The organism is Gluconacetobacter asukensis, assembly GCF_014174375.1.
Classification (GTDB): domain Bacteria; phylum Pseudomonadota; class Alphaproteobacteria; order Acetobacterales; family Acetobacteraceae; genus Gluconacetobacter; species Gluconacetobacter asukensis.
Map to the genome: position 1 here is coordinate 1 of NZ_JABEQE010000024.1, position 46758 is coordinate 46758.

General features: G+C 66.1%; 41 protein-coding genes and 1 tRNA gene. 23 read left to right on the forward strand and 19 right to left on the reverse strand.

The window, feature by feature from the left end; genetic code table 11:
• Positions 1-346: TolC family protein (locus tag HLH35_RS17925; RefSeq protein ID WP_182980448.1), on the forward strand; the 346-nt coding region annotated here is incomplete at its 5' end.
• A gap of 25 nt (positions 347-371) precedes the next feature.
• On the opposite strand, the gene HLH35_RS17930 is transcribed toward HLH35_RS17925, so the two are convergent.
• On the reverse strand, positions 372-2705 hold the full coding sequence (locus tag HLH35_RS17930; protein WP_182980449.1) for a TonB-dependent receptor: 2334 nt from the start codon (positions 2703-2705) through the stop codon (positions 372-374).
• A gap of 443 nt (positions 2706-3148) precedes the next feature.
• Between HLH35_RS17930 and HLH35_RS17935 the strand changes: the two genes are divergently transcribed.
• From HLH35_RS17935 to HLH35_RS17975, 9 genes are all read left to right on the forward strand, one after another.
• A complete protein-coding gene (locus HLH35_RS17935; RefSeq protein WP_275944260.1) occupies positions 3149-4279 on the forward strand; it encodes an FAD-dependent monooxygenase in 1131 nt (376 codons plus the stop codon).
• Positions 4280-4294: 15 nt separating this feature from the next.
• Positions 4295-4789, forward strand: coding sequence for a (2Fe-2S)-binding protein (locus HLH35_RS17940; RefSeq protein ID WP_182980450.1), 495 nt, complete (start codon positions 4295-4297; stop codon positions 4787-4789).
• Complete coding sequence (locus HLH35_RS17945) at positions 4789-8409, forward strand: molybdopterin cofactor-binding domain-containing protein (protein ID WP_182980451.1); 3621 nt, start codon at positions 4789-4791, stop codon at positions 8407-8409. Before HLH35_RS17940 ends, HLH35_RS17945 begins: the two co-directional genes overlap by 1 nt.
• Positions 8406-9725, forward strand: a complete 1320-nt coding sequence (locus tag HLH35_RS17950; RefSeq protein WP_182980452.1) for a solute carrier family 23 protein — start codon at positions 8406-8408, stop codon at positions 9723-9725. Before HLH35_RS17945 ends, HLH35_RS17950 begins: the two co-directional genes overlap by 4 nt.
• On the forward strand, positions 9716-10759 hold the full coding sequence (locus tag HLH35_RS17955; protein ID WP_182980453.1) for a M29 family metallopeptidase: 1044 nt from the start codon (positions 9716-9718) through the stop codon (positions 10757-10759). The genes HLH35_RS17950 and HLH35_RS17955 overlap by 10 nt, the downstream gene beginning before the upstream one ends.
• Positions 10756-11388, forward strand: a complete 633-nt coding sequence (locus tag HLH35_RS17960) for an isochorismatase family protein (RefSeq protein WP_182980454.1) — start codon at positions 10756-10758, stop codon at positions 11386-11388. The genes HLH35_RS17955 and HLH35_RS17960 overlap by 4 nt, the downstream gene beginning before the upstream one ends.
• Before the next feature lie 25 nt (positions 11389-11413).
• Positions 11414-12166 carry a maleate cis-trans isomerase family protein gene (locus HLH35_RS17965; protein ID WP_275944261.1) on the forward strand — a complete coding sequence of 251 codons (753 nt, stop codon included), beginning with the start codon at positions 11414-11416 and terminating at the stop codon, positions 12164-12166.
• Positions 12167-12327: 161 nt separating this feature from the next.
• Positions 12328-13134, forward strand: a complete 807-nt coding sequence (locus HLH35_RS17970; protein WP_182980455.1) for an alpha/beta fold hydrolase — start codon at positions 12328-12330, stop codon at positions 13132-13134.
• 35 nt (positions 13135-13169) lie between these two features.
• Positions 13170-13649, forward strand: coding sequence for a MarR family winged helix-turn-helix transcriptional regulator (locus HLH35_RS17975; RefSeq protein ID WP_338029391.1), 480 nt, complete (start codon positions 13170-13172; stop codon positions 13647-13649).
• Positions 13650-13711: 62 nt separating this feature from the next.
• Here the strand turns inward: HLH35_RS17975 and aqpZ are convergent, their stop codons facing one another.
• The 9 genes from aqpZ to HLH35_RS18020 form a co-directional block, all read right to left on the reverse strand.
• Positions 13712-14404 (reverse strand): aquaporin Z, encoded by a 693-nt coding sequence (gene aqpZ / locus HLH35_RS17980; protein ID WP_182980456.1) that lies wholly within the window; start codon positions 14402-14404, stop codon positions 13712-13714.
• A 182-nt stretch (positions 14405-14586) separates the two neighbouring features.
• Complete coding sequence (locus HLH35_RS17985; protein WP_182980457.1) at positions 14587-15924, reverse strand: metal-dependent hydrolase family protein; 1338 nt, start codon at positions 15922-15924, stop codon at positions 14587-14589.
• Between the two features lie 113 nt (positions 15925-16037).
• Positions 16038-16799 (reverse strand): ABC transporter ATP-binding protein, encoded by a 762-nt coding sequence (locus tag HLH35_RS17990; RefSeq protein ID WP_182980458.1) that lies wholly within the window; start codon positions 16797-16799, stop codon positions 16038-16040.
• Positions 16793-17779 (reverse strand): ABC transporter permease, encoded by a 987-nt coding sequence (locus HLH35_RS17995; RefSeq protein ID WP_182980459.1) that lies wholly within the window; start codon positions 17777-17779, stop codon positions 16793-16795. The genes HLH35_RS17990 and HLH35_RS17995 overlap by 7 nt, the downstream gene beginning before the upstream one ends.
• The gene (locus HLH35_RS18000) at positions 17776-18834 is read right to left on the reverse strand and encodes an ABC transporter substrate-binding protein (protein ID WP_182980460.1); all 1059 of its coding nucleotides are present in this window, start codon (positions 18832-18834) and stop codon (positions 17776-17778) included. The genes HLH35_RS17995 and HLH35_RS18000 overlap by 4 nt, the downstream gene beginning before the upstream one ends.
• A 419-nt stretch (positions 18835-19253) precedes the next feature.
• Positions 19254-19517 (reverse strand): hypothetical protein, encoded by a 264-nt coding sequence (locus HLH35_RS18005; protein ID WP_182980461.1) that lies wholly within the window; start codon positions 19515-19517, stop codon positions 19254-19256.
• A gap of 323 nt (positions 19518-19840) precedes the next feature.
• Positions 19841-20704, reverse strand: a complete 864-nt coding sequence (locus HLH35_RS18010; RefSeq protein WP_182980462.1) for a hypothetical protein — start codon at positions 20702-20704, stop codon at positions 19841-19843.
• Entirely contained in the window at positions 20701-21693 is a 993-nt protein-coding gene (locus tag HLH35_RS18015; RefSeq protein WP_182980463.1) for a ferritin family protein, read from the reverse strand. The genes HLH35_RS18010 and HLH35_RS18015 overlap by 4 nt, the downstream gene beginning before the upstream one ends.
• A 113-nt stretch (positions 21694-21806) precedes the next feature.
• Positions 21807-22481, reverse strand: a complete 675-nt coding sequence (locus HLH35_RS18020; protein ID WP_182980482.1) for an ATP-dependent Clp protease proteolytic subunit — start codon at positions 22479-22481, stop codon at positions 21807-21809.
• Between the two features lie 260 nt (positions 22482-22741).
• Here HLH35_RS18020 and HLH35_RS18025 point away from each other — a divergent pair, with 260 nt between their 5' ends.
• From HLH35_RS18025 to HLH35_RS18050, 6 genes are all read left to right on the forward strand, one after another.
• Positions 22742-23686 (forward strand): hypothetical protein, encoded by a 945-nt coding sequence (locus HLH35_RS18025; protein WP_246385203.1) that lies wholly within the window; start codon positions 22742-22744, stop codon positions 23684-23686.
• Between the two features lie 169 nt (positions 23687-23855).
• Positions 23856-25118: an LL-diaminopimelate aminotransferase gene (locus tag HLH35_RS18030; RefSeq protein ID WP_182980464.1), complete on the forward strand. Its 1263-nt coding sequence runs from the start codon at positions 23856-23858 to the stop codon at positions 25116-25118.
• A gap of 121 nt (positions 25119-25239) precedes the next feature.
• Complete coding sequence (locus HLH35_RS18035; protein ID WP_182980484.1) at positions 25240-26592, forward strand: homoserine dehydrogenase; 1353 nt, start codon at positions 25240-25242, stop codon at positions 26590-26592.
• 67 nt (positions 26593-26659) lie between these two features.
• Positions 26660-27655, forward strand: a complete 996-nt coding sequence (gene glpX / locus HLH35_RS18040) for a class II fructose-bisphosphatase (protein ID WP_182980465.1) — start codon at positions 26660-26662, stop codon at positions 27653-27655.
• Between the two features lie 6 nt (positions 27656-27661).
• The gene (gene recJ / locus HLH35_RS18045) at positions 27662-29506 is read left to right on the forward strand and encodes a single-stranded-DNA-specific exonuclease RecJ (protein WP_182980466.1); all 1845 of its coding nucleotides are present in this window, start codon (positions 27662-27664) and stop codon (positions 29504-29506) included.
• 89 nt (positions 29507-29595) lie between these two features.
• Positions 29596-29671 (forward strand) — tRNA-Glu (locus HLH35_RS18050).
• A 48-nt stretch (positions 29672-29719) separates the two neighbouring features.
• On the opposite strand, the gene HLH35_RS18055 is transcribed toward HLH35_RS18050, so the two are convergent.
• Positions 29720-30100 carry a site-specific integrase gene (locus tag HLH35_RS18055; protein WP_182980467.1) on the reverse strand — a complete coding sequence of 127 codons (381 nt, stop codon included), beginning with the start codon at positions 30098-30100 and terminating at the stop codon, positions 29720-29722.
• Between the two features lie 243 nt (positions 30101-30343).
• Between HLH35_RS18055 and HLH35_RS18060 the strand changes: the two genes are divergently transcribed.
• From HLH35_RS18060 to HLH35_RS20265, 3 genes are all read left to right on the forward strand, one after another.
• Entirely contained in the window at positions 30344-31024 is a 681-nt protein-coding gene (locus tag HLH35_RS18060; RefSeq protein WP_182980468.1) for a hypothetical protein, read from the forward strand.
• A gap of 10 nt (positions 31025-31034) precedes the next feature.
• Positions 31035-31313 carry a type II toxin-antitoxin system RelE family toxin gene (locus tag HLH35_RS18065; protein ID WP_182980469.1) on the forward strand — a complete coding sequence of 93 codons (279 nt, stop codon included), beginning with the start codon at positions 31035-31037 and terminating at the stop codon, positions 31311-31313.
• Between the two features lie 403 nt (positions 31314-31716).
• Positions 31717-31851: a hypothetical protein gene (locus HLH35_RS20265; protein ID WP_275944262.1), complete on the forward strand. Its 135-nt coding sequence runs from the start codon at positions 31717-31719 to the stop codon at positions 31849-31851.
• A 1171-nt stretch (positions 31852-33022) separates the two neighbouring features.
• Here HLH35_RS20265 and HLH35_RS18070 read toward each other — a convergent pair.
• Positions 33023-33211 carry a YqaE/Pmp3 family membrane protein gene (locus tag HLH35_RS18070; RefSeq protein WP_182967560.1) on the reverse strand — a complete coding sequence of 63 codons (189 nt, stop codon included), beginning with the start codon at positions 33209-33211 and terminating at the stop codon, positions 33023-33025.
• Positions 33212-33720: 509 nt separating this feature from the next.
• Between HLH35_RS18070 and HLH35_RS18075 the strand changes: the two genes are divergently transcribed.
• Positions 33721-34251, forward strand: a complete 531-nt coding sequence (locus HLH35_RS18075) for a DUF2501 domain-containing protein (protein ID WP_182980470.1) — start codon at positions 33721-33723, stop codon at positions 34249-34251.
• A gap of 87 nt (positions 34252-34338) precedes the next feature.
• On the opposite strand, the gene HLH35_RS18080 is transcribed toward HLH35_RS18075, so the two are convergent.
• The 4 genes from HLH35_RS18080 to HLH35_RS18095 form a co-directional block, all read right to left on the reverse strand.
• Positions 34339-36723 (reverse strand): hypothetical protein, encoded by a 2385-nt coding sequence (locus HLH35_RS18080; RefSeq protein WP_182980471.1) that lies wholly within the window; start codon positions 36721-36723, stop codon positions 34339-34341.
• Positions 36707-37774, reverse strand: coding sequence for a DUF3142 domain-containing protein (locus tag HLH35_RS18085; protein WP_220790762.1), 1068 nt, complete (start codon positions 37772-37774; stop codon positions 36707-36709). Before HLH35_RS18085 ends, HLH35_RS18080 begins: the two co-directional genes overlap by 17 nt.
• A gap of 253 nt (positions 37775-38027) precedes the next feature.
• Positions 38028-38549, reverse strand: coding sequence for a hypothetical protein (locus HLH35_RS18090; RefSeq protein WP_182980473.1), 522 nt, complete (start codon positions 38547-38549; stop codon positions 38028-38030).
• A gap of 87 nt (positions 38550-38636) precedes the next feature.
• Entirely contained in the window at positions 38637-39680 is a 1044-nt protein-coding gene (locus HLH35_RS18095; RefSeq protein WP_182980474.1) for an NAD-dependent epimerase/dehydratase family protein, read from the reverse strand.
• A gap of 501 nt (positions 39681-40181) precedes the next feature.
• On the opposite strand from HLH35_RS18095, the gene HLH35_RS18100 reads away from it, so the two are divergent.
• Together HLH35_RS18100 and HLH35_RS18105 are read left to right on the forward strand one after the other, a co-directional pair.
• Positions 40182-41156 (forward strand): DMT family transporter, encoded by a 975-nt coding sequence (locus HLH35_RS18100; RefSeq protein ID WP_338029392.1) that lies wholly within the window; start codon positions 40182-40184, stop codon positions 41154-41156.
• A 271-nt stretch (positions 41157-41427) separates the two neighbouring features.
• Positions 41428-43068, forward strand: a complete 1641-nt coding sequence (locus HLH35_RS18105; protein ID WP_182980475.1) for a dihydroxyacetone kinase subunit DhaK — start codon at positions 41428-41430, stop codon at positions 43066-43068.
• Positions 43069-43143: 75 nt separating this feature from the next.
• Here the strand turns inward: HLH35_RS18105 and HLH35_RS18110 are convergent, their stop codons facing one another.
• Both HLH35_RS18110 and HLH35_RS19805 read right to left on the reverse strand, forming a co-directional pair.
• Positions 43144-43629: a MarR family winged helix-turn-helix transcriptional regulator gene (locus HLH35_RS18110; RefSeq protein WP_182980476.1), complete on the reverse strand. Its 486-nt coding sequence runs from the start codon at positions 43627-43629 to the stop codon at positions 43144-43146.
• Positions 43630-43799: 170 nt separating this feature from the next.
• Positions 43800-44531: a hypothetical protein gene (locus HLH35_RS19805; protein WP_220790763.1), complete on the reverse strand. Its 732-nt coding sequence runs from the start codon at positions 44529-44531 to the stop codon at positions 43800-43802.
• Positions 44532-44636: 105 nt separating this feature from the next.
• Here HLH35_RS19805 and HLH35_RS18120 point away from each other — a divergent pair, with 105 nt between their 5' ends.
• A complete protein-coding gene (locus HLH35_RS18120; RefSeq protein WP_182980477.1) occupies positions 44637-45086 on the forward strand; it encodes a MerR family transcriptional regulator in 450 nt (149 codons plus the stop codon).
• A gap of 20 nt (positions 45087-45106) precedes the next feature.
• On the opposite strand, the gene hflX is transcribed toward HLH35_RS18120, so the two are convergent.
• Entirely contained in the window at positions 45107-46453 is a 1347-nt protein-coding gene (gene hflX, locus HLH35_RS18125) for a GTPase HflX (RefSeq protein ID WP_182980478.1), read from the reverse strand.
• Between the last annotated feature and the right edge of the window lie 305 nt (positions 46454-46758).

Consider the following 46758-nt stretch of genomic DNA (forward strand, 5'->3'; position numbering starts at 1 on the left):
GCTGACGGCCTTCCGCGAGGTCGAGGACGCGATGGCGGCCTGGCATGACGATGTGGAACATACCGAATTGCTGCACCGCGCGGCCGAGGACAGCCGGCTGGCCAGCGACCGGGCGCGCAAGCTCTACAGTGCCGGCCTCGTAGGCTTCCTGGAGGTGCTGACGACCGAGCGCACCGCCCTGGCGGCGGAGAATGCCGAGGCCGAGGCGCGGCTGGAGCGCTTGCAGGATGCGGTCAACCTCTACACCGCCATGGGCGCGGGCTGGCAGGGCGTGGCCGTCACCGCCACCGCGCTGCCCGTCTCGCTGGAAAAGCAGAATATCCTCGCCCGCGCCTTCAAGGAGTAGGCGCGGGGAGGGCATTGCCGCATGCTCAGAAGTTGGCGCTGACCGTGCCGAAGAACTGTCGGGGCGCACCGATCAGCATCGATTGATAGTCGCCGGCGATGGGGTTGCCCTGCACGCCGACGGTGGAGATGTAGGTCGTGTTGGTCAGGTTGTAGATATTGAAATCGAACGTGATGTCATGGAGTGGGCCGTGATTTCCGCCGCGCACGCGTACGCCCAGGTTGGTCTGCCAGTAGCCGGGGACATGGGTGTCGTTCATGTAGCTGAGATAGCGGCGTGACATGTAGTTGGCGTCGATATGTGCCATCACCGGGCCATAGGAATAGCTGAGGCTGGATTTGTACATCAGGTCCGGATAGTTCGGGATGTTCTTGCCGGACAGATTGTAGGTCACGCCGCCGGTCGTCAGGTTGCTGTCGAATCGCTGCCGGCTGTAGCTGATGCTGTTATACAGCGACATTCCGTCGATCGGGTTCAGTGTCAGGCTGCCATCCACGCCCCAGATATGCACGCCGCCGACATTCTGCATCGTCGACTGGTTCTGGATGATCGATGCGCCGGAGGTGATCGTCTGCAGACGGTTTGAAAAATCCGTGTGATACAGGCTGATCAGCCCGACCGCTCGGTGCATCGTCAGGCGATAGCCCAGCTCATACACCCAGTCTTCTTCCGGCTTCAGGTTCTTCTTTGCGTTCTGGAACGAAGCCATGGTGGTGACCGACCAGGGCGAGCCGAGCGAATAGCCGGCCTGCGGGTAGGCGCGCATGTTCTTCGAGACGTCGAAATAGAGTTCGTTATGCGGCAGGAAGCGCCAGTTGGCGCTGACCTGGGGCAGGAAGGCGTTGGCTGCCGTGAGGCTGCCGGCGGGCAGGTTCGCGACGCCGGTATATTTCTGGTTGTTCTCCGTGACGCCGCTGCGCGCCGCGACCAGCAGCGAGCGGAACCCGGCATGCACCGTCAGGTTGGGCAGGATCTTGTAAGTGTCCTGAAGGTAATACTGGAACGTGTTGGTGTTGAAGACATTGCCCCAGGCCTGGGCGAAGGGCTGCGGCAGGGCGCCGAACGGGTCGATCGGGTTGCCCTGGCCCAGGATCGGCTCCTGATAGTAATATTGCCCGATCGCGTAATGATCGTTTTCATACCACAGGCCGGTGTTGAACGTGTTTTTCTGCCAGCGCCAGGTGTAACCCGATGTCAGTCCGTAGCGCTGGAAGCCCGAACGGCGGACCTGTTCGGCCAGCGGCGCGCCGTTGGGCGACGTGATGTGCGGGTTGGTCCAGTGCGTGTCCAGCGAATCGCCATGGCCGTAGATCGTGGTCTTCCAGTCCATGGCACTGTTCAGCTTCGTGTCCAGCGTCAACCCGCCGAAATAATCCTGGCTCAGTGCCGGGTCGTCGTAATAGGCGACGTCCTTGGGACTGCGGGTCAATTGCTCGCCATGGGAATAGATGCCCTGGGCCGCGCGATAGGCCGTGGTGTAGTCGGGATAATAATAATCGACCCGCGTGCCAAGCTTGTGGATGGTTTCCAGCGATTCGACGGCGTACGAGGCCTCCGCCATGTCGGACCAGTCGAAGAAGCCCGTCAGTCTGGTCGACTCCCCGATGGGCTGGACGAACTTGGCATTGACCTGCTGCTGGAACTGCCCGGCATGGCCCTTCCATTTATCGTCCGAGGTGCGGGCATAGGAGACGTAGAATTTGGTGCCTGACGGGTTGAGCTGCCCGCTGTCGATGCGCCCGAAGGTGCGGAAGGTGGCGTTGCTGCCGAAGGTCTGCGCAACCTTGCCGCCGAAATGGTCGGAGGGATCGAGGGAATAGAACTGGACGGTGCCGCCCAGATTGCTGCTGGACGCCACGTCCAGCGAGCCCGCGCCCTGCGAGACGCTCAGGCGCTTGATGTTCTCGGGGCTGATCGCGTTGTTCACGTTCAGGCCGTTATAGGCGCGATAGGTCTGCGCGCCCAGCGGCATGCCATCCAGCGTGAAGCCGAGCTGATCCTGCGAGAAGCCGTGCATGTAGATGCTCTGGCTCCAGGTATCGATGCCCAGCGGATCGGCCGAGGTGAAGGCGACGCCGGGCATCTGGTTCATGATCTTGTAGGGGCTGGTGCCCGGCACCGAGCGGGAGATCTGGCTGGTACTGATCGTCTGGACCTGGCGGGTCGAACCCGATCCGACCACCGACACCTGTTCGGCATCGGCTGCCGCCGGGCGGGAGGGGGCAGCCCGTGCGGGCCGGGCGGCAGGGTGGCCGGTCGTGGTTCCCGTCGTGTCCGGGGTCGGCTGACCGAATGCGTACCCGGTTGCGCCGGCCAGGATGGTCGTGACCATCAGCGACGTGGCAAGGGTTCGGGTCATGGTCTCCATGATGGTATCCATCCTGTCTGCGTATGGGGGTTTTTTGACGGGAGTCGCGGGCCACCGCGTCGTTGCGATAGTGGTATGGAACGGGTCTGCAATGTCAATAAACAATGTAGGCGTTGTTTATCGATTCAGGACGGGATTCATCCTGTTTTCGTTCCGGATGGGTTTTCTGTGGTACCGAAAACACGAATCGCAGACCGATGCGTGAGCCGCTCGTCCTATATCATCTCATGTTTTCATGTCATTATAATGATATATGGAGAGATGGCGGTCGGATTCGTGGAGCGGAAACGAAACGGTGACCGGAAGGTGGGGCGGCTGTCTGGGCGGCCGGAATGTGATGAATTTCGGACCGTCAATATCCTTGCGCATCAGGAATGGTATGTATACCTTCTGTCTGGACGGATGAACGCCCGGCTGGGCATGCGGAAGGCAGGATGATGGTCGAAGCGCGGAGAATTGGCATCGTGGGCGCCGGGCTGGGGGGTACCGCGGCCGCCGGGTTATTGCAGCGCGCTGGGTTCGAAGTGACGCTGTACGATCAGGCGCCGGCCTTCTCGCGACTGGGGGCGGGCATCCAGTATGGGCCCAACGTCATGAAAATCATGCGCCGGCTGGGGATCGAGCAGGCGATCGAGGACGCGTCGAGCCATCCCGATTACTGGTTCAGCCGCAAATGGGATGACGGAGCCTATCAGTCGCGCATTCCGCTGAATGCCGAGCATGCGCGCTATGGCGCCACCTACATCACCATCCATCGCGGTGACGTGCATAGCATCATGATCGGCGCGGTGCCGCCGGATCTGGTCCGGTTCGGCAAGAAGCTGGTCGATTTCCAGGAACGGGCGAACGACGTCCTGCTCTCCTTCGAGGACGGGACCACCGATGTGGTCGACGTGCTGGTCGGCGCGGACGGCATCAATTCCCGCGTGCGCGAGAAGCTGCTGGGTCCGGAGGCGCCGCTGTTCACCGGCTGGGTCGCGCATCGCGGCGTCCTGCCGATGGCGCGCCTGTCGGGGCTGGAGGTCGAGCCCTGTGTCAAATGGTGGTCGGCCGACCGGCACATGATGGCCTATGCGCTGGATGGCACGCGCGAGGAATTCTATTTCGTCACCGGCGAGCCGGCGGAAAGCTGGCCGGCCGGCGTGCCGTGGGTGCCCAGCACGCGTGAGGCGATGCGCGAATCCTTCAAGGGCTATCACGAGCTGGTCCAAGCCTATATCGACGTGGCCGACACGATTACGAAATGGCCGCTCTATACGCGCAACCCGCTGCCGCTGTGGCATGCCGGGCGGGTGGTGCTGCTGGGCGATGCCTGCCATCCGATGAAGCCGCACATGGCGCAGGGTGCCGCCATGGCGATCGAGGATGCGGCGATGCTGACCCGCTGCATGACGGAACTGGGCACGCGGGACCTGTCGCGGACTTTCGAGGCCTATCGTGCGCATCGCATCGAGCGGGCCTCGCGCGTGCAGCAGGTCTCCAATGCCAACACCTGGCTGCGGAATCAGGAAGATCCTTATTGGGTGTATGGATACGACATTTATGACGTCGACCTGACGGCCTGACGCGGGGAGGGGGCGATGCCACCGGCGGTGATCCTGACGGTCAATGGCACACGCCATGTGCTGGACGTGCCGCCGGACACGAAGCTGCTGCATGTGCTGCGCAACGATCTGGGCCTGAACGGGCCGAAATATGGCTGCGGCCTGGGCGAATGCGGCGCCTGTTCGGTGCTTGTCGGCGGTCGGGTCGCGCGGTCGTGCGGGCTGGCGGTCGGGGACGTAGCCGACTGGCCGGTGACGACGCTGGAAGGGCTGGCGCGCGACGGTGTGCTGGACCCGGTGCAACGCGCCTTCGTGGCCGAGCAGGCGGCGCAGTGCGGCTATTGCCTGAACGGCATGGTCATGACCGTGCGGGCGTTGCTGAATGTCGATCCGGCGCCTGATGATGCGACGCTGCTGGCGGCGTTGCGCGGCGTGCTGTGCCGTTGCGGCACGCATGTCGAGATCCTGCGTGCCGCCCGGCTGGCCTGCGGGCTGGCGGGCGGCACGGCGACGGGCGGGGAGGCCGCCTGATGGGGGGCGTGGCGGAGCCGGGCGGGTCGCTGACCGTCGTCCGTGCCGCGCGGCCGCCCGGCGGGCTGGTGGCGCGTGGGGCTTCGGACGACGTGCCGGCGGATGAGATCTTTCTGGTCATGCAGGCCAGTGGTGCGATCACCGGGTATTGCGGGCATGTCGATCTGGGCACCGGCATCCGCACCGCACTGGCCCAGATCGTGGCCGAGGAACTTGATGTGGCGCCGGATGCGGTGACCATGGTGCTGGGCCATACAGAGGTCGCGCCGAACCAGGGCGCCACCATTGCCAGCGAGACGATCCAGGTGACGGCCGTTCCGCTGCGCCGCGCCGCCGCCCATGCGCGGCGGGTGCTGGTGCAACTGGCCGCCGAGCGCATGGGCGTGCCGGCCGAAGGGCTGGCGGTGCGTGACGGCGTGCTGTCGGCCGATCCGTCAGGCAGCCATCCCTGGCCGGAAAACATGCTGCTGACCTATGGCATGTTGCTGGACGGGCGGACGTTGCGCGTACGGCTGGACGAGGCGATGCCGGTCAAGGACCCTGCCGCCTATCGCGTGGTCGGGCGGCCGATGCCGCGCGTGGATATTCCCGACAAGGTCACGGGCCGCGCGGTCTATGTGCATGACGTGCGGGTGCCGGGCATGCTGCATGGACGGGTGATCCGCCCGCCCTATGGCGGGTTCGACCACGGACCGTTCGTCGGGTGCAGCCTGATCGGCGTGGACCGGGACTCGGTGGCCGGACTGCCCGGCCTGGTCGATGTCGTGGTGCAGGGCGATTTCGTCGGCGTGGTGGCCGAGCGCGAGGAGCAGGCCGAGGAGGCCGCGCGCCGGCTGCGTGTGTCGTGGCGTCAGGTCGACCTGCCGGATCTGTCGGATCTGGAAGCGGCCCTGTTGGCCAACCCGTCCACCCCGCGCCGGCTGCTGGACCGGGGCGACGTGGATGCGGGGGCGGAGAATGCGGCGATCCGCATGGACCGGACCTATCTGTGGCCGTACCAGATGCATGCTTCGATCGGTCCGTCCTGTGCTGTGGCGGACTGGCGGGGTGGACGCCTGACGGTATGGTCCGGCACCCAGAACCCGCACATGCTGCGCGCCGACATCGCCTTGTTGACCGGGCTGGAGGAAGGCGCCATTGCCATCGTCCGCCATGAGGCCGCCGGCTGCTACGGGCGGAACTGCGCCGACGATGTGTGCGGCGATGCGGCCCTGCTGTCGCGCGCCGTCGGCCGGCCGGTGCGGGTGCAACTGACGCGCGGGCAGGAGCATGTGTGGGAGCCGAAGGGGGCGGCGCAGCTCATGCAGGTGCGTGGCGGGCTGCGCGCGGATGGTACGCCGGCGGCCTATGATTTCTCGACGCGCTATCCCTCGAACGTCTCTCCGCTGCTGGCGCTGGTGCTGACCGGGGTGGTGCCGGCCGCCACGCCGGCCATCGTGCAGATGGGCGACCGGACCTCGGTGCCTCCTTATGGCTACGACAATGCGCGGGTGACGGTGCACGACATGCCGCCGATCGCGCGGGCATCGTGGTTCCGGGGCGTGTCGGCCATGCCCAACAGCTTCGCGCATGAATGCTATATCGACGAACTGGCCGAGGCGGCCGGGGTCGATCCGGTGGCGTATCGGCTGCGCTACCTGCCCGACGAACGGGCGGCCGAACTACTGCGTGCGACGGCGCGGCGGGCGACATGGATGCCGCGCAGCGGGCCGCGCCGGGTCGATCCGGCGCAGCGTGTGCTGCGGGGGTGGGGCGTGGCCTACGCCCAGTATGTGCATGGTGCCTTTCCCGGTGTGCCGGCGGCCTGGGCGGCGTGGGTGGCGGATATCACGGTCGATCGCCTGACCGGGCACGTCGCGGTCACGCGGGTCGTCGTCGGGCAGGATTCGGGGATGATGGTCAACCCGGCAGGGGTGCGGCACCAGATCCATGGCAATGTCATCCAGTCCGTCAGCCGTGCCCTGCGCGAGGACGTGGCGTTCGACCCTGCCGGCGTCGCCAGCCGCGAATGGGGCACCTATCCGCTGCTGACCTTTCCCGAGGTGCCGGAGATCGACGTGCTGCTGATGGACCGGCAGGACCAGCCGCCGCTGGGCGTGGGGGAGTCGGCTTCGGTGCCCAGCGCGGCGGCGATCGCCAATGCGCTGCATGACGCGACCGGCGTGCGGTTTCGCGAGGTGCCGTTTACGCCGGAGCGCGTGCGCGCCGCACTGGATGCGGCGCTGGGGGTGTTTCGGGAAATAGAAGATGTACCACAGCCTCTGCCGCAATTGATGCCGGCGGGGCCGGCGCCGAAGCCCGCGCAGGCGCGGCTGCGTGGCTGGGTGGGGCTGGCGGCGGTGGGGACGCTGCTGTCGGGCATCGGCGGGCTGGCGGTGACGGCATCGCCATGGCGGCCGGGCATCGCGCCGGTGGCGCGGCCGGACCCGGCGCGCTGGTCGGCGGCGACGATCGCGCGCGGGCGGGAGGTGGCGGCAGCGGGCGATTGCGCGGTGTGCCACACCGCGCCGGGCGGCATGGCCTATGCCGGCGGGCTGGAACTGGAGACGCCGTTCGGCATCGTGCGCTCGACCAATCTGACGCCGGATGAAGAAACCGGGATCGGGCGCTGGTCCTATCCGGCGTTCGCGCGGGCGATGCGCGAGGGGATCAGCCGCGACGGGCATCACCTCTATCCCGCCTTTCCCTACACCGCCTTCGCGAAGGTGAGCGATGCCGACATGGAGGCGTTGTACGCCTACCTGATGGCGCGCGAGCCCGCGCGCAACGCGGTGCCGGAGACGAAGCTGGCCTTTCCGTTCTCGCTGCGTCCGCTGATGGCGGGATGGAACGTGCTGTTCCATGATATCCGGCCCTTTGCACCCGATCCGGCGCGGTCCGCGGAGTGGAATCGGGGTGCCTATCTGGCCGAGGGGCTGGGCCATTGCAGCGCCTGCCATACGCCGCGCAATGCGTTGGGGGCAGAGAAATGGCGCGGCGCGTGGCTGGGCGGCGGCATGGCGGAAGGGTGGGAGGCCCCGCCGCTGGGGAATCTGTCGCACTCGCCGGTGCCGTGGACGGAGGATGATCTGTTTGCTTATCTGCGCACCGGTTTTTCCGAACGGCACGGGCCGGCGGCCGGGCCGATGGCGCCGGTGGTGACGCATATGGCGACCTTGCCCGAGGCCGATGTGCGGGCGATCGCGACCTATGTGGCCAGTTTCGATACCCGCGCGGCATCGCCCGATCGGGCGCAGGCGGTGGAGCAGGCCGCCGCGATCCGGGCGCGCGATGCCGCCTGGGCGGGCGAGGGCGCGCGGGTCTATGGCGGCAGTTGCGCCGCCTGCCATGAGGGGCAGGCCCCGCACATGTTCGGCGCCCGCCCCTCGCTGGCGCTGAACAGCAATGTCTTTGCCGATCGGCCGGACAATCTGGCGCAGGTGATCCTGCATGGCGTTTCCCGCCCCGCCACGCCGGGCGTGGGGGCGATGCCGGGCTTCGCCGCCAGCCTGTCCGACGCGCAGATCGCCGCCCTGATGCGCCATATCCGCGTCACCTACGCGCCCGGACGCCCCCCGTGGGAGGGGGTGGAGGACGTGATCGCCCGCATACGCGCCGCCGGCACAGGAGAGCATCGATGAACGCGAACTGGCTACCGCGCTGGCGGCTGGCGACGGGCACCGAGGTCGCGCCCGACGAGCGCCTGCCCCTGGGCATGACATTGGCGATGGGCGTGCAGCATGTGCTGGCCATGGCGGGATCGACCATCATCGGGCCGATCCTGATGGGGTTCGATCCCAATATCGCCGTGCTGTGTTCCGGGCTGGGCACGTTGCTGTTCTTTCTGGTCACCGGCGGGCGGCTGCCCAGCTATCTGGGCACCAGCTTCTCGTTCATTGCCGTGGTGGTGGGGCTGACCGGCTATTCCGGCCATGGGCCGAACCCCGACGTGCCGCTGGCCGTGGGCGGCATCGTGGCGGCGGGGGCGCTCTATGCGCTGATCGGCGGCATCGTCTGCCTGACCGGCACCGGGTGGATCGAGCGGCTGATGCCGCCGGTGGTGACCGGCGCGGTAGGGGCGGCGATCGGGCTGAATCTGGCGCCGGTGGCGGCGCGGGGGCTGGCCGGATCGACATCGGCGACGCTGACGGGGATCTTCACCTTTCTGGCGGTGGCGATGATCGCCGTGCATGCGCCGCCCGCGATGCGCCGGCTCTCCGTGCTGTGCGGACTGCTCGTGTCCTGCACCGTCTATGCGCTGGTGGCCAACGGGCTGGGGCTGGCGCCGCCGATCGATTTCGCCGCCGTGCGCGCCGCCCCCTGGTTCGGCTGGCCGGCGCTGGTCGGCCCGCGCTTCTCGCCGCACGCCATGATGCTGATCGCCCCCGTGGCGCTGGTGCTGGTGGCGGAGAATCTAGGGCATATCAAGGCGGTGGGCGCGATGACGGGGCGCGATTACGGCCCGCTGACCGGCCGGGCGTTCATCGGCGACGGGCTGGCGACGATGCTGGCCGGCTTCTGCGGCGGCACCGGGGTGACGACCTATGTCGAGAATATCGGCGTGATGGCGATTTCGCGCGTCTATTCCACGCTGGTGTTCGCAGCCGCTGCGCTGTTTGCCATCGCGCTGGGCTTCTCGCCCTTCTTCGGCGCGTTGCTGCGCGCCATTCCCGAACCGGTGATGGGCGGGCTGGCACTCGGCGTGCTGGGGCTGATCGTCTCCACCATGGTGCGGATCTGGATCGACCATGCCGTCGATTTCGCCGATCCGCGCACGCTCTTCACCGTCGGCGCCACGCTGATCGCGGGGGCCGGCAACCTGACGCTGACGATCGGCGGCGCCACGCTGGGCGGCATCGCGGCGGCAACCCTGACCGCGATCGGCGTCAATCTGGTGCTGGGCCGGGGCCGCGCACCGTCTTCCACTTCATCCGGGGAACAGACACCATGCCTGTAAGCGATTGCGAACTTGTCGATGCATGGCGGCAGGTTCTGGACCTGTCCGGCATCGCGGCCGGCCAGACCGTGACCGTCCTGACCTCCAGCGACACCAATGCGCAGACAATGCGCACCGCCATCCTCGCGGCGCAGGCGCGCGGCGCGATCGTCAACCGGCTCGACCTGCTGCCGGTCAATGGCGGGGTGTCACTGTCGCGCGATCCGCTGGCCTATGTCGGCACCACGCCGCTGACCGGCAATCACGCGGCGCTGGCGCTGCTGAAGGCCAGCGATCTGGTGCTGGACCTGATGACGCTGCTGTTCTCGGCCGAGCAGCACGAGATCCTGGCGGCTGGCGGGCGCATCCTGCTGGCGGTGGAGCCGCCCGAGATCCTGCTGCGCATGGTGCCCACGGCCGAGGATCGCGAGCGCGTGCTGGCGGCCTCGAAGGTGCTGCGCGCGGCGCGGGAGATGCATGTGACCTCGGCTGCGGGTACGGATGTGCGCTTCACGCTCGGCGATTATCCGATCCTGGAGGAATATGGCTTCTGCGACCGGCCGGGGCGGTGGGACCACTGGCCTAGCGGCTTCCTGGCCACCTGGTCGAACGAGGGCACGGCCAGCGGGACCATCGTGCTGGACCGGGGCGACATCCTGTTGCCGCAGAAGGACTATGTGCGCGACCCCGTGACCTTCACGATCGAGAAGGGCTACGTGACCGACATACAGGGCGGGCTCGAGGCCGATCTTCTGAAAGGCTACATGGAATCCTTCAACGATCCCGAAGTGTATGCCGTGTCGCATGTCGGCTGGGGGTTGCAGGAGCGCGCGCACTGGTCGGTGCTGGGCCTGTATGACCGGGAGGCGACCATCGGTATGGATTCGCGTGCCTGCGCCGGGAATTTCCTGTGGTCCACGGGGCCGAACAACGAGGCCGGGGGCACGCGCGACACCGCCTGCCATATCGACATCCCGATGCGCAACTGCACCGTCAGCCTCGATGGGCGGGCGGTGGTCCGTGATGGAAAACTGATGAAGGAGACAGGGGAATGACGGGTCAGGAAACGGATGGCGCGCTATATGCCCGGCAGGGATTCGGCCGCGAACTGGGGATCGTGGGGCAGGTGGGGCTGTTGATCGTCGATTTCGTCAATGGTTTTGCCGATCCGGCGGCGTTTGGCGGCGGCAATATCCCGCAGGCCATCGCACGCACCCGTCCGCTTCTGGACACCGCGCGGCGGCTGGGCTGGCCGGTGGCGCATACCCGCATCGTCTTCGCCGATGACGGGGCGGATGCCAACGTGTTCTCGGCCAAGGTACCCAGCATGCTGGGCCTGACCGAGGACAATCCGGCCAGTGCCATCGTGCCCGAACTGGCGCCGGTGGCCGGCGAATATGTGGTGCGCAAGACCGTGCCCTCGGCGTTCTCCGGCACATCGCTGGCCGCGTGGTATGCGCATCGGGGCGTGCAGACGCTCGTCGTTGCGGGCTGCGTCACCAGCGGCTGTGTGCGGGCCAGCGTGATCGATGCCATGTCGCTGGGCTTCCGCCCCATCGTCGTTTCCGATTGCGTGGGCGATCGTGCCATCGGCCCGCACGAGGCCAATCTGTTCGACATGGCCCAGAAATGCGGCGACGTGATGGAGTACGACACGCTGCTGTCGCGCCTGTCCAATCGCTGATCTCCCATCCAGGCAGGACCTGTTCATGAAATCGCTTTACCGGATCGGGCAGATCGTCCCGAGTTCCAACATCACCATGGAAACCGAAATCCCCGCCCTGCTGGCGGCCCGGCAGTTGATCCGGCCGGAGCGGTTTCTGTTCCATTCCAGCCGCATGCGCATGAAGACGGTCAGCAAGGACGAATTGTCGGCGATGGATGCGCAGTCCGACCGCTGCGCGCTGGAACTCAGCGATGCGCGGGTCGATGTGCTGGGTTATGCCTGTCTGGTGGCCACCATGTCGATGGGCGTGGGCTATCATCGCGTGTCGGAGGCGCGGCTGCATGGCCGCACGGTGGAGAATGGCGCGCCGGCCCCGGTGGTGACCAGTGCCGGCGCGCTGGTCGATGGTCTGGCTACGTTGGGGGCGCGCCGCATCGTGGTTGTCGCGCCCTACATGAAGCCGCTGACCCGGCTGGTGATCGATTACCTGGCCAGCGAGGGCTATGAGGTGATCGACCATGTGGCGCTGGAGATTCCCGACAATCTGAACGTGGCGGCGCATGATCCGCAGAATCTACCGGGCATCGTCGCCGGTCTGAACTACAAGGATGCCGATGCCATCGTGCTTTCGGCCTGTGTGCAGATGCCCTCGCTACCCGTGGTGCCGAAGGTGGAGGCCCTGACCGGCAAGCCGGTGCTGTCGGCGGCGATCGCCACGACCCATGCCATGCTGCGGGCGCTGGAGCTGGAACGGATCGCGCCCGGTGGCGGGGCGTTGCTGTCGGGCGCTTATTGAAGCGTTTCTGTTCTTTTTTGAAAAAAGAACCAAAAAACTTCTGATCTGTTCAGGAATCTTGTGCGTGCTCGTTCCGAGGCTCCTGAACGAATAAAAGTCTTTTTGCTTCTTTTTCTTCAGAAAAAGAAGAATCCTGATTCCACGACAGAAGGAAAGCCGTGATGACCGAGACAAGTTTCCTCTACGGCGCGCATGTGCATGCCAATGGAATCCGCCAGCATTACCTGCGCTATGGCGGGCAGGGCGCGCCGCTGGTGCTGGTGCCGGGCATTACCAGCCCGGCCGTCACCTGGGGGTTCGTGGCCGAGCGCCTGGCGGCGACGCATGACGTGTATGTGCTGGATGTGCGCGGACGCGGCCTGTCGGAGACGGGGCCGGACCTGGACTACGATCTGGACAGCTATGCCGACGATGTGCGCGGGCTGATCGATGCGCTGGGCCTGGAAGGCTGCGTGGTGCTGGGCCATTCGATGGGGGCGCGGATCGCCATCCGTCTGGCGCGGCGCGATGCGCGGGGGATTGCGTCGCTGGTGCTGGTCGATCCGCCGGTCAGCGGGCCGGGGCGGCGGGCCTATCCGGCGAAGCTGGACTGGTATGTCGATTCGATCCGCGCCGCGCGGCGGGGCATGGATGCGGAGGCGATGCGTCGTTTCTGCCCGACCTGGACCGAGGAACAGCTTCGCCTGCGCGCCGAATGGCTGCATACCTGCGACGAGCTGGCGACGCGCGTGACGTTCGAGAAATTCCACACCGAGGACATCCACCAGGACCTGCCGCACCTCACGCCGCCGGCCCTGCTGATGGTTGCGACGCGCGGCGGCGTGATCCTGCCCGAGGATGAAGAGGAAATCCGTGGCCTGCTGCCGAAGATCCAACTGGCCCGTGTGCCCGATGCCGGGCATATGATCCCGTGGGACAATCTGGATGGCTTCTGTGCGGCGGTGGATGGCTTTCTGGGCGCGGCGTAACCACGCGTGCTGACGACAGGGACAACGATCATGGCGTGTGGCGGCTGATGGCGGCGGGACGGAAAAAAGCGGCGGGGCAGGCTGTGGCGCCGTTGCCCGATTATATGCTGGGCGAGCAGATCGGCCATCTGCTGCGCAAGGCCTATCAGCGCCATACCGCGATTTTCCAGCAGACGATGGGAGAGGACGGGCTGACGGCGGTGCAGTTCGCGGTGATGGTCACGATCCACGAGGCCGGCACGGTGGCGCTGACGCGGATCAGCCAGTTGACGGCGATCGATCTTGCGACCCTGCGCGGGATCGTCGCCCGACTGGGCGAGCGCGATCTGGTGGTGGTGGAACATAATGCATCGGACCGGCGCCAGCGTCTGGCGTCCCTGACGAAGCAGGGTGAGGAACTGGTGAAACGCGACCTGCCGTTGGCGGCGCGGATTACCGAACTGACGCTGGTGCCGCTGGATGCGTGCGAGCGGATTGCGGCCATCCAGGTGTTGAAGAAGCTGGCCGGGGAGTGAATGGCTCCCGAGCCGGGCATGTCGGATACGCCTTCCTCCATGCCGCCCTGACCGGGTTTCCGTCATGATTCCGATGTTGCGATCAGGTATTTCCAGATGAAGGCGCCGAGCAGGGCGCCGATGAGCGGGGCTGTCCAGAAAAGCCAGAGCTGCCCCGGCGCTGCCGTCTGCGCGAAGAACGCGACCGCCGTGGAACGGGCCGGATTGACCGACGTGTTCGTGACGGGGATCGAGACGAGATGGATCAGGGTCAGCGCGAGCCCGATCGCCAGCGGGCCGAACCCCGCCGGCGCGGTGCGGGAAGTCGCGCCCAGGATCACGACCAGGAACCCCGCCGTCAGAGTTGTTTCGATCAGGAATCCGGAGAGAAGCCCGTAATGTCCGGGCGAGAGGGCGCCATAGCCGTTGGAGGCGAAGCCGCCCGCCACGAAATCCGGTTTGCCGGAGGCGATGAGGTATAACAGGCTGGCCGCCAGCAGGCCGCCCAGCACCTGGGCGGCCCAGTAGGGAGCGAGCGCGTTCCACGGCAGGCGGCCGGCGGCGGCAACGCCGAGCGAGACGGCCGGGTTGAAATGGCCGCCGGAAATGCCGCCGACGGCAAAGGCCATGGTGAGGACGGTCAGGCCGAAGGCGAGTGCGACGCCCCCGAAACCGATCCCGAGTTGCGGAAAGGCTGCGTCGAGGACGGCCGCGCCGCAGCCGCCGAAGACGAGCCAGAATGTACCGAAGAATTCGGCGCCGAGTTTTTTTATCATTTTTCGAGCGTCCTTCGTCTGCGGCGTGGCTTCGCCGCGCGCGACCCGGTGTCGCGGTCGAAATTATCGCTTCATCGGGCGCGGGAAGGGCGTGAATTCATCAGGATATTAGCGTCATCCGTCGGGTGGGCAGGGGGCGGGGGCTCGTACTGTATGGGCGACAGGGCTGCGGGCCGTCGCCCTCAATGGCCGCCCGCATCCTCGATGCCGCCGGCACCGCTGTCCTTGCCGTCGGCCTTGTAGACCGTTCCGCCCTTCATCACGAACTGCATATGGGTGAGTTCGTTCACCTCCTTCAGCGGATCGCCCTTGACGGCCACGATGTCGGCGAAGCGGCCGGGCTGGACGGAGCCGATATCGGCGCTGTCACCGATCAGGTCGGCGGCATTGCGCGTGGCGGCGAGGATCGCATCCATCGGCGTCATGCCCGCCTGCACCATCAGCGCGAACTCGCGGCCATTCTCGCCATGCGGAACGAGGCCCTGGTCGGTGCCGAACGCGATCTTCACCCCCGCGCGGTAGGCGGCACCCAGATTGTCACGCAGATGCGGGGCCACCTCCAATGCCTTGGCGGCGGAGGAGGGCGGCAATTGTTCGGGATGGGCCTTCGCGATCTCGTACACTTTCTGGCCGATCAGAAGGGTGGGGACGAGATAGGTATTGTGACTCTTGAACAGCGGGTAGCTCTCCGGTCCGGCATAGCTGCCATGTTCGACGGAATCGACACCCAGCGAAATGGCATGATCGATCGCCATGCGGCCGTGAATGTGCGCGGCCACCTTCATGCCCAGCGCATGCGCGGTATCGACCACCGCCTTGATCTCGGCGTCGCTCATCAGCTGAAGGTTGGGATCGTCATTGACGGAGAGTACGCCGCCCGACGGCATGATCTTGATAAGGTCCGTGCCTTCCTGTCGGTGCCGGCGCACGGCGCGGATCGCACTGTCCACGCCATCGATGATCGCCTCGTTCCATTCGGGGTTCTCGACGGCGGGGTCGAGACCGGAATGGCTGTCGGTGTGGCCGCCGGTCGGGCCGAGCGGGGCGCCCGCCACCCACATGCGCGGCCCGGCAATTTCACCCTTTGCGATGGCGCGCTTCATCGCCACGACCGGTTCCGTCCACGCGCCCACATCGCGCACGCTGGTAAAGCCGGCCTCCAGCGTGGCGCGGGCATAGGCGGGATTGCGGTATGCCGCATCGTAACCGGTTTGGGTGACCATCTCGCGGATCGGGTCGCCACCATCGAACTGGTCGGTGATATGCACATGACAGTCGATCAGGCCGGGAAGTACCGTGGCGTTCGACAGGTCGATGAGGGTCGCGCCCGCAGGCCGGGTGAAGCCCGGCGTCACCGAGGCGATGCGGTCGCCATGGACGAGGATCGTGACCTGGAGCCTGGGCGCCGTGCCGGTGCCGTCGATCAGCCGCCCCGCGTGGATCGCGATATCCGTTGCGTGCGCTGTGGTGGCGAGCGAAAGGGCGAGCATCATGCTCGCCGCCCCATGGAATATTCGCATTGTCTGTCCTCTGTTCCTGCGGGGAGATTATATTCAATGCCATGTCGCAACAAGATGGCCGGCATTCGGGGGAATTCGGCAGGGACCACCCCGGTCGTTTCTTGAAAAGCCGTTTACCAGTCTGCGCTGTGTCCGAGCTGTACCAGGATGTTCTTGCGCAGGTCCAGCAGGCGCGGGTCGTCGCGGTGGCGGTGGGGGGGCAGGTCGATCGGCAGGTCGCCGATGATGCGGGCGGGGCGGGGGCTGAAGACGATGATCCGGGTGGCCAGCAGCAGGGCTTCCTCGACATCGTGGGTGACCATGATGGCGGTGAAGCCGCGATCGTGCCACAGGCGGTGCAGTTCGGTCTGCATCGTCAGCCGCGTCAGGCTGTCCAATTTGCCCAGCGGTTCGTCCAGGATCAGCAGGCGCGGGTCGTTGACCAGGGCGCGGGCCAGGGCGGCGCGCTGGGCCATGCCGCCGGACAACTGGTGCGGCCAGGCGCGCTCGAAACCTTTCAGGCCCACCAGTTCGATCGCGGCCGCGACCGATGCCGGGTCCTTGCGGCCGGCAATGTCGTGGCCCAGCGCCACGTTGCCGCGCACCGTCCGCCACGGATAGAGGGTCGGGTCCTGGAACATCACGATCCGGTCGGGGCCCGGGCCGGTGATGGGGGTGCCTTCGGCCAGGATCGCGCCGCCATGCGGGGGTTCCAAGCCTGCGATCAGGCGCAGCAGAGTGGATTTGCCGCAGCCCGAGGGGCCGAGTAGGGCGACGAATTCGCCCGGCGCGATGGTGAGGCTGATATCGTCGAGAACCGGGGTGAAGGTGCCGCCGATCGTGTAGCCATGGTCGATATGCGTGAGTTGCAGCCCGAGCGGGCGGTGGGTCACCATTTCAGCCCGTCCTTCTGCCAGGACAGGACGCGGTCGCGCACCTTGAACAGCAGCGTGACCAGCCCGGTGCACATCAGCGACATCACCAGCAGCGCCGCATACATGTTGGGATAGGCTGCCCAGCCCTGGGCCCATTGCATGTAAAAGCCGAGACCCGATTTCACGCCCAGCATCTCGGCCACCACCAGGGTGGCGAAGGACACGCCGAGCCCCATGAACAGGCCGACGAAGATCTGCGGCATCGCGGCCGGCAGCGCGACGCGCAGCACCAAGAAGCGGTTGCGCGCGCCCATGGTGCGGGCGACATCGTAATAGGCGGGATCGACGGCGGCGACGCCCGACCAGGTGAGGATGGTGGTGGGAAAGCCTGCCGCCAGCGCCAGCAGGGCCTCGCTGGCCACGCGGCTGGAGGGAATCAGCACGAAGGCCAGCGGCAGCAACGCCACCGGCGGCAGCGGGCCGACCAGGCGGATCAGCGGCCGGACCCAGTAGCGGAACCGCACCGAGCGCCCCAGCCCGACGCCGATGGCCACGCCGAGTACCGCGCCGATGCCGTACCCCACCGCCAGCAGGCCGAGCGAGTGCAGCAGGCTGTCGCCCAGGCGCTTCCAGTCGGTCAGGAACACGTCCAGCAGATCCTGCGGCGTGCCGAAGAAGGGGCGCGGCAGCCACAGCAGCTTGGCCTGCGCGATCTCCCACGCCGTGAAGCCCAGCCCTAGCGCGATGGCCCAGGGGGCACGCGCCGACAGGCGGTGCAGGGCTGCGGCGGCCGTCAGGCCCAGCCCGACGGCCAGGAACAGGGCGGCAAGCTGGCTGGTATCGGGAAAATCGTCGGCGTCGGGCCAGCGCCAGGTGACCAGCGCCGCCAGGAACCAGGCCGGCCCGGCAGCCCAGGGCAGCAGGGTGCGGCGGGTGTCGGCCTTCGTCGCCGTCTGGCCGGTCGTGCGCAGGGGCGGGGATAGTGTGTCCGACGAATTCATGTGGCGAACAGGTCCTGCGTGACCTTGCCCGCATAGCGCGCGGAGTCGAGCGAGGGGCGGAACACGCCGATCTGTTTCAGCGCGTCGGCATAGCGCACGATTTCATCATGCAGCGACGGGCCGAGCACCTGGTGATGATGGCCCTGCAGGCGCAGCATGTTCGCCAGATCCTCGGCGCTGGCGCGGGCGGCGAAGGGCTTGAAGATGCGCCCGGCTTCGTCCGGGTTGCAGGCGACCCAGGCCCCGGCTTCCAGGATCGCGCGCGTGACCGCCACCGCCACCGCGGGGTCGTTGCGGATCAGGCTGCCGCGCAGGCCGATGACGCAGCAGGCGACCTGCGCCCACGTGCCGTTCATGTTGCTGTCGATTTCCACCAGGTCGAACTGGCGTTTGTAGAGATAGGAGACCGGGTCGGTGCCGGTGATGGCCTGCACGTCGCCCCGTTGCAGCGCCACCGCCAGCAGGTCGGCCGGGTATTGCCGCCATTGCACGTCGGATTCCGGGTCCACGTCTGCTTCCTTCAGGCGGATGGAGAAGAAATTCTTGTCCGGGCCGCCCATGTCGGTCACGCCGATGGTCTTGCCCCGCATGTCTTCCAGCTTCGCGGCGCCGCCCTTGGGGGCCAGCATGTGCATGCAGCCCGCATGCAAACCGGCGACCAGCTTGACGTCGAACCCCTGCTGCAGAGGCTTCAGCCAGCGCAGCGCCATGCCCGGCGCGCCGTCGGCCTTGCCGGTGGCCAGCGCTTCCAGCAACTGGTCGGTGGAGCCGGCGAAATTGACGTAATCGACGTCCAGATTGTAGCGCGCGAAGAACCCTTTCTCCTTCGCGACCGGGATGGCGGCGGTACAGGTCGAATTCTGGTTCCACGCGATGGTCAGCTTGCGGGCGGGGCCGGGCACGGGCGGGACGTTCGCCGTGCCGGCCGCGCTGCAATGGGCGCCGTCCTGCGCGGGTGCGTCCGCCCTGGCCCCGATCGGCGCGAAGGGAAACGACGTGGCGGCCAGGCTGGTGCCCAGCAGCGCGCGGCGGGTGAAGCGGGTCGTTTCGGACATTGGACTGACCTTGGGGGCGATGGCGGCGCGGATATTTTATATTAACGATTGAAAATCGTTGATGCCATTCTTGTCCCACGATCAGAAGGTGTGCAAGCGCAAAAAAGGCGCGGAGGCGTGGGGAAAGGACGGGATTCCAGCGCCCTGCCAGCGGGTTTCAGGCGAGAGAGGGTCGGTGTGTCGCCAGGTGGGCAGGCGGTCGCATGGCCTGTCGCGGTCGTTGATCAGTCAGCGGGGGGAGGACGGACTGCCGGTTCTGGCGGCGGCCAGGCCCACGCGCGGGGCGTCTCGGTACGGTCTGTCGGACTGGATCAGGGGGCGAAATGATTCGCGGCGCCTTGGGCGCAGGAAGCGGCCCAGAGGCCGTCTTGTCGTGGGCTGGCCGGATCCGGGGTGACGGTCCGGCCAGCGCACATGAGTCAGGCGTAGAGGTCGACGCTGTCGGAGCTGCCGGCCGAAGCGGTCTGCCCGCCGGTGGTGGATTCGGAGACGATGTTGCCCTGCGCGTCCTTGGTCACGATGGTGATCGAGCCATCGGCATTGGCGATTTCGGTCGTGGTCGTGGCGGAAGACGACGAGGATGAGGATGAGGATGACGATGACGATGACGAAGAGGAACTGCCGCTGGTGCCGAGCAGGCTGTCGAGGGCGCTGCCGCCGAGGCTGGAGATGGACGAAGACATGTGACGATTTCCCGTAACTGGTGGCGAAGAGGCATGTCGTCGGTGCGCGTCCGTGGACGGGCCGGCATGGACTCATGCGCGCGGTGGACCTGTCGACCCGGCCAATCTGTCCGCGACCGCATCGGCGAAACAGTAGGGCCTGCCTAACCTGTCGGAAAGGCAGGTTTTCTTTCAGTTTGCAACGGACTGTTGCGGGGCGGCCGTCTCTCTCTCTCTCTCTCTCTCTCTCTCTCTCGGAGCTTGTCTGGAAATGTGGGCTGGTGAGCGAGAGCGGCCCGAAACGCGCGCCGGATCGCCGCCAGCGCGCATTTCCGGACAAGCTTTTATCGTGTGCCCGCGCGCAGGTGGGGGCGGCTCCGGTCCCACAGGCGCATGCCGCGCAGGGCAAGGTCGGCCATGGCGGGCAGCAGGCGGGGCTGCATCAGGTCGGGGTCGAATTCCTGCATGCGGCGCGCGTTCTCGCGGTAGCAATCCTCGACGAACTGGCGGAACGAGAAACTGTCGAGGAAGACATTGGCCTGGGTGACCGCGAAATCGCGCCCGTCATTGGGCTGCTGGCCGCGCCGGACCATGGCCAGCAATCGCCCCAGGGCCCGGCCGTAATAGCGGGTGGATTTCAGCGCCCGGCGCACCCGGCCCAGCCCGCGCCGCCGCTCGCGCCAGGCCATATAGTTGATGAAGAAGACGATGTGCCGCGTTTCCTCGAACATCAGCACATCGAAGATCTCGAACAGTTTTTCCGGCAGGAACTGCGACTGGCGCGCGTTCTTGAACGCCCCGAAGCCCAGGAAGGCATCGAGGCATTCGCCGAAGCCGAAATCGATGAAGGCGGTTTCCAGATCGGCGGGAAACCGCTCCAGGGGCTGTTCTGTCGCGTCGATGCCGTAGCGGTCGATCATCGTGCGGATCAGCTTCGCGTGGCGCGCTTCCTCCAGCCCCTGAAGGGCCACGGCCTCGCGCACCACCGGGTCGGTGATCTGCGGGGTGAAGGCATCGACGATCGCGCCCGCCCGGCGTTCGGTATGGTACACCTCCTGCCAGAACGGGATGGTACGCAGACGGGCCAGTTCTGTGTCCGTCAGTTCGGGCCAGGGCAGGGTCTCGGGGTCGAAGACCTGATGCGTGGCGATGAACTGGCTGCAGAACAGGTCCTTGTGGGTTTCCGACCCGGCTTCGATTCGGCTCAAGCAGTCGTCTCCAGCGCCCGGGTGCCGGCGGGGCGGCGCAGGAACAGGCGCAGGAAGCGCGCCAGGTTCGGTGCCAGCTTCGGCCGCAGCAGGCGCGGATCGTAGCCGGAGAAGCGGCGTTCGTTCTCCGACAGGCACAGATCGATCATGTCGCGCAGGCTGATATCCATATCCGCCACGTCCTTGGCGCCGCTGACGGTGAAATTATTGTCCTGTTCCTGGACATTGCCGTCGGCGTCGATGCTGGTGGCCAAGCCGATCCGTTCGTAGACCAGGAACACCCAGACGGCGAGGACGCGCAGTTCGAACCACGGGCGCTGCCACAGGGGCATGGTGGCACGGTGCCAGGCCAGCCAGTTGGCGAACAGCAGGATGTGGCGGCATTCCTCCTGCATCACCGGCTCGAACGTTTCGATCAGTTCGGCGGGGAAGAAGCCCGAGCGCTGGGCGAGCGCGAACAGGCCGAAGGCGAAGAAACTGTCGACGCATTCCGAGAAGCCGGTGACCAGATAGGCCCATTCCGTGTCGCGCGGCTCGATATAGGGCGGCTCGGGCGCCATCTTGATGTCATAGGCCTCGACCAGCTTGGAGAGGACCTCCTTGTGGCGGTTTTCCTCCCACGCGTTGCGCGACAGGGCGTCCTTCATGTCCGGGTCGTCGATCATCCGGGCGTAGGCGGCCATGCGCAGGCGGGCCTTGCCTTCGGTCTGGACCGCGATGTCCCAGATCGGCAGCGAGGTCACGCGCTTCAGCGTCTCGGGGTCGAGCTTCGGCCATTCGATGACCGAGGGCTTGTACGGGTTGAAGGTGTCGCGGAACATCTCCGCCACCGCGCGTTTATGCTCGGCCGAGCCGGGTTTCAGCGGGCCCGGAACCGGGCTGGACCAGTGGCGGGCGTTGAAATCGGCCTCGGCCACCGTTTTCGTGTCGGCGCCCTTGGGATCGAGGGCCTCGGGGAGAGAGGAATAGATATCGGAAAGAGACGTCATACTTCGCAAGCTCGCACAATGAGTACAGACGTCGGCCCGGCCTGGAGATCAGGCCGGACCGAACGTCACCTTGCGGCCCCCCCTGCGATGGGGGGGAGGAGGGGGGCCAGCGATCAGTGGATGTCGGAGATGGTGGAGATGATCCGTGTCACCAGGCCGTAGGCAATCGCCTCTTCGGCCGACATCCAGTAATTGCGGTCGGTGTCGCGGCAGATCTTCTCGTAGGTCTGGCCGGTTTCACGCGCGAACAGGCGGTTCAGCCGCTCGCGCATCTTCACGATTTCCCGCGCCTCGATATCGATATCGGTGGCGGGGCCGCGCACGCCGCCCATCGGCTGGTGCAGCAGGAAGCGCGTGTTGGGCAGGCAGTAGCGGCGCTGCGGGTTGCCGGCGGCGAAGATCAGCGCGCCGGCCGAGGCCACCCAGCCGGTGCCGATCACGTTCACCGGGGCGACCGAATCGACGAAGCGGATCATGTCGTGAATCGTATCGCCGCTTTCGACATGGCCGCCGGGCGAGTTCACATAGACGTCGATCGGCCTGTCGGACGCGCCGGCCAGCGCCAGCAGGCGGCCGGTGACGTCACGCGCCAGCTTGTCGTTGATCGCGCCGAACACCAGCACCTTGCGCTGGTCGAACAGGCGGCTTTCAAGCTCGTTGACCGGTGAGGACAGGGTCTTGTTGTCGTCGGGTTCCTTCGGTTCGGGACCCTGGGGCTCGGGGATGTCGGGACCGTTCGGGTCTTCGTCATCCATCCGGATACGGTGGTTCGGCTGCATGCCGTTCAGCATCATGATCTCCCTGTATCCAGGACTGGTCTGCGTCATCACTCTATCCTGCGCCGCCTTCGGGCTGGTGCCAAGACCCGTCCTGTGCCGCGCCCTCTGCGAACCGGCGGCGCGGCTCTCTAGCTCAAAGCCCCGGGGCCGGGCTAGTAAGGGAGGGCAGACAGCCAGACGCTGGTCACGGAGAGAAGATGGGTATGAAAGCGCCGCTGCCAAGAGACCGTTCGGCTTTGGCCTGCCCGGCGGGCCGCCGGAGGGCAGCCATGGGTGCGGTGCTGGCGGGGTTGCTGGCGGGTGGCCTGCCCCTGGGCGGCTGTGCCCATCGCGACGCGGTCGATACCACGCTGGACTGGTGGCATCAGTATCAGGGCGGCGTCATCGCCCAGCAGCGACCCCCGCCGCCGGGCGCGCATGACCCCTATCCCGCCGTGGGGCTGACCCCGACCACGCCTCCCGTCCTCCCATCGGCCGAGCGCCGCCAGGATGTGACCGAATCTCTGATCGAACAGCGCAATCTGGCGCACCGGATGGCGGCGGAGGTCGGGCCGCTGACGAATACGGCCCCGCCTGTGAGCGCCGCGCCGGCGCGGCCTTCCACGCCGGCCGCTCCGGCGACGACCGAGGCCACGCCTTCGGCGACGCTGGATGCGGCGGAGGCGCCGCCGCCCGTGGCATCCAGGCCCGCCCCGAAAGCGTCTTCGGCCCACGGCGATGCTGGTAAGGACGGCGGCGGGCCGCTGGTGGCGATGCCCGAGGTCGGGGCGGATGTCGGCGGCGTGGGCGGCAAGGCGCCGGCGGCATCGGCGCCGCCACCCGAGATTCCCGCCGGGCCGCCGACGGCACCGGATCTGCCCGGCTTCGCGGTGCCGAGCGATGCCGCCGTTGCGGCGAGCCGCCCGGATTATGTCCTGTCGGACCCGGGGGGAACGCGCATTCTCTTCCCCGTCGGCAACGACCACCCGGTGGCGGGGCAGGAGAAGGAGATCGACAGCGTGGCGCGCCATACGCCCGGCGGCCCGCTATTCGTCCATGGCTATGGCGAGGCCGCGTCGACCGATTCGACAGAGCAGGCGCGGGCGATGGCGCTGGCCCTGCTGCGTGCCCGTGCGGTGGCCGACCGCCTGGCGGCCGATGGGGTGCCGGCGAAGGCGATCCACCTGCGCGCCCATCCGTTTGGCGACGGGGTGCGCATCAGCACGGCGGAGTAGGGGCGTGCGGCGCGGTTGCCTGTCGGGCGCGGGCGTCGCTAATATCCGCGACTGGTGGGGAAACATCCCGCCAGTCGCGACATGCCGCCGGAAGAGCGGTGCGAAACGGCCATCCTGAACCTTGTCCGGGGCGCTGGGTCCCGGGCAAACAGTCTCAACGAGCCAACCCATGACAGAAGAATTCCATCGCATCCGCCGCCTGCCGCCCTATGTGTTCGCCGAGGTGAACAAGGCCAAGGCCGCGGCCCGAGCTAGGGGCGAGGACATTATCGATCTGGGCATGGGCAATCCCGACAGCCCCACCCCGCCGCATATCGTGCAGAAGCTGGTGGAGACCGTGGCCGACCCGCGCGCGCATGGCTATTCGGTCAGCAAGGGCATTCCCGGCCTGCGCCGGGCGCTGGCGGGCTATTACGACCGCCGTTTCGGCGTGGCGCTGGACCCGGAGACCGAGGTGATCGCCACCCTGGGGTCGAAGGAAGGGCTGGCCAACCTGGCCGCCGCCATCACGAGCCCGGGTGACACCATTCTGGTGCCCAACCCGTCCTATCCGATCCATCAGTTCGGCTTCATCATCGCCGGGGCCTCGGTGCGCTCGATCCCGGCGACGCCGGACGAGGAGATGCTGCGCGCGCTGGATCGCGCGGTGCGCCACTCGGTGCCCAAGCCGACGGCGCTGATCGTCAATTTCCCTTCCAACCCCACGGCCTATGTCGCGGATCTGGATTTCTATCGCGAACTGGTGGCCTTCGCCCGTCGGCATGAGATCTGGATCATGTCCGATCTCGCCTATGCCGAGATCTATTTCGGCGACAAGGTGCCGCCCTCGATCCTGCAGGTGCCGGGGGCGAAGGAAATTGCGGTCGAGTTTACCTCGCTGTCCAAGACCTATTCCATGGCCGGTTGGCGCATGGGCTTCGCCGCCGGCAATCCGCGCCTGATCAATGCGCTGACGCGGATCAAATCCTATCTGGATTACGGGGCCTTCACCCCCATTCAGGTGGCGGCGGTGGCGGCCCTGAGCGGCCCGCAGGATTGTGTCGCCGATATGCGCACGCTCTATCGCGACCGGCGCGATGTGCTGATCCGCGGCCTGCATGCGGCGGGGTGGGACGTGCCGTCGCCGGAAGGGTCGATGTTCGCCTGGGCGCCGCTGCCGGCTGCGTTCCGCGAGATGGGCAGCGTCGATTTCTCGAAGCTGCTGCTGAAGGAAGCGGGGGTGGCGGTGGCGCCGGGACTGGGCTTTGGCGAGTATGGCGAGGGCTTCGTGCGGATCGGGCTGGTCGAGAACACGCAGCGCCTGCGCCAGGCGACGCGGGCGATCCGGCAGTTCATGGGCCGTCATGGCGTCAATCTGCCTGATCTGGCGGCTTCCGGCCGCCGGGTGGGGAAGGATGCGGACCTGGCTGCCGATGCGGCGCCGGTGATCTGACTTTGCGGCCGGGGCGGTCCCGGCCGGTTTTTTTTGACCCGGACGCGGCGCGGTGGGCGCCGCGTCCGGCTGATCGCTGAATTCAGGAACGACGACAGGATATCAGGTGACCGGACGGATGATGGGTACGGGTGGCACGGGCGGACAGGCGGGCGGAACGGGGTCGGCGCCATTGCGGATCGGCATCGCGGGGCTGGGGACGGTCGGGGCCGGGCTGGTCAAGCTGCTGCGCGGCAACGCGGCCATCGTCGGTGCCCGGGCCGGACGGCCGGTGGTGGTGACCTCCGTGGCCGCGCGCGACCGCACCCGCGACCGGGGCATCGATCTGGACGGCGTGACCTGGCATGACGATGCGCTGGCGCTGGCGCATGACCCGGACGTGGATGTGGTGGTCGAACTGATCGGCGGTGCGGAGGGCGTTGCCCGCCGGCTGGTGACGGAAGCGCTGCGGGCCGGCCGGCCGGTCGTGACCGCCAACAAGGCGCTGATTGCGGTGCATGGCGCCGAGCTGGCGGCACTGGCCGAACAGGCGGGCGTGCCCTTGATGTTCGAGGCCGCGGTGGCCGGCGGCATTCCCGCCATCAAGACCGTGCGCGAGGGGCTGGCCGCCGACCGGTTGAACCGGGTGGGCGGCATCCTGAATGGCACCTGCAACTACATCATGACCGCGATGCGCGAGAGCGGCCGTGCCTTTGCCGATGTGCTGGCCGAGGCGCAGGCGCTGGGTTACGCCGAGGCCGATCCTTCGACCGATGTGGACGGGATCGACGCGGCGCACAAGCTGGCGATCCTGGCCGGGTTGGCATTCGGCCGGCCGGTGGCGTTTTCCTCGGTGCATGTCGAGGGGATTCGCGCCATCGACGCGCTGGACCTCACCTTCGCCCAGACGCTGGGTTATCGCATCAAGCTGCTGGGCCTGGCCCGCCGGCGTGAAGATGGGGTCGAGGCCCGTGTTCATCCCTGCCTGGTGCCGGAGAAGATGCCGATCGCGCAGGTGGACGGGGTGTTCAATGCCGTGCTGGTCGAGGGTGCGTTCGTCGGCCGGCTGATGCTGGAAGGGCGGGGCGCGGGCGAAGGGCCGACTGCCACCGCCGTTGCCGCCGACCTGATCGACATCGCGCGCGGCAATGCGGTGCCGGTGTGGGGCCGCAGCACGGACGGGCTGACGCAGGTGGAAGCCCTGCCGCGCACCGCCTTCCACGAGGAATATTATCTTCGCCTGCAGGTGCACGACCGGCCCGGCGTGATCGCCGACGTGACGGCCGTTCTGCGCGACCATGGCGTGTCCTTGCGCAGCATGTTGCAACATGGGCGCGCCGCCGACGATAGTGGTGGAGCGGACGAACCGTCCGTGCCGCTGGTGCTGGTCACGCATCGGACACAGGAATCCGCCATGATGGCGGCACTGGCCCGGATCGCGGCCCTGCCGGCCGTGATCGGCGAGCCGGCGATGATTCGTATCGAGGCCGGCTGACTATCCTGACGGCCCCGTCCAACAGGCCGGCGACGAGAACCGGCCCAGACAGCTAAGGAACAGAGTGATGACGTCCACACCCACTGCCGCCTACCAGGTCACCGACCGCAACCTGGCCCTGGAACTGGTCCGCGTGACCGAGGCGGCGGCGATGGCCGCATCGCACTGGACCGGTCGCGGCCAGAAGAACGAGGCCGACGGCGCCGCCGTGGAGGCGATGCGTCTGGCGTTCGATACCGTGGCGATCGACGGCACGGTGGTGATCGGCGAGGGTGAGATGGACGAGGCGCCGATGCTGTTCATCGGCGAGAAGGTGGGGGCCGGCGGCCCGGCCATGGATATCGCCGTGGACCCGCTGGAAGGCACCAACCTGTGCGCCAAGAACATGCCCAACGCCCTGACGGTGGTGGCGCTGGCCGAGGCGGGCAATTTCCTGCATGCGCCCGATGTGTACATGGACAAGATCGTGGTCGGTCCCGACCTGCCGGAAGGGGTGGTGGACCTGGATGCCAGCATTGCCGCCAACCTGCGCGAGCTGGCACGGGCCAAGCGCAAGGATATCAGCGAGCTGACGCTGTGCGCGCTGGAGCGCGAGCGGCATGAGGAGCTGATCGCCAAGACGCGTGAGGCCGGGGCGCGGGTGATGCTGCTGAGCGACGGCGACGTGGCGGCCGCCATTGCCGCCTGCCTGCCGGACGGCGAGGTGGATATCTATGCCGGCTCGGGCGGGGCGCCCGAGGGTGTGCTGGCCGCTGCCGCCGTGCGCTGCGTGCGCGGCCAGATGCAGGCCCGCCTGCTGTTCGAGGATGACGAGCAGATCCGCCGCGCGCGGGAGATGAATCCGGGCAAGGACCCGTCGCGCAAGCTCGGTCTGTTTGACATGGCGAAAGGCGATGTCCTGTTTTCGGCCTCCGGGGTCACCACCGGCCCGCTGCTGCGCGGCATCCGCCGGGATGGCCGGCGCGCCGTGACCCATTCGATCGTCATGCGCTCGAAATCCGGCACGGTGCGTTTTGTCGAGGCGCATCACGATTTCACCACCAAGACCTGGCCGGCATACTGACGGCCTATGTTGCCTTCGGTTGTGGCTGACGGGCTGCTGATGGAAGCGCCTTCCGACCCGGTTGAAGGGGTGGTGCTGGGGGTGCGGTCCAGCCTGGGTGGCCGGCGCTGGCTGTGGCGGGATTCCCGTCTGGCCGATGCCGGGGGGCGGATCGGGCTGATGATCGCGCAGCAGGCGGGCGTGTCCGAACTGGTCGGGCAGATGCTGGCGGCGCGCGGGCTGGATGGCGGCACGGCCGCGACCTTCCTGGACCCGACGCTGCGGGCGCTGATGCCCGACCCCTCGGCATTGCAGGACATGGATGTGGCGGCCGACCGGCTGGCCGAGGCGGTGCGCCGGGGCGAGACGGTGGCCGTGTTCGGCGATTACGACGTGGATGGCGCCTGTGCGGCGGCGTTGGTCACCGGGCTGCTGCGCCAGTTGGGCTGCCCGGTGATGACCCATGTGCCCGACCGGATGACCGAGGGTTATGGCCCCAACGCTCCGGCGCTGGACGCGCTGGTGACGCGGGGGGCGACGCTGGTGGTTTGTGTCGATTGCGGCACGGCGGCGGGCGATGTGCTGGCGACGCTGGCCGGGCGGGCCGACATTGTGGTGCTGGATCATCACAAGGCCGAGGGGCCGCCGCCTTCCGTGCTGGCCACCGTCAATCCCAACCGTCCGGACTGCCTGTCCGGCCAGCGGGGCCTGTGCGCGGCGGGGGTGGCATTCCTGACGGCGGTGGCGACCGTGCGGGCGCTGCGTCGGGCGGGCTGGTTTGCCGGTCGGCCCGAGCCGGATCTGATGGCGTTTCTCGATATCGTGGCGCTGGCGACCGTGTGCGATGTCATGCCGCTGACCGGGCTGAATCGGGCGCTGGTGACGCAGGGGCTGAAGATGCTGGCGCGGCGGCGGCGGATCGGGCTGGAGGCGTTGCTGGAGGTTGCGGGCGCGCGCGACCCGCTCTCGGCCTTCACCTGCGGTTTCGCGTTGGGGCCGCGTATCAATGCGGGTGGGCGGATTGCCGAATCCGGGCTGGGGCTGGATCTGTTGCTGTGTGACGATGCTGCCGAGGCGCGTCGGTTGGCTGAACGGCTGGATGCGGTGAACCGGCGCCGCCAGACGGTGGAGAGCACGATCCTGGATCGCGCGATGGAAGAGGCGGCGGCCCAGCGCGAGGCCGGGCATGCGGTGCTGGTGCTGTCGGGGCGGGATTGGCACCCGGGGGTGGTGGGTATTGTCGCCGGCCGGATCAAGGAACGGTTCAACCGCCCGGTGCTGGTGGGGGCGGAACTGGAGGACGGGACGGTCAAGGGATCGGGCCGGTCGGTCGCCGATATCGATCTGGGGGCGGCGATCATCGCGGCACGCCAGATGGGATTGCTGACCACCGGTGGGGGTCATGCGATGGCGGCGGGGTTCTCGCTGCCCGCGGGCGGGGTGCCGGCGCTGCACGATTTCCTGAACGAGCGCCTGCGCGATGCGGGGGCTCTGCCGGATGCGGTGGATGTGCTGATCGAAGGCGTGGTGCATGTGGCCGGCGCGACGGTGGAGCTGGCGACCGATATCGGCCGCATGGCGCCGTTTGGTGCGGGTAATGACGAACCGGTGCTGGCCATTCCGCGCGTGCGGGTGGTGCGCGCCGACCGGATCGGTCGCGAAGGCGGCACGCTGCGGGTGCTGGTGGAAGGCGAGGGTGGCGGCCCGCGGCTGAAGGCGCTGCTGTTCCGCGCCGACGACCACCCCGCCGCCGCGATGCTGGAAGACCGCAATGCCCCGCCGCTGCATCTGGCGGGCTGGCTGCGTGCGGAAAACTGGAATGGCCGCACCGATGCCAGCTTCTTCATCCGCGACGCGGCGGTGGCGAGCTGAGGGGCGATGGCGCAAAGAAAATGTCATTATCGCGCGGACGGGGCTTGACCGCTCCGCGCCATCGGGATACGAACCGCGCCAAGCCAGATGTCCCATTCGTCTAGAGGCCTAGGACACCGCCCTCTCACGGCGGCAACAGGGGTTCGAATCCCCTATGGGACGCCAGTAACTTAGTATGAGTTATGCACAGGCATTTGTGGCCCATGTGGACCACTACAATTCAAAATCATCTGCGATGCTCCCGAGATAGGTCGGATCGAATTTTCGATAGACACGCCGCAGGGTCGCTGGCTCTGTGGCTAGCCAGTCGGCTGCCTGGTAGATCGGAACGCGGTCCATTGCGAACCATGACACCACGCTATGCTTCAGGTGGTGCGGGGTCGGCTTCCATGACAGACCAGTCCGCTGGCATGCCTTCGAGAACGACCAGCGTAATCCGGTAGGTACGGCTTTCCCGTGCCAGTGAACAACATTGGGGCCAAGAGCATTCGCCTGTGCGACGTCCATGTCGCGCCGCAGGGTCTTGGTGATAGGTAAGACCGAACGCCGCTTGCTCGTGATTGGCTTGTCTTGCTCCGGGAAATCGATCAACACGCGGGCGCTGCAACCCTTCCTATCTGTAGCCGGGGCTGTGGGCGGCGTCCTCACCCGCGCCGCGCGCGCGGCCGGATACGAGAAGCTGGGCCAGATCGCGACGCTGATGGTGCTGCATCCGGAGTTCGGTCGGGCGCCGCTATGGCACAGGAGCATAAAAAGTCATGAGTTTTTTTTATCACCGACGGTAAGACGCTTGATTCGCTTTTGGTAGCGCTCTTCATTATAAGGACACCTATGAAGATGGCGACGGCCCTGACGGTTGCGCAGTTGCTCTCTACTCACCCTGATGTGAGTGGAGTGTTCGATGTCGCGCGGGTGTCGGACAGTGCGAAGATCCCATCGGTGGGGGGAGATAATTTTCAGAACCCAGGCGCCGGTGCAGAAGCAAGAAATCTTGCTAAAACAGTTCAATCTTTCGAGAAACACACAAAAGAATTAATCGCTTCTGTTGCTCCAGTAAAAAATGGATGCCTACTGCTATCCGAAATGATAGAGAGATCTCTGCAATCAGATGTCTCTAATATCGTTGATGAAAATGTTAATACTGTCGGCGTTAAGTTTTTCTATATTAATTATTTAGATAGTCAGATTAAAATAATAGAGTCCAACAGGATTGATCTTCATCCATTTCTTACTGAGGTTCCTGAGTATTTATCTTCTATGTCTTCCGTTCTTTTTTCTAGCGGAAGGTCGATAGAAAATGAAAAAAATGGGAATGTTAAGGCTATACGAGATAGTCTTCTTTCGATCGCGGAAAGCATGCAATTGGCATCTGTGGCAATGAAAGAGTCATCCGAGGCGCAATTTAGATATCTTCTCCTGCTAAAGATGCTGCGAGGGGCGCTTGACGAGGAACTTGAACCTCGGCCCATTTCCTCAACTGAGGAAATGAAGGATTTCCTCTCGGAAGTGTGGGCTTGACGGTTTTCCTATGGACGATTTTTCCTTGGCGAAAATTGATGCAAATCCAACAACAATCAAAACACTAAAGAAAATAGATGGTTCAATAAGAAAACAAGTATCAAATGCATTGGAGAGATTTGCGTCAAATCCAGTGCAGCCGACATTAAAATTTGAGAAGATAACAAACTCTCATATTTTATATTCGATTAGAGCGAGTCTACATATTAGAATATATATGGCGAATTACGAAGATTATTTAATGACTATTGTTCATATTGGGAATCACGATATTCCAGAAGGGTTCTGATCTCCCAAACCCTTCCGCTGCTCCGAGGCAGCAGCTTGCCGGAGCGCCACGCTGATCAATTACAGGTCGTGTTTACAACGCCATTCCCTATGTAATTAGACTGGCAATTAGATACATGAGGATAAACGACCTACGGCCGTGGCTTGATAATTATCACTTGCGGTTGAGGCAGTTGCGGCGTCACACATATATTGTGTGGGTGAAAAATCTCCGCGCTGAAAATTATCATACCCTGACGTCCCCGGCAGGGAGTCTTCATGAGCATATCCAGCCGCACAATCCCATGGATGGTGCGCACACCCGCTTAGAATTCCCGCACACGCCAGAACAATAAAACGCCTCATCTTACACGCTGGCGGACCAGGTATTCTATCCGGTCTGGGGCTCGGCCGCGCCGGACGAGTTGAATGCGCTGCGGCTGGCCATGGCCGGTATGGGGGGCGCCTATCTGGGCGTGCAACTGGTGCTGGCCGACCAGGCGGAAGGGGGCGTGTGGGACACGACCACGCCCGGGGACCACCCGCACGCTCGGCCCTGAAGCAAGCTGTCCCAGGTGGCTCAGAGCGCTCCCGCCGGGGTTTTGCTGCGAGAAGTTCGGAGGGGTTCGCCGGGTATTGTGCTGACGGTTGGGGTATCCTCGACTGGCCGGGAAGGGGAGGCGAGGATGAAGCACTGGATTGTGTGCGTGGCTGTTGTGGCGCTGGCCGGCTGCGTTCGCCAACCCCGGCATGAGTACGGGGAAACGCCCGCATGCATGAAATACCGATCGATGATGACCGCGCCCATGCCGCCGGACGCTATGAGGCGGTTGCAGGAGCGGTGTGAAGGCAGCCGGCGGCCGTGGTAATTGCCATTTCTTCTGTATAATTCCCTGATTTCCGTGTGCGATTCCAGCCATGTGTAATCGTCGGAAGTATGCAAAGAGGGACGCCGGACGTGCCGGATAACAGGGCGCCTGAGGCGAAAACCAATCGGGGGCAGTTTCAGAAGGGCCAGAGTGGTAACGCTGGTGGCAACCCGGAGGCTCTGCGGGAGGTGATCGAGCTTGCGCAGGAGTATATGCAGCTTGCCGTGGAGCGGCTGGCCCATTGGCGCGCTCGAACGAGCCGGCGGCCGGCGTTGCGGCGTCCAAGGAACTGCTCGACGGTGCCTGCGGCAAGTCGACGGTAAGCCCTTCCAGATCGTCATTCGCAGGATGGGCGATGGCGGGGGCGAGCTATCGGGCTGCTCTATCCTGCGTCATGTGCTGCGACGATGCGTAATGAGAATGCAGAACGCCCCGTTCCCACACCGACGCAGCCTGCGCAGAACCGTAAGGCCTTTCCATGCCAGTGCACGGCATAGGGGCCGATTGCCTATGGTGCCGGTTATCGGGGCATTCCGTTCACTTGACCGAGCCTGGGGTATGGCGTGGGGGCTGCCCAGGGGTGGGCGGTTCCCTGGGGTCCCGGCCCTGGGCGATATCGCCATAGGCGCCGGTCTTTGTTGTCAGGGGAGGTTTTTTGCCCTTCGTGGTCTTTGTGGGAACTCCCCCTGATTTTCCCTTGGTGTTTCCCATTTCGCCCTCCTGCGGCCGATAGATCGACAGGAAATGGGTATCTGCCCGGCGATCGCAAGGGACGATACATCTGGGCAAAAGCGCCAGACCGGCGGACCTGCGGAATCAGTCTCTTCGGCCGTTATTCAGGGAAAGTCGGGATGGGGCAGGGTCAGCCGCGCATCGCCTTTTTGATTTTCTGGTCGGTCTTGTATTGGCTGAGGGCATAGACCGACCAGATGGCGGCGGGAATCCAGCCGATGATCGTAATCTGGAGAAACAGGCAGACGATGCCGGCAATCGGCCTTCCGATGGTGAAGAACTGAAGCCAGGGGAGGATGAGGGCGAGGAGGAGGCGCATTCGGCAAGTCTCTTTGCGGGCATGTTGATAAATGGGCTCTGACGCAATGCGGGAGAGACCGTTGCGCCGTGTATTCTGCGGGCGTTCCGGCGGCAAGCCAAAGGGAAAGTTTCAAAACGGCCATTGGGGGCTGGGGACGGGGGAGCGCCTCTCCTGTCCCTGTGTACAACCATGTGGATAATGGGTACAAAGACTCGTGGTCTGGCGGGTGCGCATTGTCAGATCGCCTGTAATGCCGTGCCAATCTTCCGGTTTTCTTCTGATGCGCGGACGCTGGACGTCATGTCAGTCCGCGCGGGTGGCGATGTGGGCATACAATAACCGGTGTGAAGAGAATATCTGGCATTGTGATGATGCTGTCGGCGTGAATTGTTTCAGTATGGAATAGAACTGTCGGTTATCCGGCACGTTTGGTCTTTGGATCATGCGGCCCATAACGATGTGACATGATGCCTGTCATATGTCGTGTCTTGGGTTGTTGTTTGGATGACCTGCTGAAAGGTTCGGTAATGCTGACGAATCGCTTTTTTGCCCTGGCGGTTTCCTGTGGGGTCGCGCTGTCCGTGGTTGGGACGGCGCACGCGCAGAGCACGCCGGCGCAGGTGCCGGCGGGAACGACGCTTTCGACCCAGCCGGCTGGTAGCGTGCCGGTGACGTCGCCCACCGATCCGGCGTCCAATCCGGCCACGCAGGGTGCGCAGATCGTCACTGGTGTGACGGGGTCGACGACGGTTGCGACGCCTGGCGTGCTGGGCGCAAACGGGCTGCCCACGCTGGCTTCGGCCGGTGCCGGTAACGTCGCCGGTCTGGTGACCTATTGCATCCACAAGAAACTGGTCAATGGCACCACGGCACGCAGCACCGCGCGTGCGCTGGTCAAGCGCGACGACGTGAAGAATGACCAGTTCTATTCGGTTGGCGGGCAGGGCCTGCTGCAGACCGGGACCAGCACGCCGTTCGATATTTCCACGCTCGACCGGTCGAAGCGTGTCGAATTGTGCAGCGATCTGGTCAAGAAGGGCCAGTCCCTGTCCGACTGATGCGTTCGGCTTGAGGGCACCGATGAGACCATGCGAGGAGGCATGGTTTCCTCGCATGGTCGCGTCGGTAGCGGCGGGCAATCGGCGTTACAGCCGCGCCATCATGCTTGCGAGCGGCGCCGTCAGGTACCGGTGCAGCCATCGGTGCAGGGGGCGGAAAGGGCTTGTATAGGGATCGGTAGCGGCGGACTGGAAGTCGGGTGCCGGGCAGTGCTGGCCGAAATTTTTCGCGAAGGGGACGGATGCGCCCTGGCGGACATAGCGGTGGTACAGTTCCGCGTCTGCCCCCATGCCCCAGCCTGCGGCGTGGCATAGTACCGCGGCGAAGGCCTGCGAGCGGGCGGGGAGCAGATCGGCGGCGTTTTCCGCCTGGTCCACCGCGATGGCGCGATAATGAAAACGCCGGTAGGGGGCGGCCTCGCTGGCGGCGAAGCGGGTGCGTTCGCCCTCGGTGACCAGCGGGCCGGACAGGGCGGCGGCGGTGCGGGCCTTTCTGGTCAGGGGGATGGTCGGCTGGCTGTCGGTGGGGGAGAGAACCGCGACGGTGCGGCCCGCGCCTGTGGTGAAGCCGCCATTGAACACGGCATAATCCGGGTCCTGCTCGGTGCCCATGATCTCCATGCCGTGGGCGCGGGCGATGCTGGCGGCGGTAAACCACGCCTGCGCGCGGCCCACTGCGGTCCAGCGATGCCGTGCATCCCGCAGGGCGTTGCCATAGGCTTTGGCCCAGGTGCGGAACGGGACGGGTTTGCCGTCCGTGACATAGTGCGGATCGTCATCTGCAGGGAAATATCGGAGGGATTCGGTGATGCGCCCGGCGCGCACCAGTCGCCGGGCCAGGATCATCCGGATGGCGTCGAATTCGGGCGGGGCCGCCGATGGCGGGGCCTGCCCTTGCGCCGCGGGGATATGGGCATCGACATAATGCCGCAATTCGTCGACCGTCAGCACCCGTTCGGCCAGATAGGCGGCGTCGAAGGCCACGCCGCTTTGGCTGCCTGCATTGACCGCGGCGGCATAGAGGCAGTCGAACGCTGCGACATACTGTCCCCGGGACAGGGTGAGGACGCCCTGTTCGGCGCGGAGGCGACCGATTTCCTCCGGTGCCAGGCCGTCCGCGACGATGGGAAATGCCTTGGCCGCTTCGGCATAATATCGGGCCGCGGCGGCAAGGTCGCCGTGCTGGATGGCCAGTTTTGCCAGTACCCAGCGCGATAGTGCGCCGGGCTGCATGGTGGCGAGCGTCTTCGCCAGATCGTAGCGGCCGCTGCGATAGGCCAGGGTGGCCAGCCGGTCGGCGTGGGCGATATGTTCGACCCCGCGCGCGTGAATGGCATCGACCAGGGTGACGATGGCCGGGTTGGGGCGGATGGTCCGGATTTCGGTGCAGTAGGGGCAGCCATTGCCGGCAATGCCGCGTGCGGCGTCGTGATAGCCCAGGCCGCCCCGATCTGGTGCGGCATAGTCGGACGCCGTTCGCGGATCGTCGTTGATGATGTCGCCGGTGCGGGCCAGCGCATAGGCCACCAGCAGGTTCTGGCTGAGTGGATCGTCGATCAGGTGCTCGGTGCGCCGTGGGTCGGCCATTGCCCACGCGGCGATGAGCAGCAGCGACGTGGCGCCGCTGGCGGACCCGCGTGCTGCCTGTTCGGCATAGAGTGCGATGGCGTGTTTGAGGTTTGCAGGGTCGATGCTGTCGGCGCAGGGCGCGCCGGTCAGGAAGGCTTTCCAGCCACAGGCCGTCCTGCCATCCATCAGATAGGATCTCGCCTGTTCGCCATAGCTGGCGACGGCGAGGGAGAGCGGGTCGGGAGCGTTCTGCCGTGCAAGGGCGCGGGCCTGGGCGAAGGCGTGGGCCGCGGCCTCGCGCGCATCTCCGCTGCCGGTGGCGAGCAGCCTGTCCATCTGCAGGCGGCCGAGCATGTAGGCCGCCCAGACCGCCCGGTCCTGGCCCTCGCCATCCGGGAGGTCCAGCACGGCCTGGAAGCGTTTGCGTGCATGTTCGGCATAATCGCCGCCGAGCTTGCGGGCGAGGGCGTAATCGACCGCGCCGGCTGTATAGAGGCGGATCGCGGCGGGCAGGCCGTCCGCATGCGCGTAGGCGGAATCGCCGTCGATCGCGTCGCGCATCATCGCAACGCGGTTCTGCTGCAGGGGGGAGAGGGCGTCCATCCCTGGTTCGGGCGGGGCGCTGTCCGGGTCCGCCGGCTGGGCGGTTCGGGGCGCGGGCCTGGCGACCCGGAGCGAATCGTCCGGTATGACGAGGTGGCTGACTGCGTAGGCGAAGGATGTCGCCGGTGTGGTCTTGAGCGTAGCTGCGCGGTCGTCCAGCAACTGGGTTGGAAAATCCATGCCGCAGGCGAGGACGATTGAAATGCCGGCCACGCTCGACAGCGTGAAGGCCAGCCCGTAGCGTTGCGCGGCGCGCCGGCCCGGTGCCATCGGTGCGGGCGGATCAGTCCTGTTTTTCATCGGTTCCTGCATAGGCTCTGACTGTTCCCCGGTCACACCGCACCCATCCGATGACGGATTGTTGTCCCGCCCGCAGCAGCCCGGGCTGCTCGCGCCGCAGCCACATGCCGCCTGCATCATAATCCAGGCTGTAGCCGTTCAGACCATCGGCCCCGGACGGGCAGGCACTGTCGATCCGGATGGAGGGGGGGGCTTCGGAATCCGCGTTGCCGCCATTGGCCAGGACGATATCGTAGGGGGCAGAGGCCGAGGGGCGGCGCAGGCTGACCGACAGCGCGGCGTGCAGCGGCTGGCGGGTGACCACCGCGCGCCATGTCGGCAGGCTCCACGCCCGCCTGTCATCTTCCGTCGGCAGGCGGAACCAGACCCAGCCGGCCAGTCCGTGCGGCGGGGCATGTTCGATCCGCTTCATGAAGGCGGCGATGTCGGCGGGAGGCGCGACCAGTTCATGCCCGCTATCGGCGCCCATGAAACGATCCTGCTCGCTCTCGACAGCCGCGATCCGCCCGTCGGTTCCCCAGGTGACGCGCGTGCCGTAGGCGGGCAGGGCCACATGCCATGGGCCGTGGCGGCGCAATGCGAAGGCCCGGACCCAGTCATGGGCCCTGGCCGGGTTGAAGAGGCCGAATTGCGGGTTCTGGACGGCATGGATCTGCAACACGGCGTCATCGACCCGGGCCAGTACGTCCTCCAGCGCGGGGGAGGCCAGCCAGGCCGGCAGGATGGTGACGGACAGGGGGATGGTGCCCGGCCCCAGACGGCCGCGCAGCAGCGCCAGGAACCGCGCATAGGCCGGCAGGCGGACGGTCGCGCAATCATGGTCGATTTCGATGCCCGCGACCGCGATGCCGCGCTGCTGCCAGGCGGCTTTCAGCGCCAGGATGCGGGCGGCCAGCTGCTCTTCATCCCAGTCGGCCAGTTGACCCTCGATGCGGATCACGGCGATGACCGGTATGTGGCCCTGGGCCAGCACGGTGCTGTCGGGGTTTGTGTCCACCCACACGCCATGCCCGTCCAGTTCCGCCGCGAGGATGCGCCAGGTGTGGATCATGTCCCGGCTGGCGGTGACGGCGGAGCTAACGGCGGGCGTCCATTGGCGTTGCCAGATATAGGCGTCGCTGGGCAGCTTCCGGCTTGTGCGGGTGGTGAAGGCTGCGTGGATACCGACAAGGCACAATAGAAATGCGATTGGGATATAGGGTTTTTTCAAAAAATCAGTCATTTCGCCTGGTCATGCGCTCCGGGAACGGGGAAGGACGCGTCCGCGTCCGGAGCGTGTTTCGCCGCGTGCCGTCGGGGCAGGGTCAATGGGTTCGGCTCAATGTTCCGTCCGCGACCGGCCGGAAGATGGTGCTGCCCGGCGGCGCCATGGAAAATGAGACGCCGAGCCGGTTTGGGGCCAGCAGACGGTAGCCGAGCCGGAAGACCGGCTGGCCAGGGGCGGCGGAGCTGGTGAAGGTGACGGCGTGCCCCGGTTCGATCGCGGCCCGGTCGTAATGGATGACATGCCGCCCGTCGGAATAGTCGGCATGGAGCGTGCTGCCTTCGGGATAGATCATCATGATCTGGTCGAACCCGCCGGAGGGTTTGCCCGCCCGGTCGAACAGATCGGTATGGTCGCGACGAAGCAGCACCGCGCCGCCCGCTTCGGCCGTGATCGTGGACTGGCCGGTCGTGGTGCCGCCGGTATCGGCGAGGGTGCCCTGGCCCGCGTTCCATGTACCGACGAGAAAGCGGATGCCCGACAGGCCGGACGCGGGCGCCTGCGCCATGGTGGGGGATATCCCTGCCAGCAGAAGGGCCAGAAAAGCAGCCTGCGTCCTCATGCGTGTTCGTCTCCGGCGTGGTTCATGGATGATCTTGCCCGTGACGGGGCCGTGGTCAACCATCTTCCTGCCCCGCCCGGAGGGTGGTCAGGGGATCAGGCGGCGTTGGCGCATGCCGTCCAGATGGGCCAGCAGGACCTCGTCCGACCGGCGCGTCATGCCGGGAAAGCCGGCCTGGCGGGCCTTGGTGACGTCGAAGATCGCGTCGGTCCGCACGTGGAAAATGAAATCGCCGAAGCTGCCGGGGCTGATCCGGCGGGTGTCGGCTTCCGCCAGTCCCTGGCGCGCCGCCAGGGCGGACCAGACGGGGGCCAGTGCATGCAGGCGCTGGTCGAGCGAGATCGGCTGGGGCTCGCCGACCCTCAGCCCGAACCATTCCGCCAGGTGCGGCCAGACATGCGACCAGCGGAAGACGTCGCCATTGGTGATGTTGAACGCGCCATCGGCCTGTGTCGTGGCGGCCCACAGGGCGGCCTCGCCCAGCACCTGGGCACCCGTTACGTTCACCAGCGTATCGTCATAGGCCGCCGCCGGGCCGGGAAACTGCATGGCGGTGCGCGTCTCGCGGCACAGCGTGCCGTAGACGCCGATCAGGTTGCCGAGATTCATCGCCGAACCCAGCGAATGGCCGATCACGATATCGGGGCGCAACGCGGTCCATCGCACGCCCTCGCGCTCCAGCAAGCGGGCGAAATCCTCGTGCCGGAAATAGAGGTTGGGCGGGAAATGGCGGCTGTCATCCTCGCGGGCCGGAGTCTTGTAGACGCCCAGATGCGCGCCATAGACCTTGCCACCCTGGATGATGATCAGCCGTTCCAGCCGCGCCCCGGCGATGTGCAGGGCTGCGACCAGGTTTTCCAGCATCGCGGCGTTCTGGTCGGCTTCGATGCCCGGATCGGCATCGGGCTTCAGCGCGGCGTAGAACAGATGCGTGACCGGTTTGAGCGCCGCCTTCCAGCCGGCCAGACCGACCGGGTCCAGCAGGTCGGCGCTGATATGGGCGCCGACCCCCGGCCCCTGCGCCGCGCGGCCGAGGGTGGAGACGGTCCAGCCCGCGTTCTGGAATGCCTCCAGCGCCGCCAGCCCCACGACGCCGGTGGCGCCTGCGATCAGGATATGTCTGTCGACCATGTCATGCCTCCTGCGTGCCGGGCGGGGATCGTTGCCTTGGAGGGAACAGAAGGCGCTTTGAGAGGGTGGGTTTCTGTTGTTTTTTGAAAAAAGAACCAAAAAACTTTTGATCTGTTCAGGAGTTTTGTGTCCGGGAGATATGACGTCCCTGAACGATGAGAAGTCTTTCTTCTTCTTTTGCGGAAGGCAGGAGAAGAGATCGTGGGGCGGTGTCTTAATATTCCTCACAATTTTTTGTTTATAATGGCTCCTGAAATAAAAATGGATTTTCCGTCGCCGATGCATGTTCTGTCCGCGAATGTCCCGGCGGGAGTCACGTGCCTGTGATAACTGCGCTGTTCTGGCGTGCAGGGGGCATGGTATTTTTGGGCGGACATCATGCCGTTTTCCATGATGGTCCGGACGTTCATCGGCGATCTTGCGGAATGGCTCTGAAACGGGCAGGGGGCATCGCTCTTGTCGGATCCATCCTGCGTCCGCCCCTTTCCCGAGACCATCAGAGTGACCCATCCCGCTCCTTCCTCCCCGTCTCATGGCGGTGCCGATACGCTGCGCGGCATCATGCTGGCCTTTGCCGCCTTCGCCGCGTTCTCGTTCAGTGATGCCAGCGTCAAGCTGATCCGGGACGGGTTGCCGCCGTATGAATGCGCTTTCTTCGGGTCGTTATGCGCCGTGGTGGTGTTTCCGTTCCTGCTTGGAGGGAAGGACCGGCTGGTCGATGTGTTCGCGACCCGGAACCGCCGGCTGTGGATGGTGCGGTTCATCGCCTATCCGCTGGGCATTATCGGTAGTGTGACGGCCTTCAGCCACCTGTCGATGGCCGAGGCGTTCACCCTGATCTTCCTTCAGCCTTCGTTCGTGACGCTGATGTCGATCGTCTTCCTCAAGGAGCGGATCGGCCTGCCGCGCTGGGTGGCGATCGCGCTTGGCTTCATCGGCGTGCTGATCGTGCTGCGGCCCGGCCTGAGGCCGCTGTCGATCGGTCATCTGGGGGCGGTGGTTGCCGGTCTGGCAGGGGCGATATCGGTCGTGACCTTCCGGGCGTCGGGGGCACATGAAAAGCAGATCTCGCTGTTCGGGGCGGGCATTCTCGGCGGCATCACCATCTGCGGACTGGTCAGCCTGCCGACCTTCGCGCTGCCCAGCCTGCATCAGGTTGCGCTATTGGCCAGTTACGGGCTGCTGGCGGCGCTGGCGAATGTGCTGCTGATGCATTCCGCGCTCCACGCATCGGCGGGGGCCATCGCGCCGACCCAGTACAGCCAGATGATCTGGGCGCTGGCGATCGGTCATCTGGTGTTCGGCGACAGGGCCGACATGGTGACGCTAAGCGGTATTGGCCTGATTATCTGTTCCGGCCTGATCACGCTGGTCCGCGAGCAGGAAAAGCATGTGCCCGGCCCGCCGCCGATCGCCGTCAGCCGTGGGCATGCGGCGTCGATGCTCGTGATCGAGGATCACGACGAACCCGCCTGATCCGACATGTGCGGGTGGCGGCGGGGCATGCCGGCCTCGCCGCACCAGGGAACGGGGTGGCGGTGCGGGGCGTTTGTCCGGCATCGGGGCGGTGCCGGCGCGGTGTGCGCCGGCATTCCTGCGCCCTGCTGTCTACCGCCGTGCAAGCGGGGGCGGGTCGCGTGCGGGCGGCGTTGTCGTGGACAGGGGAGCTTCCTATTGTCCTGCACCTTCCGCCGTCCGGTCGGCGCGGAGGCGCATTGTGGAATTCGGAGCGAAAGGCTTTTCCGGCATGAAAAGATTCTTCAACACGCGCGAACGTCTGGTGCCCGAGGCGCTGGAAGGATTGCTGCGTTCGCCCGCCGGGAAGGATCTGTGCCGCCTGGATGGTTATCCCGACATCAAGGTCGTCCTGCGGCGGGACTGGGACCGGGGTGCGGGCAAGGTCGCCGTGATTTCCGGTGGCGGGTCGGGGCACGAGCCCGCCCATGCCGGCTTCGTGGGGCGCGGCATGCTGACGGCAGCGGTCTGTGGATCGCTGTTTGCCTCGCCGGGGGTGGATGCGATCCTGGCGGGCATTCTGGCCGTGACCGGCGAGGCCGGATGCCTGCTGGTGGTGAAGAACTATACGGGCGACCGGCTGAATTTCGGGCTGGCCGCCGAGCAGGCACGCGCGCTGGGACTGAAGGTGGAGATGGTGATCGTCGGTGACGACATCTCGCTGCCCGGCCACCGGCAGGCGCGGGGCATTGCGGGCACGGTACTGGTCCACAAGGCTGCCGGCCACATGGCCGAAAGCGGGGCGTCGCTCGACCGGGTGGCGGCTTTTGCCGGCGGCGTGGCGGCGCGCACGCGCTCGATCGGCCTGTCGCTGAGCGATTGCGATACATATGACGAAGAACATGCCAGCCGTCTGGCGGCGGATGAGGGCGAACTGGGCCTGGGCATCCATGGCGAGCCGGGAGCGCAGCGCATTGCGCTGGCCGATGCCGGTGCGCTGATGGCGCTGGCGGCGGATGCTCTGCTGGAGACCCTGCCGGAGGGCGATGCGCGCTATGCCCTGATGCTGAACAATCTGGGCACCACGCCGGTGATCGAGATGTCGCTGCTGCTGGAAGCCTTCGCCGGCAGCGCGCTGGCGCGGAAGGTTGCGCTGGTGGCCGGCCCGGCGCCGTTCATGACCGCGCTGGACATGAACGGGTTTTCCCTCACGCTGGTGGAACTGACCGGTGAGATCGCGGCGGCATTGCAGGCCGATGTCGGACCCACGGCGTGGACGGGCATGGCGCCGTGGCAGGAGCCTGTGGTGATTCCCGTGCCGGCGTTGCCGGATATTTTTGCTGCCGAGCCTTCGAACAATCCCGCCCTGCGCGATGCGGTGCAGCGTGGCGCGAAGGCGCTGCTTGAGAACGAGGAAGCGCTGAACGCGCTGGACGCGCGCATCGGCGATGGCGATGCCGGTTCCACCTTTGCCGAGACTGCGCGTGTGATCGACGGGGCGCTGGACCGGTTGCCGCTGGCCGACCCCCAGGCGCTGATGCAGACGCTGGGCCGCCTGCTGGCCCGGCATGCGGGCGGGTCGAGCGGCGCGCTGCTGTCCATTCTGTTCGCGACGGCGGGGCGCAGCACACAGGAGCGCTGGCAGGCAGCTTTGCTGGAAGGCATCGCGGCGATGCAGGGTTATGGCGGGGCGCGGGAAGGCGACCGCACGATGCTCGATGCGCTGATCCCGGCCGTGCGGGCGCTGGATGAGGGCGCGGCGTGGGCAGACATCGTGCGCGTGGCGCGCGGCGGGGCCGATGCGACGGCGAGGATGGGCAAGGCGGAAGCCGGGCGTGCCTCCTATATTCCCGAAGGGCAACTGGACAACGTGCCCGATCCGGGTGCCGAGGCGATCGCTCGGCTGTTCGAGGCGCTGGTGCCGGGGAAATAATGCCCGTGTGAAGAGAGGCGGGGGCGGCGGGCTTCCTCTCCGTTGGTCAAGGGGTCACGGGCCCCTTGAGCCCGTTCAGGCGCTTTCGGCGGGAATGTTCGCCATGCCTTCCGCGAGCATTCCGATGAGGCGGATGAGCTGATCGAAATCGGTCTCGCTCCAGTCCTGGAAGAGCGCGATGGCCATGGTCTCGCGCGCGCGGTCGACGGCGTCGGTCGCTGCTTTGCCCTGCGGGGTGATCGTTGCTTCACGCACGCGGCGGTCCGCCGTGCTGCCGTGGCGGGTGACCAGCCCCAGTTCCGCCAGCCGTGCGATCTGGCGGCTGACCGTGGTGTGGTCGCGGCCGACGCGGCCGGCGAGATCGACCACGCCGATCGGGCCCAGCCGCTCGACCAGCACCAGTAACGGAAACAGCGCGCGTTCCAGCGTGAGGCCAGCGGCCTTCAGCATGGCTTCGTTCCGCTCCGGCCGGTTCATCACGCCGACAATTTCGATCAGTGCGCGATGCAGGGCGGGGAGCTTCGTGCGGATGTATGCGTCATGCATCGTTTTGGTCGGCATTCTGGTGCGCTCCTCAGTGTGTGCCTTAGGCACACGAATGGTCGGGAGGGAAGCGGAATGGATGTTTCACGTGACACGGACATTCTGATGTGCGGTGCGGGCGGACAGGTGCGGCGACCTGTCTGGCCGATGTTCTGCCTGTAGCGGGTTGGGAACGTTTGCGGGGCCGGTCAGTGGCGGAGGAAGCCGGCGATCGGTGCCTCGAATTTCGGCCACAGAGAGGCCAACGCCATCATGACAGTCGCGAAACCCATGATGTGCAATGTCGAGGTGGCGGGCCGTTTTCCGGTCTGCCGGGACTGCTGGAGGACGCGGAGCCAGCCGGCCGCCACAGCCAGGAGGGCCACCGGCGTGACGTAACGATGCGCATCGGCGAACCATGCCAGGATTCCCCCGACCGACCCCAGCAGGACGGCGGGGAGGGCGAGCGGCAGAACGCAGCAGACGCCGCAGGCGAGTGCCGCCGTCGATGCCGTCGCGGCGGCGGCGCTGACGGCCCGATTGCCTTGCGGTTTCGCTTCGGCCTTCGCCGGGCCGCAGTTTCCTGCGCATCCGCAGGGGGCGGGCTGCGGCGTCTTTTCCTGGAACATGGCGAAGATCGTCTCGGCGGCATCGCGTGCGGCCTCTGGCGCGGTGACCACGAGCGTCAGGGTGTCGGGACGGTTTTTCAGGTCGAAGCTGAGGAAGGCGCAGCATGCCTGTTCCTGCGCGATCAGTCGCCGGATGTCGGCGATGGCGGAGGGGGCGTAATCGAGCGTCAGGCGCAGATCGTCGCGTCGGGCGGCTTTCAGGGCCCGCGCATTCAGGTCGGCGATCCAGACCATTCGCTGCCGGTAGCTGTCGCCGTCCAGCATGCAGGCAATCGGTGCCTGGTCCGTGGCCGTGTCCATTCCTTCGCTCATGTCTGCTCCTGGGTGTGCTGTAGTAGCGTGTGGCGCCATGCGCGCCGCTCGCCAGGGCATACATGTTCAAGTAACTTGAGGTTCAAGGGCTATTTGGGGGGCGTGATGGCAGGATACAGGATTGGTGCGCTTGCCGGGCGTACCGGCACCAATGCGGCAACCATTCGTTATTATGAGGAGATCGGCCTCCTCCCGCGCCCCGACCGGCGAGAGGGTAACCAGCGCTGTTATGGCGAGGATGATGTCCGTCGCCTGACCTTCATCCGCCGTTGTCGCGATTTCGGCTTTTCGATCGAGCAGGTGCGGACCCTGGTCTCGCTGGTCCAGGATCGGTCGCGCTCATGCATGGAGGCGCGCGATCTGGCGCAGACGCATCTCTCCGCCGTGCAGGTAAAGCTGCGCGAACTGGCGGCGCTGGAGAAAAGCCTCGTTCAGTTCGTGGCGGCGTGCGATGCGGAATGCGCGGGTGGTCCGGGGCCCGATTGCTGCATCCTGGATGATCTGTCGGGGACGATGAAGCCGGCTGCCGGTTGCTGCGGGACCGGATTGCCCTGAACGGCCCAGGGTTGGCGGTTTTACGCGAGCATGCGCCGCAGCCGGGCCATGGCACCGGGTAGGGCGCGCACCTTCAGCACGCGGCCGGTTTCGTCATGTTCTTCGGACAGGACCCGTGCGCTCTCGTAGATCTCGCCGATCAGTTTCTGTTTGGCGTAAGGCAGAACCAGAACATCGTCGATCATCTCGGCCTCGAAAAAGGCGATGATGGTCTCGCGCAGGGCGCCTACATCGTCCGGTGCGTGGGCGGAGAGCATGATCGCGTCGGGATGTTTTTCCAGCAGGGCGGCGCGGCGGGTGGCGTCTACCCGGTCCATCTTGTTCAGGACGAGGCGGGACGGTACGGTATCCGCGCCGATCTCGCGCAGCACGCTGCGGCTGACCTCCAATTGCGCTTCATAGGTCGGGTCCGACGCATCGACCACGAAGAGCAGCAGTGAGGCTTCCAGCGCCTCGGACAGGGTGGAGCGGAACGAGGCCACCAGATCATGGGGCAGTTGCTTGATGAAGCCGACCGTATCGGAGACGAGCACGCGCGGCCGGGTTTCGGGCTGGAGCGTGCGCACCGTGGTGTCGAGCGTGGCGAAGAGCTTGTCCTGCACCAGCACCTCGCTGCCAGTGAGGGCGCGCATCAGGGAGGATTTGCCGGCATTGGTATAGCCGACCAGGGCGACGCGTAGCTGGTCGCGGCGGGCGGAGCGGCGCTGGTCGCTGTCGCGCTGCACCGCTTCAAGCTGGGTTTTCAGTTCCGCCAGCCGGTCGCGGATCTTGCGGCGATCGAGGGCGAGATTGCTTTCGCCGGCGCCGGGGCCCTGCTGGCGGCCGCCGCCGTGGGAGGATTCACGCAGGCGCGGGGCGACATATTTCAGGCGCGCCATCTCCACCTGCAATTTCGCCTCGCGGGTGTTGGCATGGCGGTGGAAGATTTCGACGATGACGCCGGTGCGGTCCAGCACCTGCGCACCCGTGGCGCGTTCGAGGTTGCGGATCTGGCTGGGCGAGAGTTCGTGGTCGACGATCACGAATTCGGGCCTGTCGGAGGCATTCGGCTCGGGTTCGGCCGGCCCGGGGGCTTCGGCGGTGGCCTCGAACCGTTTCCGGGCCTTGGTCATGGGGGGTGTCGCCATGGAGGTGATGACGCCGCTGCCGCCGGTCAGGGCGGCTAGTTCCTCCAGCTTGCCGGCGCCCAGAAGCGACGCGGCACCCGTGCCTTCGCGCTTCTGCGACACCGAGCCGACGACTGCATAGCCCAGGGTTTTGACCAGGCGGCCCAGTTCTTCGAGGCTGGCTTCATGGGCGACGTCATCGACATCGGGGGTCTGGATGCCGACGAGAACGGCGCGCGGAATGGGGGGAGTGGTTTCCATCGCTCGCTTGTAGCACGGATCGTGACCAGGTCCGGAGCAGTTTGCAGAGCCGGCTCCGCCGGTTTGTTCTTTTTTGCAAAAAAGAACCAAAAAACTCTGATTCGTTCAGGAGCCTTGTGCTGGGAACAGGCGATGGCCCTGAACAGATCAAAAGTCTTCTTGCTTCTTTTTCTTCAGAGCCTGACCGAAAATGCGGGCTGGCGAGCGAGAGCGGCCCGAAGGGTCGCGCCCGGCGTGGGTTTCCAAGCATCGGGGCGGAGCGGCCTCGGAGGCTGCGAGCACCGAAGAACAGGAAACGCGCGTCG

Bases quoted from the DNA above. Each gene is read 5' to 3' on its own strand.
- HLH35_RS18090 (WP_182980473.1), bottom strand. From the start codon at position 38,549: ATGAGGACGCAGGCTGCTTTTCTGGCCCTTCTGCTGGCAGGGATATCC.
- HLH35_RS18070 (WP_182967560.1), bottom strand. From the start codon at position 33,211: ATGCGCCTCCTCCTCGCCCTCATCCTCCCCTGGCTTCAGTTCTTCACC.
- HLH35_RS18120 (WP_182980477.1), top strand. From the start codon at position 44,637: ATGGCAGGATACAGGATTGGTGCGCTTGCCGGGCGTACCGGCACCAAT.
- HLH35_RS17955 (WP_182980453.1), top strand. From the start codon at position 9,716: ATGCCTGTAAGCGATTGCGAACTTGTCGATGCATGGCGGCAGGTTCTG.
- HLH35_RS18110 (WP_182980476.1), bottom strand. From the start codon at position 43,629: ATGCCGACCAAAACGATGCATGACGCATACATCCGCACGAAGCTCCCC.
- glpX (WP_182980465.1), top strand. From the start codon at position 26,660: ATGACGTCCACACCCACTGCCGCCTACCAGGTCACCGACCGCAACCTG.
- HLH35_RS18015 (WP_182980463.1), bottom strand. From the start codon at position 21,693: ATGACGTCTCTTTCCGATATCTATTCCTCTCTCCCCGAGGCCCTCGAT.
- HLH35_RS17945 (WP_182980451.1), top strand. From the start codon at position 4,789: ATGGGGGGCGTGGCGGAGCCGGGCGGGTCGCTGACCGTCGTCCGTGCC.
- recJ (WP_182980466.1), top strand. From the start codon at position 27,662: ATGTTGCCTTCGGTTGTGGCTGACGGGCTGCTGATGGAAGCGCCTTCC.
- HLH35_RS17935 (WP_275944260.1), top strand. From the start codon at position 3,149: ATGATGGTCGAAGCGCGGAGAATTGGCATCGTGGGCGCCGGGCTGGGG.
- HLH35_RS18065 (WP_182980469.1), top strand. From the start codon at position 31,035: ATGGACGATTTTTCCTTGGCGAAAATTGATGCAAATCCAACAACAATC.
- HLH35_RS17965 (WP_275944261.1), top strand. From the start codon at position 11,414: ATGAAATCGCTTTACCGGATCGGGCAGATCGTCCCGAGTTCCAACATC.
- HLH35_RS17985 (WP_182980457.1), bottom strand. From the start codon at position 15,924: ATGCGAATATTCCATGGGGCGGCGAGCATGATGCTCGCCCTTTCGCTC.
- HLH35_RS17995 (WP_182980459.1), bottom strand. From the start codon at position 17,779: ATGAATTCGTCGGACACACTATCCCCGCCCCTGCGCACGACCGGCCAG.
- HLH35_RS17960 (WP_182980454.1), top strand. From the start codon at position 10,756: ATGACGGGTCAGGAAACGGATGGCGCGCTATATGCCCGGCAGGGATTC.
- HLH35_RS18000 (WP_182980460.1), bottom strand. From the start codon at position 18,834: ATGTCCGAAACGACCCGCTTCACCCGCCGCGCGCTGCTGGGCACCAGC.
- HLH35_RS17930 (WP_182980449.1), bottom strand. From the start codon at position 2,705: ATGACCCGAACCCTTGCCACGTCGCTGATGGTCACGACCATCCTGGCC.
- HLH35_RS17940 (WP_182980450.1), top strand. From the start codon at position 4,295: ATGCCACCGGCGGTGATCCTGACGGTCAATGGCACACGCCATGTGCTG.
- HLH35_RS18005 (WP_182980461.1), bottom strand. From the start codon at position 19,517: ATGTCTTCGTCCATCTCCAGCCTCGGCGGCAGCGCCCTCGACAGCCTG.
- HLH35_RS19805 (WP_220790763.1), bottom strand. From the start codon at position 44,531: ATGAGCGAAGGAATGGACACGGCCACGGACCAGGCACCGATTGCCTGC.
- HLH35_RS18095 (WP_182980474.1), bottom strand. From the start codon at position 39,680: ATGGTCGACAGACATATCCTGATCGCAGGCGCCACCGGCGTCGTGGGG.
- HLH35_RS18060 (WP_182980468.1), top strand. From the start codon at position 30,344: ATGGCGACGGCCCTGACGGTTGCGCAGTTGCTCTCTACTCACCCTGAT.
- HLH35_RS18025 (WP_246385203.1), top strand. From the start codon at position 22,742: ATGGGTGCGGTGCTGGCGGGGTTGCTGGCGGGTGGCCTGCCCCTGGGC.
- HLH35_RS18080 (WP_182980471.1), bottom strand. From the start codon at position 36,723: ATGAAAAACAGGACTGATCCGCCCGCACCGATGGCACCGGGCCGGCGC.
- HLH35_RS18030 (WP_182980464.1), top strand. From the start codon at position 23,856: ATGACAGAAGAATTCCATCGCATCCGCCGCCTGCCGCCCTATGTGTTC.
- hflX (WP_182980478.1), bottom strand. From the start codon at position 46,453: ATGGAAACCACTCCCCCCATTCCGCGCGCCGTTCTCGTCGGCATCCAG.
- HLH35_RS17950 (WP_182980452.1), top strand. From the start codon at position 8,406: ATGAACGCGAACTGGCTACCGCGCTGGCGGCTGGCGACGGGCACCGAG.
- HLH35_RS18085 (WP_220790762.1), bottom strand. From the start codon at position 37,774: ATGATCCACACCTGGCGCATCCTCGCGGCGGAACTGGACGGGCATGGC.
- HLH35_RS18075 (WP_182980470.1), top strand. From the start codon at position 33,721: ATGCTGACGAATCGCTTTTTTGCCCTGGCGGTTTCCTGTGGGGTCGCG.
- HLH35_RS18105 (WP_182980475.1), top strand. From the start codon at position 41,428: ATGAAAAGATTCTTCAACACGCGCGAACGTCTGGTGCCCGAGGCGCTG.
- HLH35_RS18035 (WP_182980484.1), top strand. From the start codon at position 25,240: ATGGGTACGGGTGGCACGGGCGGACAGGCGGGCGGAACGGGGTCGGCG.
- aqpZ (WP_182980456.1), bottom strand. From the start codon at position 14,404: ATGATAAAAAAACTCGGCGCCGAATTCTTCGGTACATTCTGGCTCGTC.
- HLH35_RS17970 (WP_182980455.1), top strand. From the start codon at position 12,328: ATGACCGAGACAAGTTTCCTCTACGGCGCGCATGTGCATGCCAATGGA.
- HLH35_RS17990 (WP_182980458.1), bottom strand. From the start codon at position 16,799: ATGGTGACCCACCGCCCGCTCGGGCTGCAACTCACGCATATCGACCAT.